The organism is Phormidesmis sp. 146-20, from assembly GCF_052939475.1.
In genome coordinates, this window is sequence record NZ_JBJPHT010000003.1 from 56,492 (window position 1) to 114,162 (window position 57,671).

General features: G+C 50.6%; 19 protein-coding genes (2 of these 19 running past the window's edge). 11 read left to right on the forward strand and 8 right to left on the reverse strand.

Going from position 1 to position 57,671, the window contains the following annotated elements:
- Together ACKFKH_RS03900 and ACKFKH_RS03905 are read left to right on the forward strand one after the other, a co-directional pair.
- Positions 1-148: the 3' portion of an FAD-binding domain-containing protein gene (locus tag ACKFKH_RS03900; protein ID WP_446856925.1), read on the forward strand. 1,496 nt of this gene lie to the left of the window's left edge; only the last 148 of its 1,644 coding nucleotides appear in the window; its start codon lies beyond the left edge, outside the window; the stop codon is at positions 146-148.
- A 295-nt stretch (positions 149-443) separates the two neighbouring features.
- Complete coding sequence (locus ACKFKH_RS03905) at positions 444-2,018, forward strand: B12-binding domain-containing radical SAM protein (protein WP_446857107.1); 1,575 nt, start codon at positions 444-446, stop codon at positions 2,016-2,018.
- A 160-nt stretch (positions 2,019-2,178) separates the two neighbouring features.
- Here the strand turns inward: ACKFKH_RS03905 and ACKFKH_RS03910 are convergent, their stop codons facing one another.
- The 7 genes from ACKFKH_RS03910 to ACKFKH_RS03940 are packed head-to-tail and all read right to left on the reverse strand — an operon-like array spanning position 2,179 to position 10,572.
- Entirely contained in the window at positions 2,179-2,409 is a 231-nt protein-coding gene (locus ACKFKH_RS03910; protein ID WP_446856926.1) for a universal stress protein, read from the reverse strand.
- Positions 2,410-2,441: 32 nt separating this feature from the next.
- Positions 2,442-3,509, reverse strand: coding sequence for a FecCD family ABC transporter permease (locus ACKFKH_RS03915; protein WP_446856927.1), 1,068 nt, complete (start codon positions 3,507-3,509; stop codon positions 2,442-2,444).
- Positions 3,506-4,528: a FecCD family ABC transporter permease gene (locus ACKFKH_RS03920; RefSeq protein ID WP_446856928.1), complete on the reverse strand. Its 1,023-nt coding sequence runs from the start codon at positions 4,526-4,528 to the stop codon at positions 3,506-3,508. The genes ACKFKH_RS03915 and ACKFKH_RS03920 overlap by 4 nt, the downstream gene beginning before the upstream one ends.
- On the reverse strand, positions 4,521-5,633 hold the full coding sequence (locus tag ACKFKH_RS03925; RefSeq protein WP_446856929.1) for a sucrase ferredoxin: 1,113 nt from the start codon (positions 5,631-5,633) through the stop codon (positions 4,521-4,523). Before ACKFKH_RS03925 ends, ACKFKH_RS03920 begins: the two co-directional genes overlap by 8 nt.
- 10 nt (positions 5,634-5,643) lie before the next feature.
- Positions 5,644-6,960: an MFS transporter gene (locus ACKFKH_RS03930; RefSeq protein WP_446856930.1), complete on the reverse strand. Its 1,317-nt coding sequence runs from the start codon at positions 6,958-6,960 to the stop codon at positions 5,644-5,646.
- Between the two features lie 8 nt (positions 6,961-6,968).
- Positions 6,969-7,952, reverse strand: a complete 984-nt coding sequence (locus tag ACKFKH_RS03935; RefSeq protein WP_446856931.1) for an ABC transporter substrate-binding protein — start codon at positions 7,950-7,952, stop codon at positions 6,969-6,971.
- A 16-nt stretch (positions 7,953-7,968) separates the two neighbouring features.
- Positions 7,969-10,572 carry a TonB-dependent receptor domain-containing protein gene (locus tag ACKFKH_RS03940; RefSeq protein WP_446856932.1) on the reverse strand — a complete coding sequence of 868 codons (2,604 nt, stop codon included), beginning with the start codon at positions 10,570-10,572 and terminating at the stop codon, positions 7,969-7,971.
- Positions 10,573-11,284: 712 nt separating this feature from the next.
- On the opposite strand from ACKFKH_RS03940, the gene ACKFKH_RS03945 reads away from it, so the two are divergent.
- From ACKFKH_RS03945 to ACKFKH_RS03985, 9 genes are read left to right on the forward strand one after another with little or no spacing between them, the layout of a single operon-like run.
- Positions 11,285-16,297 (forward strand): beta-ketoacyl synthase N-terminal-like domain-containing protein, encoded by a 5,013-nt coding sequence (locus ACKFKH_RS03945; RefSeq protein ID WP_446856933.1) that lies wholly within the window; start codon positions 11,285-11,287, stop codon positions 16,295-16,297.
- Between the two features lie 11 nt (positions 16,298-16,308).
- Positions 16,309-20,904, forward strand: coding sequence for a MupA/Atu3671 family FMN-dependent luciferase-like monooxygenase (locus ACKFKH_RS03950; RefSeq protein ID WP_446856934.1), 4,596 nt, complete (start codon positions 16,309-16,311; stop codon positions 20,902-20,904).
- Positions 20,901-28,067: an amino acid adenylation domain-containing protein gene (locus ACKFKH_RS03955; RefSeq protein WP_446856935.1), complete on the forward strand. Its 7,167-nt coding sequence runs from the start codon at positions 20,901-20,903 to the stop codon at positions 28,065-28,067. The genes ACKFKH_RS03950 and ACKFKH_RS03955 overlap by 4 nt, the downstream gene beginning before the upstream one ends.
- Positions 28,060-36,849, forward strand: a complete 8,790-nt coding sequence (locus ACKFKH_RS03960; protein WP_446856936.1) for an amino acid adenylation domain-containing protein — start codon at positions 28,060-28,062, stop codon at positions 36,847-36,849. Before ACKFKH_RS03955 ends, ACKFKH_RS03960 begins: the two co-directional genes overlap by 8 nt.
- Before the next feature lie 24 nt (positions 36,850-36,873).
- A complete protein-coding gene (locus tag ACKFKH_RS03965) occupies positions 36,874-40,011 on the forward strand; it encodes a non-ribosomal peptide synthetase (protein ID WP_446856937.1) in 3,138 nt (1,045 codons plus the stop codon).
- Positions 40,012-40,017: 6 nt separating this feature from the next.
- Positions 40,018-46,119, forward strand: coding sequence for an amino acid adenylation domain-containing protein (locus tag ACKFKH_RS03970; protein ID WP_446856938.1), 6,102 nt, complete (start codon positions 40,018-40,020; stop codon positions 46,117-46,119).
- Between the two features lie 21 nt (positions 46,120-46,140).
- Positions 46,141-47,187, forward strand: coding sequence for a TauD/TfdA family dioxygenase (locus ACKFKH_RS03975; protein ID WP_446856939.1), 1,047 nt, complete (start codon positions 46,141-46,143; stop codon positions 47,185-47,187).
- A 17-nt stretch (positions 47,188-47,204) separates the two neighbouring features.
- The gene (locus tag ACKFKH_RS03980; protein ID WP_446856940.1) at positions 47,205-51,725 is read left to right on the forward strand and encodes an amino acid adenylation domain-containing protein; all 4,521 of its coding nucleotides are present in this window, start codon (positions 47,205-47,207) and stop codon (positions 51,723-51,725) included.
- Positions 51,726-51,744: 19 nt separating this feature from the next.
- Complete coding sequence (locus ACKFKH_RS03985) at positions 51,745-56,160, forward strand: amino acid adenylation domain-containing protein (RefSeq protein ID WP_446856941.1); 4,416 nt, start codon at positions 51,745-51,747, stop codon at positions 56,158-56,160.
- A gap of 57 nt (positions 56,161-56,217) precedes the next feature.
- On the opposite strand, the gene ACKFKH_RS03990 is transcribed toward ACKFKH_RS03985, so the two are convergent.
- Positions 56,218-57,671, reverse strand: partial view of an ATP-binding protein gene (locus ACKFKH_RS03990; RefSeq protein ID WP_446856942.1) — the 3' portion only. Its footprint extends 85 nt past the window's final position; the window shows 1,454 of its 1,539 coding nt (coding positions 86-1,539); its start codon lies off the right edge, out of view; its stop codon occupies positions 56,218-56,220.

The following is a 57,671-nucleotide window of genomic DNA, read 5'->3' on the forward strand; positions in this document are numbered from 1 at the left end:
GCTCAATCTGGATGATTTAGACCTTGAACAGTCCAAACGCCTTCGCACTTGGTTTGTGTCTCCCGCACAGGCAACTTCTCGATCCAACAAATCCACGCCTCGCTCCTCAAAACCGCCCGCAAATGTCCAGTTAAGCCTATTGGAGTGAGTAAAGTGGGTGAGTCCAACGCCAATTTGAATACAGTTCTTTGAATACAGTTCTTTCGCTTCGTTATTCGGTGCTTCTGCCCCCAATTCTGGGGACTTTCGGACAATAGGTTCGGTTCAAAATCTTTGATTGATGGGGAATTTAGAGGCCTTCCTGAATGGACAATCGCAAAAGACTACATCAAATTTACGTCAGTTAGATTAGAACTGCTCTCTAGCCCTGGTACTCCAGAAAGCCCGATCGCCAGGGGAGCCTTATGGAATCCACTATACTGTCCATACTGTCTGGTTATTTTATGAACGTTTTACTGCTGTATCCCCGGTTTCCGAAGAGCTTTTGGTCATTTGAAAAAACACTGGCACTGCTTGATCGCAAAGCGATGTTGCCCCCTTTGGGGTTGGTGACGGTGGCGGCGATGTTGCCTCAAGACTGGGAATTTAAGCTGGTCGATCGCAATGTGCGGCAAGTCACAGAGGCAGAATGGGCCTGGGCTGATCTCGTCATTCTGTCGGCGATGATTGTTCAAAAAGAGGATTTACTAGAACAGATTCAGGAGGCAAAACGCAGAGGCAAACAGGTAGCCGTTGGCGGGCCTTATCCTACGGCGCTGCCCGATGATGCAAAACTGGCAGGAGCCGACTTCTTGATTTTAGATGAGGGAGAAATTACCCTGCCCTTGTTTATTGCAGCCATTGCTCAGGGCGATCGATCGGGTATTTTTCGATCGGATGGAGTTAAGCCAGATGTGACGCTAACTCCGGTTCCTCGCTTTGACTTACTAGAGTTTGATGCTTATGCCGAAATGTCGGTGCAGTTTTCGCGCGGCTGTCCGTTTCAATGCGAATTTTGCGACATCATTGTTCTCTACGGACGCAAACCTCGCACCAAGTCTCCCGGTCAACTCCTTGCAGAACTCGATCGCTTGTATGAACTCGGCTGGCGACGCAGCATCTTTATGGTGGATGACAACTTCATCGGCAACAAGCGCAACGTTAAGTTATTCCTCAAAGAACTGCATCCCTGGATGGTGGCTCACGAATATCCCTTCTCATTTGCGACTGAAGCATCGGTTGATCTCGCCCAGGATCAAGAGTTAATGGATGCAATGGTGTTGTGTAACTTTGGAGCCGTCTTTTTGGGCATCGAAACGCCCGACGAAGAAAGTCTTGCCCTGACTCAGAAGTACCAAAATACAAGAGATTCGCTCACCGATGCTGTAAATGCGATTACGCGCACAGGTCTCCGAGTCATGGCGGGTTTTATCATTGGCTTTGATGGTGAAAAGGCGGGAGCCGGGGCGCGGATCGTCAAATTTGTCGAACAAACTGCCATTCCCACGGCCTTGTTTAGTATGTTGCAGGCGCTTCCCGACACAGCCCTCTGGCACCGACTCGAAAAAGAAGGACGACTTCGCAGTAAGTCAGCCAACATTAACCAGACGACTTTAATGAACTATGTGCCCACGCGCCCTCTCGAAGACATCGCCCAGGAGTATGTAGAAGCCTTTTGGGAACTGTATGACCCTGAGAAGTTTCTCGATCGCGCCTACCGTCATTATCGTCTACTGGGAGAAGCGACCTACCCAAACAAGGGACGATCAACGCGCAAAAATGTCAACTGGGTGATGGTGCGAGCTTTATTAACGATTTGTTGGCGACAAGGGCTAGTTCGTAAAACACGCTGGCAGTTTTGGCGCAATCTAGCAAGTATGTATCGTCACAATCCTCGCGGTATCAGCAGTTATCTGGCAGTCTGCGCCCAAATTGAGCATTTTGTAGAATATCGGCAGATTGTGCGGGACGAAATTGAGGCACAGGTGGCTGAGTTTTTGCAAGGCGAGGCGCAACGGAAGGTGGAAGCGATCGTTTGAACCAAGTAGATAGGGAAGGGATGAGGTAGGAGGGATGAGGTAGGAGGGATGAGGGATGAAATAGGCTGGCTTTGTTTCTCATTCTTTACTTCACGCTGCGTTAATCAGACTGTCTGTTACATATTGTCAGTCACATTGTCAGTCACATTGTCTGTTGTTGCTAACGCATGACTAAGACGGGACAAGGGGCATGTCTGACTAGCTGCTCGGCGACGGAGCCAAATAGAAAATGACTGAATACACCTTCGGTATCGTCTTGAGCAGGAATCACAATTAAATCGATCGCCTGCTCTTTGACATATCGCACAATCTCCCCCACCGGATGACCAATGACTACCGTAAAATTGGAGTCTGCTCTCTTGCGGGTGGTGAGGGCAATCCTTGTATGCAATCAGCCGTGGAATTAGGAGTCAAGAGGTATGGCTAGCGATCGTAATCTTGCCGCAACAAATACAGAAAATAGGGCGCACCCAAAACGGCAGTGATGACTCCACAAGGTAGTTCGATCGGGGCAAACACACTACGACCAACGAGATCCGCCGCTACCACAATCAAGCCTCCGATTAAAGCAGCAGTGGGAATCAATCCGGCGTGGGAAGACCCCACCAGTTGACGAGCTAGATGGGGAGCCATCAGCCCAATAAATCCGAGCGTTCCGGCAATGGCAACGCTGGCTCCCGTTAGTGCCACGCTAGTCAGCACCAGCAATCCTCGCTGCCACTCAACTTGGCTGCCCAAACCGCGAGCAATGTCGTCACCCAGAGTTAGCGCATTCAACTCCCGCGCCAGCCCCCACGCCATCGGTAAAAATATTAGCAGCCAGGGAAGCAGCGTTGCTACCTGTTCCCAGCCGCAGCCGTAGACGCTGCCTGTGAGCCAGACTAATGCCTGACTCACCTCACGGATCTCCCCAAACGTGATGAGCAGCGTGGTCAGTGCCGTGGCGATCGCAGCCACCCCAATTCCCACCAGAACCAGCCGCAGCGGGGTGCTGCCCCGATTCCACGCCAGCAGGTAGACTAGCAGTGCGGTCAACAATCCGCCGACAAAGGCGGCAACAGGCAGCAGCACCAGCGGCAGCGCAGGCAGCAGCACCAGGATTGCCACTGCGACTAACCCTGCGCCTGCTTGCACACCGACAATTTCTGGAGCCGCTAGGGGATTGCGAGTCACCCCCTGTAAGATTGTGCCAGCCACTGCCAATCCCATCCCCACCTCCAGTGCCGCGATCGCCCGTGGCAACCGCAGCGTCAGCACCAGCAGAGACGCATCAGGATTGGTTGTTTCTTGTCCTAACAAGGCTCGAACCACTTCCAGCGGCGGCAAGAAATAATTTCCGTAGCCGATACTAACAATCAGCATCCCCAGGATCATCAGCACCAAAACCAACAGCACGCCAGGAACCCGACGATCGAGCCGAATAGAGAACAGCCGCGATCGCCAGACCAACCAGGGTTTTGTGAGTGCTGCTTTAGTTCCCTTTGACTTCATGACTTCACCCGCGATCGCGCCAGGTAGACAAAAAATGGCCCTCCCAGCAAGGTCATCATGACACCTACAGGCAATTCTTGGGGTTGCAGTAGCCAGCGAGCCGCTAAATCTGCCAGCGACAGCAAAATTGCTCCCCAAATAGCAGCATACGGCAGGAGCCAGCGGTAATCGACCCCGACCCAAAATCGCGCTAAATGTGGCACCACCAAGCCCACAAAGGCGATCGGTCCTGCCAGTGCCACTGACCCTCCCGCCAGCAGCACCACTGCGATCGCGCTCATCGCCTTGACCCGTCCGATTCGCAGTCCTAACCCATGAGCCACTTCTTCTCCCAGTGCCAGTGCGGTCATTTGTCGTCCTAAACTAAAGGCGATCGCAAATCCAGCGATCAGGTAGGGAGAAACTTGCCAAAAGGCTTCCAAATTTTGTCCAGCGACCGATCCTGCCAGCCAAAAGCGAATCTCTTCTAGAGTGCGTTCGCTCAAAATTAATAGCCCTGTAGTGAATGCAGCCAGCAAATAGGACAGAACTGCCCCCGCTAGAACGAGCTTCAAAGTCGTCATGCCCCTGCGCCCCAAAGAACCGAGGAAGTAAACTACACCTGCCGCGATCGCCGCCCCAGCAAACGCTACCCAGATATAAAGTTGCATGGAAGCATTCTCTAGCCAAACGGTCGTAGCGACAACAGCGAGCGCGGCTCCTGCATTGATTCCGAGCAGACCGGAGTCTGCCAAAGGATTGCGGGTTAATCCCTGCATTAGGGCACCCGCGATCGCAAGCGCGGCCCCGACTGTGGGGGCAATCAAAGCGCGAGGCAATCGTGCTGTGCGGATAATCACCTGTTCGGTTGAGTCGTTAAAGGCAAAGAGAGCATTCCAAACGGTGTTGAAATCTGTCCTTGCGCCTGCAACCAGGCTGACTAAAAAGCAACCGATCAGCAGCAGTACCCCGATCGCCAGACCGATCATTCTGCTTCGCAGCCGTAGCGATTTGTTTGAGGAAGCGGAAGGATCAACCATCACAGCGCCTCAATTGACTAACGCGATATTGCTTCACAGGTTGCAGCTTCAAGCGTTGCTTTCGGCTCATGTGAGCATGTCCGCCTGACTGCAAAGCACTGATTACTTCTCCGCACACCTCAACTCGCGCTTCATAGGCACCTGCGTCTGTGCCATCGGGTGAGCTAAATTCAATCCGAATCTCTGCCCAATTTGGTTTATGGCTTCGCTGATTGATCAAAAACTGCAATCGTTTGGAGGGAATCTGTTTGAGCAGACTATAGAAATAACGGCTGGCTCCTCCTGGATCGCTAGTTAGAATTTGTCCAGCTTTGCGATAATCTAGCCAGTTCCAGCCTTCTCGCATCCAGATCTCTCGTTCCACCATTTGGGCGAATTTTTCCAACCCAGACCAGCCGCGATAGCACGATCGTAGCTTGGAGAGTTCTCCCGATCGATGCACCAACAAATCCAATAGATCAGGTTCAAGGTGTCCCCAGTACTGTCCCTGCGGCAGATCGATTAAGGTGGGTGCAAATTGGTGTCCCCCAAAGTGACTACAGCGCCAGACTCGCAGAGATCCCGCAGACTCAGGCGCATACTTGTCTCGCAGCGTTTTATAAATTGGGAAGCCGAATCGAGAACAAGCAACATCCACATTTCCATGAGTGCAGACCAATAATTCTCGGATGTGGCGGCTGTCAATTTGGTACGACTGAAAGGCTTCTAACTCATTTGGATGCCCTGCAATTTTTTGTAGTAAAGCCGTTGCTAATCGAGTAGTCTCTGCCTCTGGCACCCAATATTCCTGCTTTTCAAATTGGGCAAATGAATGAGTCGGTTGATGGTAATAGAGGACACGATGGTAGCCAGCACGAGAATACTCACGATCGGGCGCAATCACAATGGGTCGCAGTTTAACTTGCTGCTCTAGAATCAATTTTTTTATCAGCGTGATCAGAGGCTTGATGGCGGGTTCTTCCATCAGTTTTTCTGACCAGGGAAGCGCCGCCTCCAGGATTAACCAGTGTTCATGATTACCTGCTGTGCCGATCGGATCTTCTCCATTGGTTTTAGAGACAACGGAGCAAAACTGACAATTACTGAGGGGTTCTAACGCTGTCATAATCGATTTGCTATCTGATCGTCGTATCATGATCGGGGATAAGGGTTTCCACATCCCGCAAACGGTGGATGCCATATCCACTCAAGCCGATCGCCAATCCACAGACTGCCAATAGTGCATATTGTAGGGCGATTCCTGCCCCGACTCCGGTGCCAAATAGCCCACCCATTAAACCTGCGAGCCGTCCATCTGGCAGCATGGCAGGCTCAAATACATAATCTGCCAATGGGCCCGCGATCGCAAATCCCAAGGGTGAGGCTGCTTGAGCAATCAGATACCGAGCCGCAAAGACTCGACCCTGCACCTCTGGCTCGACCTTAGCCAACCAAATCGCTTGATTAGCGCTGCCAACAAATGGAACAAAAAAAGCCGCAATCCACGCCGCAATCACCCAAGTCGTAAGTCCTCGTCCCACACTCAGCAGCAATAATCCGACTCGACTGAGGGCTGCACCCAGCAACAAGCCATGAATGCGGGGAGTCGTTCCACCCCAAAGACTTAGCAAGCAAGCTCCCACTAGCCCACCCAGGCCAAATCCGCTTTGTACCGTTGCCAGCGTTGTCGCACTGTTGCCGCTGCGAGCCAGAATTAAAGCAGGAGTTAACGCAAAATTGGCGCTAAAAAACAAATTAGAACCGAGCAGAAACAGCAGTATGGAGAGCAACCCTGAGCGCTGCCAAATATAACGAAAGCCAAACGTTAAGGTTTGCCAGGGCGTTTGATCAGAGGAATCGCTGGCTGGGGTGATCTGGGGAATTGGGATCGTCAGGAGGGTACTAATTGCAATTACAAAGGTTGCAAGGTCGATCGCCAGAATTCCGATTAGCCCCAGGTCAGGGTAGAGCGCTCCTGCCAGCGCGGGCGAAAACACATAGGCACTGGAAGCTTTAATCGTTTCCATCGCAGAAGCTCTAGCGTAGTGCTGCTTTGGAACTAACACTGCCATTGAAGCAGAGTGCGCCAAACTTTGAAGGTAGCTAAACAACCCGTTTGCGGCTCCGATTCCATAAAGATGCCAAACTTGTAAATGCTGAGTCAGCAACAAGCTCAACAGCCCGATCGTAGACAATCCTGCTACGAGGTCTCCCAACAGCATCAACAGTTTGCGATCCCACGCATCCACCAGCACCCCGGCGAAAGCAGCAGCGATGACCTGGGGCGATCGCGTAAAAAAGACCATCCAAGCGATCGGGGAGGCTTGTCCCGTTTGCTCCCACACCCAAATCGTTAACGCAAACGTGGTCATTTCAGACCCCAAGAGGGAGACAAGCTGACCCAGCCAGAGGGTTCTGAATGTTCGCATTTGAGGTGGTTGCTCGGATTCCATGCAGGCTCCTAAGTTCCAGGTTTACGCGCCAGTAACGACTGTGACACCTCCTGCAAAATCTGATTCGCTGCCAGAATGCTGCGTCCTGCCGTCCACACTTCGGCATTCACGGCATACACTCGCCCTTGTTTGACAGCATTCAAGCGCGAAAATAACGGGTCAGACTTGAATTGGTCGAGCGTCAGAGAATTGGGTGTAAACGAGGACTCAATTAAAAAAATCGCATCCCCATCTAAACTTGTGAGGTCTTCGCGCGACACTTGAATCGCCCATCGCTGACCCGATGCCTGAGCCGGAGGACGCACCAATCCGAGATCCTGCAACACCGCACCCGAAAAGCTGCGAGTGGTGTATGCGCCGATTTGCCCAGTCCCCGTCGCCACAACAGACACCACAGGAGATTTGGAGAACTGCTGCTGAATTTGCTGCTTCAGGGTGTCGGCTCGCTGTTGATAGTCCTGTAGAAGTTTGTCTGCGGCGGCAGATCGATCGAGGACACTAGCATAAAAGCGAACGTTGTCTTTCCACTCACCCGATCGTCCACTGCCTTCTGCCATGACAGTCGGCGCAATTTCTGCCAGCCGTCGATAGAGCCTGTCTAGCCCAATTTTGTTGCCCAAAATTAGATCGGGCTGTAACTGCGCTACTGCTTCTAAGTTTGGCTCATTCGTCTTTCCAATGACTTGAATTCCCTGAGTACGATCGCCCAAATAACTAGGAAATCGCTCTGGCAAAATGGAGCCAACAGGTTTTACGCCAAGGGCGATCGCGGCATCCAACGGAGCCGTATCTAAGACAATCACCCGTTTAGGCTGCATTGGCACTTGGGTTTTACCCATTGCGTGAGCAATTGATCGCGTTGGCGTTCCGGGGGGCAGAGTTGCAGTGGGGCTACTCATCCAGGGCAGACCACCCGTGCAAGCAGCCAGCCAGCACACCACAACACTCAACAACAACAATTTATAGATTGATCTCTTATAGATTGATCTCATTTCTGCGCCCCCGTCCTTAAAATGTGATGGCATAGCGGAGAAAGATCGTTCGTCCTCTGCCTGCAAATCGCAAGTTCTCCAACAGTCCCGTGCGTTCCTGACTACTGAGCGGCAGGTATTGATTATTCAACAGATTTTCAACTCCCAGTTCTAGTCTGCTTTGACCGAGCTTGAGGCTGCTGAGGAAATCTAAAGTGGTATAGTTTTCCAGCCTGAACGGATCGACGCGATCGTCAAACGCTCGATCACGATCGCCCACCAAAAGTAGCTGCAAGCGATTGCGCCAGTTAGGGAGCGTTTCATTTTCCACATAGAATGATAGTTTCAGGGGCGGCACCTGCAAAGAACTTAAGGCCAGAAAATCATCATCGTTGTTAGTATCGTTTTCGCCCTCGCTCCAAGTAAAGGTGCTGCCCAAGCGCCACTTTGTGGCTGGCTGCCAGTCTAGCGTGGCTTCTAGTCCATAGTTACGTTGGGGAGCGCGCTGTAGCTCGGTGGTACCATCCGGTCGAATCCGAACAGTTGCGCCAAGGTCAGAGGTGCTGTAAAAGCCTGCCAGAGAAGCCTGGACTGTTCCCCAATTGCCGCGAACTCCCAACTCAAAGCTGTCTACCTTTTGGGGTTCTAGCAGGTCAGAACCGCGAATGCTGGCTCTAGGGGCAACGCTGCTAAAGGCAGTGCCTAAGTCTGGCAGCGAAAATCCTTGAGCAAAGCTAGCAAACACACTCGTCTGGGGCGTGATCTTGTAGACGAGGCCTGTGTTAAAAGAGATGCCACTATTGTCTGCGCTGCCGCCGCGTCGAATTCCAGGTGCGGCAAAGGCCAACTCATAATCGCCCACCTCGTAGCTAAAGGTGTCATATCGTAGCCCCCCGCTCAGGAGAACCCGTGGGCTTAAATTCCATTGCAGTTGAGCAAACAAGCCCAGATTATTCAACGTGTAGAACGGTGTCTGCGGACGGGTGCTACTTGCTGTCAGAGTGCGGGTGCGATCGAAAACCGATGTCTCCGAAATCAACACAGGACGGCTATTTTCTTCATAACTGTAATCCACTCCCCAAAGCAGGTTAACTGCTGTCGAGAAGGGCGTTTGAATTTGCAGACGCGCTCCCAATTCCTGACTGTCCAGGCTGGTTTGCCAAAGTGCTGGGAAAAAGGCGGGAAATGGCCGTCCCCGCAGGTCTGTAAAAGGTTGCACCAGATTTGTGTCGCGGAAAAAGAGTTGCGCTGTCACCTGAGAACCAAAGATGTTCTGGTGCGTGTAAGTCAAATTAGCAACTTGATTAGTCTGTTTCGGTTCTTCCTCGTACTGCGCCAAAAATCTCTGTGCTCTGGCGGTTTGCAGTCCTGGAATCGAAAAAACGATCGGGTCTGAGCGAAATGTAGTATCAAACGATTCGTTGTAAATGTTGTAGCTCAGTTGCAGTCGCTGCTGTGGGTCAATATCAATCCCCAGCTTTGCGAGCAGATTTAGGCTAGTTGTATCGTTAATCCCAGTTGGCGGAATGCGATCGCCGTTGGCATCGAAAAAGCTGCCGCTTTCGTTGAGGGAAGCTCGAACTGTAACGTCGATCGGCCCTTCTTTCCCCGATAAGCCATACTGAAAGTTATAGCCAAATCCTTCATCAGAAAACGCATCGAGAGCATTGCGAACCCCGATAGAGACTTGGCTTTCTAGTCGCTGTGTGGTGGCGCGTCGCGTGATGATATTAATGATGCCACCCGTAGCACCGCGCCCGTAGAGTGCAGAGGGGCCACGAACCACCTCAACTCGCTCAATGGCACTAGGGTCGATCGTATTTAACTCCGTTTGAAATCCGCTATTTGGGTTTTGCGGTACTCCATCAATGAGAATTAATGCCTGCCGACCGCGCAAAGTCAGCCCTCTTGTCAGGTTTCGCTGGGTGGGTGGCCCTAGCCCTGGCACCAGCTTTCCGAGCAAATCTGGCAGGTTATTGGTGAGGGCTGTTTGCTGCTGAATTTGCTCACGCGGAATAACTGTGACAGAGCGCGGCAGGTTTGATAGCGGTTCTTCTGTCCGGGTGGCAGTGACAACGACTTCTTCCTCTAATTCATCATCTGGCTCAACACTCAAAATCAATCCAGACCGATTCGGCACAATTTCTGCGAAGGGCGCTGTCTTTGTTCCTGTCACCGTTACCTGAATTCTGGTTGGCTCAACCTGAGTCACCGTTAAGTTTGAGATTCCTGAGAAAGGCTTCTGCGATCGAAACTCCTGACCCTCTGGCAGCACCAGCACTGCGTTGGGAATGTCTGCGATCAGCACATTGCCCTCAGTCCGCGTTTGAGCTTGCAGCGTTTGTCCAGAAGGAACTTCCAGGACAATTTCAAGACCTTGCTCGGTCTGGTTGAGCCTCACGCCTCGAACCTCGATCGCGCCTGATGCAGGACGATCGGCGGGTGCAGCATCCTGCGTCAGCAGATTTGCACGAGTATGAGGACGAGCAACTTCGCTCAGGCGTGGAATTGGAAGTGTAGAAGCCTTTGAACTGCCAGTTAACACAGGTGCAGCGATCGCAACCTCGGTATAAATCGGCAGCATAACAAAAACAGGAACGGCTCCAACTAACCAAAGATAGCTTGATAGCTGCTGTTTCACGGACTCCTCACTTAATTAGACTTATAGGTGGACTCAAATAGGTGGACTCAAACAATCCAACACAACGGACAATAACTATCCACAAATCGGCCTTGTTAGGGTAAACCTGTGATCTAATACTGAGATAGATTCTCAATAAAATAATGCCCCTACTGATTAAAGACTGAAGTATTTTTATTGTCAAGAACCTGACAAAGCTCTGACTAAATATAAAGTTGAATCAAATCCATATATCGCAAAGGTCTAAGCTACTCAACTTTTATTTCATACTAATTCTCATTAGGTCTTGCTATTCTGCGGGACTTTGTGCATAATTCTCAGTGGATGTCCAAAAGTACTAGCTTTCATTCAGATTAGTTCTCCCGTTCAGCCCTTTATTCTGCAAGAATCCCTCGATCGGGAGATTTGAAAGATCGCTACCAGCAATTAATCTAATCGCGCGGTTTCAGTTTGTCTTCACCACTGAAGACTCGATGTATCAGTCCTATATCGCCTACTCACCGTCATAGTTTCAAAGTCATACGGCTATTCGGACGCTTGCTCGGAGCCGTGCTAAATCGCCTTTGTCAAGTCTGGTCTTAGATTCAATAGATGGGGGTGCCTCCATGAGTGATCACGATCGTCTACCAGACGACTATCAGCCTATTTCTACGCTTGTTGATCTGCTGCGCTGGAGAGCGTTCTCTCAGCCTGATCACTCAACTACAAGTTTTTGACAGATGGCGAATTAGAAGCCGTTTCGTTAACGAATCGAGAGTTGGACATTCGGGCACGCTCTATTGCTGTGCAGCTTCAACAGATTGGAGCGGAAAAAGCGCCTGTATTACTGCTCTATCCGCCTGGTATTGACTACATTGCAGCATTTTTTGGTTGCCTGTACGCAGGCGCGATCGCAGTACCAGCCTATCCGCCTCGTCCTAATCGATCGGCAGCGCGATTGCAGGCGATTGTGGATGATGCACAGCCCAGCATTATTCTCACAACGACGGCTATTCTAAGTCACGCAAACCGTTTGGTGACCTGTCATCAATCCCATTGGATCGCAACAGATGTACTGACGGATTGTGCAACTGATTGGGAGGCACCACAAATTCAAGCGGATGCGATCGCGTTTCTTCAATACACCTCTGGCTCAACGGCGGCTCCTAAAGGAGTAATGGTTACTCATACAAACCTGCTGCATAATTTGAGCTTGATTCGTCAGCAGTTTGATGTAACCTCGGAGAGTAGCGGTGTAATCTGGCTGCCGCCCTATCACGATATGGGCTTGATTGGTGGGGTCTTGCAGCCACTCTATAGCCAGTTCAGCGTGACGCTGTTTTCCCCAGTTCTATTTCTGCAAAAACCAGTTCGTTGGCTGTCGGCAATTTCCCGCGATCGGGCTACTATCAGCGGCGGTCCTAACTTTGCCTACGAGCTTTGCATAGACAAAATTACTCCAGAGGAACGCGCCACCTTAGATTTAAGCTGCTGGGAAGTGGCATTTAGCGGAGCAGAACCAATTCGCGCCGAAACCTTAGAACGATTTGCGACCCAGTTTGCAGGCTGTGGATTTCGTCAACAAGCGCTCTATCCCTGCTATGGCATGGCGGAAGCGACGCTGTTTATTTCTGGAGGAGCAAAGGAAGCCCCACCCGTTTTTCAAAGGGTTGAGAGTCAAGCACTAGCAGAAAATCGCGTTGTTGTGTCCCCACAACAGTATGATCATCAACGGTTGGTAGGCTGTGGAACAGCGGCACCCGATCAGCAAATTCTGATTGTTGATCCAGAGACGCGAACTCCCTGCGCTTGCGATCGAGTGGGTGAAATTTGGGTGACGGGTTCCAGTGTAGCTCAGGGCTATTGGAATCAACCGGAAAAAACCAGCGAAACCTTTCAGGCATCCCTTGCAAATACCCATGCAGGTTGTTTCTTGCGAACAGGAGATTTGGGATTTCTCAAGGATGGTGAACTATTCGTTACGGGTCGATTGAAAGATCTGATCATCATTCGAGGTCGAAATTACTACCCTCAAGACATTGAATTGACAGTTGAGCAAAGTCATCCTGCGCTGCGATCGGGCTGTGCGGCTGCGTTTTCAGTGGATGTAGCAGGCGAGGAGCGTCTAGTCGTTGCTCAAGAAGTGGAGCGACATGGCTCAAAAACGCTCAAGCTCGATGAAGTCATCCGGGCGATCCGTCAAGCAATTTCTGAGCAGCATGAACTTCAGGTTTATGCCATTCTTTTGCTGAGAACGGGGAGTTTGCCAAAAACCTCTAGCGGCAAGGTACAACGTCATGCCTGTCATCAAGGATTTTTAGATCATTCGCTCCAAGTGATTGGCGATTGGGTAGAAGCTTCTCTTGGTACAGACTTTTCACAATTACAGCATGAGATTGATGCACCTCACCAACAAGTAGAAGAGATCAGTCAATCTTCTCACTCTGATCAAACGGTGGAGGCAATTCAAGCCTGGTTAATTGACCAAATTGCTCAACGATCGCACTTGCCCTCTGATCAGGTCAATATTCACGAACCCTTTGTGCAGTATGGACTCGATTCGGTTGCTGCTGTCAGTATTTCAGGTGAGCTAGAGAAACGATTGGGAAAACGGCTTTCCCCAACCTTGATTTATGACTATCCCACGATCGCTTTACTAGCAGATTATTTAGCTGAAGATCGCACTACACCTGCCTCTAATCAGGATAAAAACTTGACTCGTACGACAGAGCCGATTGCGATCGTAGGTTTGGGGTGTCGCTTTCCGGGTGCAACTGATCCAGATGCTTTTTGGGAATTGCTACATCGTGGCAGTGATGCAATTACACGAGTGCCCAGTGATCGTTGGAACATAGATACGTTTTATACTGTCGATGCTCCAAAACCAGGAAAGATGACAACCTGTTGGGGTGGCTTTTTAGATCAAGTCGATCAGTTTGATGCTGACTTTTTTGAAATCTCCCCGCGTGAGGCAAAGTCTATTGATCCACAGCAACGATTGCTTCTAGAAGTTTCCTGGGAAGCCCTGGAACAAGCGGGACAATCTCCTGCCCAGTTAGCAGGGAGCCAAACTGGAGTCTTTATTGGCATCAGCAGTAGTGATTATGCCCGGTTACTTGCCAGTGATATTACTCAACTCAATGCTTATTCAGGAACGGGCAATGCGATCAGTATTGCAGCGAATCGGCTGTCCTATTGGTTAGATTTACGCGGCCCTAGTTTGGCGATCGACACAGCCTGTTCCTCTTCTCTAGTCGCCGTGCATACAGCTTGCCAAAGTTTGCGGGCTGGAGAGTGCAATTTAGCATTAGCAGGCGGCGTGAATTTGATGCTGTCACCAGAGTTGACGATCGCGTTTTCTCAGGCGCAAATGATGTCAAAGGAGGGGCGCTGTAAAACATTTGATGCCAGTGCTGATGGCTATGTTCGCGGAGAAGGCTGCGGTATTGTAGTTCTCAAACGCCTGTCTGATGCATTACAAGATGGCAGCCAGATTCTAGCGATTGTCAGAGGTTCAGCGATGAATCAAGATGGTCGCAGCAATGGAATCACGGCTCCAAATGGACTGTCCCAACAGGCAGTGATTCGTCAAGCATTGTCTAATGCTGGCGTGTTCCCCAACCAAATTGATTACATTGAGGCACATGGAACGGGAACTCCACTGGGCGATCCGATCGAAATCAATGCGATACAGACTGTATTAGGAGAAAACCGCTCTCCAGAGCAGATTTGCAGAATTGGCTCAGTCAAAACTAATATCGGGCACTTAGAAGCCGCTGCTGGAATTGCAGGGTTAATTAAGGTTGTTTTAGCTTTACAGCATCAAGAAATTCCGCCGCATTTGCATGTAGAAACCATCAATCCCTACATCACATTAGACGCTCCGTTTACGATCGCCACACAGTCCCAACCGTGGTTAGCAACTGATCAAGCGCGTTTAGCAGGCGTGAGTGCGTTCGGCTTTGGAGGCACGAATGCTCATGTGATTGTTGAATCAGCACCAGAATCAGCAGTTGTACCCGCTGAGGTCGAGCGTCCGTGTCATTTGTTCACGCTCTCTGCCAAAGATCAGGCAGCATTACAGGCGTTAGCCTGCCGCTACCAGACCGTTCTGGCACAGCCCAATCTATCTCTGGCAGATGTGTGTTTTACGGCAAATACTGGACGATCTCAGTTTACGCACCGTTTAGCGATCGTTGCTTCCTCCACCGATCAGCTTTCACAACAGTTAAACACTGTATTAAACACTGTATCTGGACAGTCCTGTTCTAATCAGCGCCCCAAACTTGCCTTCTTGTTTGCCGGACAGGGAGCGCAAGCGATCAATATGGGGCGGCAACTGTACGAAACTCAACCAATGTTCCGGCAAATTCTGGACGAGTGTGAGCGCATATTACAGCCTTTTTTGGAGGTGCCGCTACTGTCGGTACTTTATCGAGATCCTGCGCTGGCTCCACTGTTACACCAAACGGCTTATACTCAACCAGCTCTATTTGTCTTGGAATATGCTTTGGCGCAGCTTTGGCTGTCGTGGGGAGTGGTGCCGGATGTGGTGATGGGGCACAGCGTGGGTGAGTATGTGGCTGCCTGTATCGCGGGAGTCTTTAGTCTAGAAGATGGGCTGAAATTAGTTGCTGAACGGGCGCGTCTCATGCAAGCCCTGCCTCAAGATGGCATTATGGCAGCGGTATTTGCCGAAATTGCAACCGTTCAAGCCACGATCGCACCTCATCACGATCAGGTGACGATCGCCGCAGTCAACGGTTCTGAAAATGCAGTGATTTCAGGAGAGCGGCTGGCTGTCGAGGCGGTTTTACAGCAGTTCAAAGAAATGGGAATTCGTTGCCAACCGTTGACGGTTTCCCATGCTTTTCACTCGCCTGCCATGCAGCCGATTCTAGAATCATTTCAGCAGATCGCTGGAGAAGTGGCTTTCAAAGCTCCACAGCGAAAGCTGGTTTCAAACCTGACTGGAACGCTGTTTGATCCCACCACAATTCCTGATGCCGCCTATTGGTGCCGCCATTTGCGCGAACCCGTGCAATTTGCCGCAGGAATGCAAACCTTGCAGCAGGAATGCGCTGTCTTTGTAGAAATCGGCCCGGCTTCAACCCTGTTAAATTTGGGGCGGCGCTGCTTGTCACCGGAAGCGGGGCACTGGTTTCCATCATTGCGATCGGGCGAGGAAGATTGGCGATCGCTACTTACCAGCTTGGGAGGACTGTATGTTCAGGGTGTTGAAGTGGATTGGGATGGTTTTGATCAAGGCTATCTCCGTCGTCGCGTATCTTTGCCAACCTATCCGTTTCAGCGTCAACGCTATTGGCTTGACTCGTTGAAGCCTGACCGGAATTCACCTCACGAGCAAATCCATCCGTTACTCGGTCAGCGGATGCAGTTGGCACAGTCGCCTAATGATCACACTTGGGAAAGCACGCTGGGATTACAACAGCTTCCGTACCTCAAAGACCACCGCCTCCGGGGTACTTCTGTGCTGTCAGTGAGTACTTATGTGGAAATGGCGATCGCTGCTGCAAAGCAGGCATTGGGCGCAGAAAGACCGCAAATTGCTGACCTGACGCTTCATGCGGCTCTGCCAATTTTGCCACAACCTCGAACCGTGCAAATTTCGCTGTTCGATCGTGGCGATGGCTCGGTCGATTTTCAGGTCAATAGCTGCTCTACAGCAGCCAATGGTTCATCGCCGCAGTGGATTCGTCACGCCACGGCTGTCCTATTACCGTAGCAGGAATTTCTATGCAATTCGGTTTCATGTTCTTTGCCAGTGGTGAAGATGCGCTGCTGGAAGAAAAATATCGTCTGGTCATTGAAAGTGCCCGGTTTGCCGATCGCCACGGCTTTACAAGCGTGTGGGTTCCAGAACGGCACTTTACCCAGTTTGGCTGTCTCTATCCAAATCCTGCTGTACTTCATGCTGCCCTAGCGCGAGAGACGAAGCGGATTCAACTGCGGGCAGGGAGTGTAGTTCTGCCGCTGCACTCTCCGATTCGAGTAGCAGAAGAATGGGCAGTGGTAGACAATCTCTCTGGTGGCAGGGTGGGCATTTCGTTTGCGGCGGGCTGGAATCCAAATGATTTTGCGGGTTGCTCTGATCGCTACGACGATCGGCATGACCTTCTGTTTGCTGGAATTGAAACGGTTCAAAAACTGTGGCGAGGGGACTCTATCTGGATGCCGAATGGCAAAAATATTCCAGTTGAAATTCGCATTTACCCGACCCCGATTCAACCAGAATTGCCGATTTGGGTGACAGCAGCAGGCAGTCCCAAAACCTTTATTCGCGCTGGGGAAATCGGAGCCAATCTACTCACGCATTTGTTTGATCACACGGTGGAGGAACTCGCTGAAAAAATTGCGCTCTATCGGGAGGCTCGATCGCGGCAGGGTCACGATCCAGCAACAGGGCAAATCACCGTCACATTGCACACCTTGATTGGAGATGATCTGCAACAAACTCGTGAACAAGCGCGAAAACCCTACTGCAATTACCTGAAATCTAATCTGCCTTTGCTCAAGGGTTTAGCAGAAAGTCGAGGCTTAACCGTTGATGTTACCCAGCTTTCCGCAGCCGATCTAGAAGCTTTAGCAAATCTGGTGTTTGAGAAATTTGCTGCAAGTCGATCGCTCATTGGCACACCAGAAAGCTGTTTACCGCTGATTCAACAACTGGAGCAATTGGGCGTTGATGAAGTTGCCTGTCTGCTGGACTTTGGATTAGCTGCAAATCAAATTCTCGATCATTTGCCGCACTTAACTCGCCTTAAGGAAGCTTGTACTGGTGCAAATAGTGACTTGAGAAATCGATCGAGCGATCGTCCACAATCTACTACAGAGAATTCACTGCGTGAGATCCAGGTTCGTTGCTCCGAATCGGTGACTGCCTCAGAGTTTTATGAGAACTTGCTAACAGGGGGCGTGGAATTTGACCGCAGTTTTCAAGGAGTTCAGCAACTCTGGCGACGCGATGGAGAAGCGCTAGGAGATATCCATCTGCTGGAAATATTGGAATCAGACTGCGCCGATTACAGCCTGCATCCAGCCTTTTTAGATGCCTGCTTACAGGTATTTTTTGCCGCACTGCCCCGTACGATCGTGGATCAAGCGCGATCGATACAATATCTTCCCGTTGGCTTCCAAAGGTTAAAGCAGCATCGCCCTCTGGAAAAGCGGGTGTGGAGCCATGCGATCGTACACTCAGAAATCAGCCCGACGGCTAAACAATTTGAAGGAACGGTTCAAATTTTGGATCAAACGGGTGCTGTGTTAATGGAGGTGATTGGACTCCGGTTGCAGCGGGTGTCTGAGCCGCAGTTACCCCAAAAACTACCTGAGAACTGGTTTTACCAAATTGAGTGGCAACCGATCAGCCCCCCCATTGTCGCGCTTCAGCCTGCCGATTGGCTGCGATCGCCCCAGCAAATTACCGAGTGTTTGTCTCCATCCACACCGTCTGAACTCTCGATTTATCGGGAGCTTAACCCGCAGCTAGAAATCCTCAGCACGACCTACATTCTCTCGGCATTTCAGCAGTTAGGCTGGAATGTTTCAGACGGTGCGATCGTCTCCACTGCTTCCCTGACTGAATTAGGAATTGCAACAGCCCATCAGCGGTTATTAGAACGCCTGCTGCAAATTTTGCAGGACGATGGAATTTTGTGCCAACTAAATTCAACCCAGTGGAAATGCAATCTTCCGGCTCACAGAGAGGCTTCACAATGGAATGATCTATGGGCAGCCTACCCTGCCTGTCGTGCCGAATTAACGCTGTTGGAGCGCTGTGGAACCCGACTAGCAGACGTGTTGCGAGGGCAATGCGACCCCCTGCAACTACTCTTTCCTGACGGATCGCTGGATTTAGTCGAGCAGCTTTATCAACACGCTCCGGCCGCTCAAGTCATGAATTGTTGGGTGCAACAAACGATCGCTGAAGCTGTGAACGATCTACCCAAAGGTCGCCAAATCCGCATTCTAGAAATTGGAGCTGGAACCGGAGGCACGACGGCTCAGGTGCTTCCGTCTCTACCTGCCGCACAAACAGAGTACTGGTTCACAGATGTTTCGCGGTTGATGACAACTAGAGCAGAACAAAAATTCCACAACTATCCATTTGTGCGGTACGGAGTGCTGGATATTGAGCAAGATCCACAGCCTCAAGGCTTTTCTCCACAGCAGTTTGATGTGATTCTGGCAGCCAATGTTTTACATGCCACAGCAGATTTGCGGCAGACCTTAAAGCATGTGCGGCAATTACTGGCACCGGGCGGATTACTCGTATTGCTGGAAGGGACACAGCCTCAACGATCGCTCGACTTAGTTTTCGGTTTAACAGAGGGATGGTGGAAATTCACAGACCGATCGCTGCGTCCTGATTATCCGTTACTTAGTCAAGAGCGCTGGTGTGAACTGCTAAAAAGCACTGGATTTGCTGAGGTGAGGGCGATCGCGCCTGAAGGAACTCCAGTACACCAAGCGGTAATTGTAGCTCAAACACTTGCGATCGTTGAGGATTGGCTGATTTTGGCTGATCAGAGCGGAGTCGGCACAGAACTAGCGAAACAGCTTCGAGCAGATGGAAAGCGGGTGAGCCTGGTTCAGGGCAATGGGTCTGAAGACGCTCGATCGTGGTTACAGAAGTTTGATCAGACAACTGCTCTCAAAGTAATTCACCTCAACAGTCTGGATTTGCCTGACAGTAGTAGTTTAACAACCCCTGAACTAGAAGCAGCTTCAGGAGTACTTTGCTCTGATGTTTTGTCTCTTCTTCAGTCGCTCACATCCAGTCAGTCGCAACTATGGCTGGTAACTCAGGGGAGCCAGTTTGTTCAACCGACTGATTCACAAGCTATTGTTCCGTCCTTACTCTGGGGATTGGGGCAAGTGATAGCAGTGGAGCAACCCCAACGTTGGGGCGGATTAATTGATCTTGATCCGCGTGCATCAGTTGAACAAAATGCCGCTGCACTACGGCAAGCAATCTCTGGGAATCCCCCGATCGCCTACCGACAGGGAGCTTGGTACACACCTCGTCTGGTACAGCATCAGGCTACTATCCAATCCGCAATTCAGGTTCAGCCAGATGGTAGCTACTTGCTCACCGGAGGATTTGGAGATTTGGGCTTGCTGGTCGCACAGTGGCTAGTTCAGCAGGGAGCGCGACATCTGATTTTGCTAGGACGATCATCCCTACCGCCCCGCAGCCAGTGGGATGCACCCCAAGAGAGCCGAATCGCAAACCAGATTCAGGCAATTCGGACGATCGAGGCATCTGGGGCAACCGTTTATCTAGCGATCGCTGATGTGGCAGATGAAGCTCAGATGGTCGCAGCGCTGCATCACCTACAAGAACAGGGATGTCCCGAAATTCGTGGAGTGATGCACTTAGCAGGAGTTCCTCAACCGCTGGTTCCGCTTCAGCAGTTAGATCACGAAACCTTGACGGCAGTGTTGCGCCCGAAGGTGCTGGGCAGTTGGGTTTTGCATCGACTGTTTGACCATCAGACGCTCGATTGGTTTGTTCTATTCTCATCCTGGGCGGGACTGTTGGGAGCGGTAGGGCAACAGTTGGGCAGCTACAGTGCCGCCAATGCGTTTTTGGATACCCTAGCTCACTACCGTCGATCGCGGGGGCAACCCGCTCTGAGTATTTCCTGGGGAGACTGGGCGGAAGTGGGAATGCGATCGCGCTACGTCCAGCAGGGTTATCGACTGTTACCAGATAGCTGGACTCTTCTGCCTGAACAGGGTTTAGCCGCGCTGGAACATCTGCTGCATCAGGAGATAGCGCAGGTGGCGGTGTTACCTGTGCCCTGGTCGGAGTTCTTCCAGGTGTTCCCAAATGCTGACTCGTCGCTGTTGCAACAGCTTGCCAATCAAGCAACCAATCAAGCAACTGAAACTCAGCCATCGATCGCCCCAACTTCCTGGTTGCAGGCGCTAGAGAGCCTTCCTACCAACGGACGCATAGAGACGCTGCAAGCTCACATTCAGGAACAAGCTGCCCATGTGTTGGGAATTCAACCTCCCCAGCGCTTAGACCCGCAACGAGGATTGTTTGAACTGGGGATGGATTCTCTGATGGCGCTGGAACTAAAGCATCGATTGGAATCCAGTTTGGGCTGTGCAATTCCGGCAATTCTAGCGTTTGAGCATCCCACAGTCAGCGCTCTGACCAACCATCTAGCTCAAACCCTGTTGAACTGGAAGGAACCCACGATCGCGAAAGAGATTGCTCCTGCGATCGACTTAACTGATCCTTTAGCCAAAATTCAGCAGTTGTCGGACGACGAAGTTGAGCGGCTGCTATCCGAAAAAATGTCTGGGGCAATCCTATGAATGCATTTCTAGAACAAATTACAGACCTTTCTCCAAAACGGCTGGCACTGCTAGCGGTGGAGTTGAAATCCCAACTGGATGCCCTTCAGCAGTCCAAGACCGAACCGATCGCGCTGGTGGGCATGGGCTGTCGGTTTCCTGGAGCCAATCATCCGGCTGCATTTTGGCAACTGTTGCGGGATGGAATTGATCCGATTTCAGAAGTGCCCCCAGAACGCTGGCAGGTAGATGCTTACTATGATCCCAATCCGAATGCTCCTGGTAAAACCTACACGCGCTGGGGCGGATTCTTATCGCAAGTGGATCAGTTTGATCCCGATTTTTTTGGTATCAGTTCACGGGAAGCCATTAGCATAGACCCACAACAACGGTTGCTTTTGGAGGTTGCCTGGGAAGCGCTGGAACATGCCGGACAAGCCCCGCGCGATTTGATGGGCAGCAAGACTGGAGTGTTTGTTGGGATTGGCACCAGTGACTATGCCAACTTGCAAGCCAGAGCCGGAAATCCGGCCGCGATCGATGCCTACCTGGGTACGGGAAATGGCTTTTGCTTTGCCGCAGGTCGCCTGTCTTATCTATTGGGATTACAGGGCCCAAGTCTAGCGTTGGATACCGCCTGTACCTCGTCGCTGATGGCAGTTCATCTGGCGTGTCAGAGCCTCCGCAGCCGGGAGTGCAATTTGGCGTTAGCTGGAGGCGTGAATCTGATTCTGTCACCAGAGGCGAACGTGATTTTTTCTAAAACTCGGTTGATGTCTGCTACGGGTCGCTGTCGCACCTTTGATGCAGCAGCCGATGGCTATGTGCGATCGGAAGGCTGCGGCGTGGTCGCTCTGAAGCGGCTCTCTGATGCACAGGCGGCGGGAGATCACATTTGGGCGGTGATTCGCGGGACGGCGGTGAATCATGGCGGTGCGAGTGGTGGCTTAACGATTCCTAACGGGGCAACACAGCAGACGGTAATCCGAGAAGCCTTGTCGCAGTCCGGCGTTCAGCCTGCTCAAATTTCGTATGTTGAAGCGCAAGGAACCGGAACGCCGATCGGTGATCCGATCGAAGTTCGGGCGCTGGCGGCAGTGTTGGGGGAAGGGCGATCGGGAGAAACTCCGCTGTTCCTCGGCTCTGTCAAAACCAATATTGGACACACAGAGACTGCTTCGGGGATGGCCAGCCTAATTAAGGTGGTGCTGGCGCTGCATCATCAAGAATTACCGCCGCATCTCCATTTTCAGCAACTTAATCCCACGATTTCGCTGGAGGAGATTCCTGCCAAAATTCCAACTCAGCGCACGCCTTGGATGCCCATTCAGGGAAGACGGATTGCTGGAATTAATGCGTTTGGTGCAAATGGCACGAATGCTCATGTGATTGTGGAAGCGCCTCCGGATCAGCCAGTTCAGTCTATTGAGTTCGATCGTCCCTTGCACCTGTTCAGCGTTTCGGCAAAAAGTCCAATTGCTCTGCGATCGCTAGTTCAGCAGTATGTGGAGTGTCTCAAGGATCAGCCATCTGATGTGATCGCAAACCTTTGCCATAGTGCGACAGTCGGACGATCGCATTTTAACTACCGCTTTGCCTGTGTTAGCCATTCTTTAGCAGAAATTCAGCAGCAGTTAGCGATCTGGTTGCATCAAAATGCGAGCGAATTGATTGATCAGCCAACAACAACAGAGCGACACAAAATTGTCTTCTTGTTCCCCGGTGACACAACGGCATGGGTTGGAACTCAGCTATACCAAACTCAGCCGACGTTCCGACAAATTTTGCAGCAGTGCGATCAGCGATTGCAGCCTATTCTGAAACAGTCACTTCTTTCGCTGCTTTATCCCAATACTGGCACTGTCGCAAAAGTGAGTGAGTCAGATTCGGCAGCGATCGCGTTTGTACTAGAGTATGCGCTGGCGCAATTGTGGCAGTCTTGGGGAATTCAGCCGGATGCTGTTCTGGGATACGGAGTAGGAGAATTGGTAGCCGCTTGTGTGGCGGGCGTGTTGAGCTTGGAGGAGGCGATACGGTGCATTACTCACCCATCAGAACATCCTTTGCAGGCTGCGGCTCCCTGTCTGACACTGGTTTCTGGAGCAACCGGACAACTTCTAGATCACAACACTGCAAGCACTGATTGGCAACAATGCTTGTCTCGATCGACCAATAGCCTGACAGGAATTCAAACGCTTCTAGAGCAAGGGTTTCAATCCTTTCTAGAAATCGGATTGCACTCGACGACGCTGGAAGCTTTGCGGCAAAAGTTCTCTACTCAAACCCAAGTGTGGCTGCCGTCTCTTGAACCTCAAACGGGCGAGTGGGAAACCCTATTGAATAGTCTGAAGGAACTTTATCTACACGGCTTTGATGTTGATTGGGCTGGCTTCGATCGCGACTACCCCCGCCAGCGGCAACCGCTCCCCACCTATCCCTTTGAACGTCAACGATATTGGCTAGAGTTAGACGATCGTCCGCCAATTGAGGCTCGATCATCCCGCTCTAGCGTGTCCCGTGAAACGCTGCTGACCCTGGAACCAGAATCGCAACAGCAGGCATTAGAGAGCTACTTGCGAGATCGCCTTGCTCACGTACTAAGAGTTCCATTAGCAGAGATTGAATCATCGCGATCGCTCAAAACTCTAGCGCTGGATTCCATTATGGCACTGGAACTAAAGAGCGATTTAGAAACTGATCTAGGAGCTACGATCGCTATTACAGTGCTGCTGGAAGATACTTCAATCACAGATTTAGCGGCTCAGTTAGTTCACAAGCTTGCCACCGCAACTCACCCAGTTCTGCCCCAAATTCAACCCGATCCAGAGCAGCACCATCAGCCGTTCCCACTCAACGACATTCAGGAAGCGTACTGGATTGGTAGAACGCAATCGTTTGAGATGGGCAACATTGCCGCTCATGTCTATGCCGAGTTCGACAGTTCTAATCTAGATTTACATCGGCTGAATGATGCATTTCAACAGTTAGTAGTACATCATGATACGCTGCGGACGATCATCTTGCCCGACGGACAGCAGCAAGTTCTCGCCTCGGTGCCTCCTTATCAAATTCACGAGTGGGATTTGCGTGGCAAGTCTCCAGAAGCCATGACCGCCGCACTCGCCGCGATTCGACAGCAGCTATCCCATCGAGTACGCCCGTCCGACATCTATCCCCTCTTTGAAGTTAGTGCAGCGCGATTGGATGACCAGCGAATCCGCGTGTTTCTCAGCTTTGATAATCTGCTCGTAGATGCTGCTAGTCTGGCGCTGTTACTCAAACAGTGGCGGCAGCTTTACCAGCAGGACACTGCGCTTTCTAAGCTGGATCTCAGATTCCGCGATTACGTTCTAGCGCTGAAGACCCTGGAAACCGCTGAGGTGTATCAGCGATCGCTCACCTACTGGCAAGCCCGAATTCCCCAACTGCCCCCTGCACCAGAACTTCCCCTGGCGATCGTACCGACTGCCATTGACACCCCTCGGTTTGCACGTCGGACTATGAGACTATCGCAGGAAATTTGGCAGCAGTTGAAGCAGCGCGCCATTCAAGCAGGTTTGACTCCCTCTGGATTTCTGCTGGCTGCCTATGCCGATGTATTAGCCACCTGGAGCAAAACTCGTCACTTCACCATTAACCTGACGACCTTTAATCGGCTACCGCTGCATCCTCAAGTCAATGATCTCGTCGGTGATTTTACGTCTCTCACTTTGCTGGCAGTAGATTACAGGCAATTGGACTCCTTCCAGCAGCGTGCCCAACAGCTTCAATATCAATTGTGGCAAGACCTGGAACACAGCGCAGTTAGTGGCGTTCGGGTTTTGAGAGAACTCTCGCGCGCTCAAGCAGGGGCCGGACGAACCACCATGCCCGTGGTGTTCACCAGTCTGCTGGCAAATCCGCAGATGCAGGATGAAACAGCATTTGCGACCGAATGGCTAGGCAAGTTGGTCTACAGCATTGCTCAAACCCCTCAAGTTTGGTTAGATCACCAGGTTTACGAGGACAACGGAGCGCTGGTGTTCAATTGGGATGCTGTGGAGGGATTATTTCCAGACGGGATGGTAGATGCGATGCTGACGGCTTACTGTCACCTGCTGGAAGATTTAGCAACTTGCGATCGACCCTGGCAGGCAGCTCGATCGGTAGCACTACCCATTGCGGATCAGGAATTACAGACGAGCCTTAATGCGACCGCTGCTCCGGTTTCAAAGCATCTGCTGCACACCCTGTTCATGGCAAACGCGCAAATGCAGCCAGATCACTTCGCGGTGATTGCGCCCGATTGCACCCTTACCTATGCAGAACTCTTGCGTCGGGCTACTTACATTGGGCATCAGCTACGACGATCGGGAGTGCTGCCGAATCAACTGGTGGCGATCGTCTTAGAAAAAGGCTGGCAGCAAGTTGTTGCGGTATTGGGAGTCCTGATAGCAGGGGGTGCCTATGTGCCGATCGATCCGGAACTGCCGCAGGAACGCCGCTGGTATTTGCTAGAGCAAACTGCCGTTCGGCATGTTCTGACGCATCGGTGTCTCCAAGCGTCGTTCGCTGCTAGCCATTTGCAGGCTTGGGGGATTGAGGATGCGGACTGGACTGACGAGCCGCTTCTAGAACCTGTGCAGCAGCCAACTGATCTTGCCTATGTGATCTACACCTCCGGTTCTACAGGGCTTCCCAAAGGCGTGATGATCGATCATCAGGGAGCTATCAATACGATTCTGGACATCAATCAGCGCTTCCAGGTCGGAGCACACGATCGCGTGTTTGCCCTTTCTTCTCTCAGCTTTGACCTGTCGATATATGACATTTTTGGAACGCTGGCAGCGGGCGGCACGATCGTCTTGCCACCTGCAACAGCCACGAAAGATCCCGCCGTTTGGTCAGAGATTTTGGAGCGCGAACACGTCACACTGTGGAATTCAGTTCCCGCCTTGATGCAAATGCTTCTGGAGTATGGTGCAGGGCGCTGCGGAGTGTTACCGGACAGCCTGCGACTGGTGCTGCTGAGTGGAGACTGGCTGCCGCTTTCCTTGCCCGATCGCCTCAAACAACTCGTTCCAGCGGTGCAAGTGGTCAGTTTGGGCGGAGCGACTGAGGCTTCGATTTGGTCGATTCTGTATGTGATCGCGGCTGTTGATCCAGTTTGGAAAAGCATTCCCTACGGGCAACCGATGCGAAATCAGCAGTTTTATGTACTGGATGAGCAATTAGAGCCGCGTCCAGTCTGGGTGCCAGGGCAGTTGTATATTGCGGGAATGGGCCTGGCGCAGGGCTACTGGCAGGATGACACTAGAACGATCGCCAGTTTCATCGAACATCCTCGACTCGGACGGCTCTACAACACAGGAGATTTGGGGCGATATTTACCCAGTGGGCAGATTGAGTTTCTGGGGCGCGAAGATTCTCAAGTGAAACTGCGGGGCTATCGGATTGAGCTAGGGGAAATTGAAGCCACTCTAGCGCAACATCCAGCAGTGAAGGAAGCAGTTGTTTTAGCAACGGGGGACGGATCGCTTCAGCAGCTTGTAGCGTATGTGGTTCCCGATGCGGGTCAATCAGATTCACTGTTTTTGCAGCGGCAAGCATCGGTGACACCCCAGCAGTGGGAGGTGCTAACCAAATCACTCCAGCCGACTCCACCTGCCGAGCCGATCGACCTCAAAACATTCTCAGAATTTTGGCAATCTCTGGAGCAGCTTTATCTCCACGCTACAGGCGTTGCGTTACACAAGCTAGGAGCCTTCAACCCTGACAATGCCGATGCGACAAAACTGCTGCGACGCTGTGAGATTCAACCCCGCTATCAACGCTGGCTGCAACGGGCACTGACTCAACTAACACAGAATGGCTGGCTGAGTCAGCAGGGCGATCGCTTTGTGCAAGTATCTCCCTTACCGACCCATCTATCTCGCGATCTGATTGCCCGTGTTCACACAGGAGCGACACAAGGTTGGGGATTGAGTCAGGAAGCAGCCCAACTACTCCTTCAGGTAGCTGAAAATCTGGCGGATATCCTAACTGAGACGCAGCATTCAGCCGAAATTTACGCTGCCGACGCAGTTCCAGAAATTTATCAAAAGCAATTTCAGGCAAGCAACGCTGTAATGCGATCGCTAATCAGCAAGATTGCCCAATCCTGGCAACCTGAACCGCTGCGAATTTTGGAGGTTGGTGGAGGGATTGGCTCTACGACGCTGCATCTGTTGCCTGAGCTTCCTCCTGAGCGTACGACTTACTTATTCACCGATATTTCCAGCTATTTCTTGCAGCGGGCGCGATCGCGGTTTGCGGCTTACCCATTTCTGCAAACTGGGCGACTAGATCTAGAGCAAGACCCGCAGGAACAGGGCTATGAATTGCATACTTTCGATGTCGTAATTGCCTCCAGCGTTCTTCATGCCACTCGCAACATCAGCGAAACCTTGCACCACATTCGTTCGCTTCTGGCACCAGGGGGACTGTTACTGCTGCTAGAAGAAACCCAGTTCCATCCTGCCTTTGATCTCAGTATGGGGCTGCAACAGGGCTTCGATCGATTTGAAGACACCCATCTGCGACAACAGCATCCCTTACTGTCTCAGGCACAGTGGCGGCAGGTTCTCACCGCTGCTGGATTTACCGATTGTCAAATCCTGGCTCAATCTGGCTCGATCGCTGAGTGGCTAGGGTTTGATGTGCTGCTGGCGCGAAGTCCTGCATCGGTTCAGCACTTTCAGCCACAGAAACTCCGAACGTTTCTGGCGGAGAAGCTACCAGAGTACATGCTACCGTCTGCCTATATGCCGATGGAAACTTTACCGCTAACGGCAAATGGGAAAGTTGATCGTCGATCGCTGCTGGCTCTAAAGCGTCTCGCTGCACCGAGTTTAGAATCTGCTTTTGTGGCTCCCCGCACAGCGATCGAAACGGCACTGGCAGACATCTGGTGCCAGCTTTTGAGCCGTGATCAGGTTGGCATTCATGACACTTTCTTTGATTTAGGGGGAGACTCCCTACTAGCAACCCAGGTGATTTCCCGCGTTCGTGAAACCTTCTCAGTAGAGGTGTCGCTGCGGAGCTTGTTTGATCAACCTACCGTGGCAAAGCTGGCTGAGGTGATTGCTCAGTCGATCGCCGATCAAGTTAATCCTGACCTGCTGGCAGAACTAGAAGCTGAATTCCTAGGGGGAGATTATGAATAATGCCGATCGGATAGCCAACCTATCGCCGGATCAACTAGCGAAACTAACTCAGCGGCTTCAGCAAAGTCGGCAGGCGCGATCGCGAATTCAGCCCCAACCTCGAACAGGTCATGCTTTTCCGCTGTCATTTGCTCAACAGCGATTGTGGTTTCTGCATCAGCTTTATCCAGAAATTCCGCTTTACAACGTGCCCGCAGCCGTCGATCTCAAGGGTCGGCTACAGGTATCTGGTTTGCAGCAAAGTCTGACCGCGCTCTGTCAGCGCCACGAAGGACTACGAACGATCTTTACCGTATCGGATGGGGAACCGATGCAGGTCATTCAACCTGCTGCATCCTGGGATCTGCCAATGATAGATTTACAATCTCTGCCCCCATCTGAGCAGGAAGCAGCCGTGCAGCAGTTGGCAACTGAGGTAGCACAACGCCCGTTTGATTTAGCGCAGGGCCCACTGCTGCGAACAACCCTGCTGAAGTTGGATGCAGAGACGTATGTTCTCCTGCTCAATGTGCATCACATCGTGGCGGATGGTTGGTCGCTAGGAATTTTCGTTCGAGAACTGGCACTGCTATACGAGGCGGTTCTGGATGGGCAATCCTCGCCGCTACCGGATTTGCCGATTCAATACGTCGATTTTGCAGTGTGGCAGCGGCAGTGGTTGCAAAAGGATCTGGAGCAGCATTTATCCTACGGCAGACAGCAGCTTGCGGAAGCTCCGGCAGTTTTACCACTCCCCTGCGATCGTCCCCGTCCTCCAGTGCAAAGCTTTCAGGGAGCCGTGCAAGCGCTTCACCTACCCAAGTCACTCATTCAACCGCTGCGATCGCTGGGACAGCAGCACGGGGCAACCCTGTTTATGACGTTGCTGGCAGCCTTCAAAACACTGCTCTACCGCTACACGGATCAAACCGATATTTTGATTGGCGCTCCGGTAGCAAACCGCAATCGCGCTGAGACAGAAGCTCTGATGGGGGTGCTGGTAAATCCGCTGGTATTGCGAACCAACCTGGAGGGCGATCCCACATTTCTAGAACTGCTGCAACGAGTGCGATCGGTTGTCCTAGAAGCAAGTCACCATCAAGATTTACCGTTTGAAAAGCTGGTGGAGGTGGTGCAACCAGAGCGGAGTCTCAGTCATGCGCCACTGCTTCAGGTCATGTTTACCCTGCAAACCGCGCCGATCGCGCCGCAGAGGTGTGGTGAATTGAGTCTAAAACCGCGCCCTCTGCACACAGGAACGACGCAATTTGATTGGGTGATGAACTTGCTAGAAACCGCCGAGGGTGTTGAAGGCTGGATTGAATACCGCACCGATCTCTTTGACGCTGCGACAATGCTCCGCATGGTAAATCATTTTCAGATGCTTCTGACTGGAATTGCGTCAACCCCTCATCAGCGGCTTTCTCAGTTACCGCTTTTAACAGAACCAGAGCGGCATCAGCTACTAGAAACCTGGACTCAAACTCAGACGGACTATCCGCAGGTATGTCTGCATCACTGGGTGGAAATGCAGGCGCAACAGCACCCAGACGCGATCGCTGCTCTATGGAACGAGCAACCGCTTAGCTACGGGGAACTGAACGATCGAGCAAATCAGCTTGCTCACTTCCTCCAAAGCTGGGGAGTCGATCCTGATCAACGGGTCGGGATCTGCTTAGAACGGTCTCTAGACATGCTGATTGCGATCCTGGCAGTTCTCAAAGCTGGAGGCGCTTATCTGCCGCTTGATCCGGACTACCCTAGCGATCGATTGGCATTTATGCTGGCTGATGCACAGATCGTTGGCTTAGTGACCCAGCGTGATCTGCAAAGTCGATTGCCGTCTTACTCAGGTTCGATTGTCTGCCTGGATGCAGATTGGAGCGCGATCGCTGCCTGTTCCACCACAAATCCTGCCAGTTCTGTCACGCTGGATCATCTGGCTTACGTCATTTACACATCTGGTTCTACCGGACAGCCAAAAGGCGTGCTGCTGACTCATCGCGGACTGGCAAACCTGAGTCAGGCACAACAGCAAACCTTTCGCTTATCGTCAGACAGCCGCATTCTGCAATTTGCCTCGTTTAACTTCGATGCGTCGGTATGGGAACTGGTGATGGCATGGCGATCGGGGGCCACACTGTATCTAGGTCGATCTGATCAGCGATTGCCCGGTTCGCCATTGCAGCAGTTTTTGCAAACTCACGCCATTACTCACGCAACGCTGCCCCCGTCTGCTCTCGCCGCTCTGTCTCCGTCTAATCTGCCTGCTCTGCACACACTGATTGTGGCGGGAGAAGCCTGTCCAGCGGCGTTAGTTTCCACTTGGGCAGTGGGGCGACAATTTTTCAATGCCTATGGCCCGACCGAAACAACCGTGTGCGCTACGGTAGCTGAATGTACGGCGACGGATACGAACCCCGCGATCGGGCGTGCCATTGCGAATACCCAAACCTACGTGCTGGATCGTCACAAACAACCCGTTCCGATCGGGGTCATTGGTGAACTGTATCTCGGCAGCGTCGGGTTGGCGCGGGGATACCTGGGGCGATCAGACCTGACAGATCAGGCATTTTTGCCCCATCCGTTCAGTTCTGTGGCAGGTAAGCGCTTGTACAAAACCGGGGATCTCGTGCGCTATCGTGCCGATGGCAAGCTGGAATTTGTCGGACGGGCAGATCAACAGGTGAAATGGCGCGGCTTTCGGATTGAACTGGGAGAAGTGGAAGCTGCGCTACGAAAGCATTCTGCGGTTCAAGACGCTGTAGTGATCCTGCGGCAAGATCCTGCCCAATTAGTTGCCTACGTTGTGCCAGAACCTGCCACAGACTTGAATTCCAACAGCTTACGGCGTGATCTGCTGCAACAATTACCCAGCTATTTGGTACCCTCTGTCTGCGTGCTGCTGGAGGCGCTGCCGCTGAATCAAAATGGCAAGGTCGATCGCCGTGCCCTTCCTGCTCCAGATGCCACGCCTGCGGAGAGTTTCCCCATTCCAGCCCGCACCGCCACAGAAGCGATTTTAGTTGAAATTTGGACGCAGATCTTGGGACGCAAATCGATCAGCATTCACGATAACTTTTTTGAATTAGGTGGACATTCGCTGCTGGTGGCGCAAGCGATCGCACGGGTGCAATCTGCCTTACAGGTGGAGGTTCCGCTGCGGCGCTTATTCGAGTCTCCAACCATTGCAGAATTCGCCGAGAGCCTGAAATCAGAGCAGGCGATCGTTCAGTCGTTCCAGCCGATTCAACCCATTCCCCGTAGTGAAGTCTTACCCCTCTCGTTTGCCCAGCAGCGGATCTGGTTTTTGCAGCAGTTGGAACCGAACAATCCAGCTTATAACATTCCCACCGTGCTGCATATTAGCGGTTCCTTGAATCTGTCCGCTTTGGAGCAGAGTTTCAACGCCCTCTTGCAGCGGCATGAAGTCTTGCGTACCAGTATTGAAGCTAAGGATGGGCAGCCCCAAGCAGTCATTCACCTACCTTTCAGCTTCAATCTACCCGTTGTCGATCTGCAAGCACTCTCAGCCATTCAGCAGCAAACCGAGACGCAGCGGCTGGCGGCAGAAGTAGCGCAACACAGCTTTGATCTGAGTCAGGCTCCTCTTTTGCGGGTCACGATCGCGCAACTCCAACCAACTAAACACCTGCTGTTTGTCACTCTGCACCACTTGATTGCAGATGCCGGATCAGCACAAATTCTAGTGCGGGAACTGGCGGTTCTCTACGATGCCTTCTGCCACGGGAGATTTGCTCCCTTACCAGACCTCCCGATTCAGTACGTTGATTTTGCTGACTGGCAGCGGCGCTGGTTACAAGAAGACGTGATGCAAGCCCAGTTAGCATACTGGCAGCAGCAATTGCACAACCCTCCCACTCTGCTCCCGCTACCCCTCGATCGCCCCCGTCCAGCCGTTCAGAGTTTTCGGGGTAAAACCGAATGGCTGCGAATACAGTCTCCGCTCAAACAGGCACTCCAGCAGTTAGGACAGCAGCACGGGACAACCCTATTCATGACCTTGCTGGCGGCATTTGCCACGTTACTGTCCCGATACACCCAGCAAACCGATATTTTGATTGGCACCCCGATCGCCAATCGCCATCATCCAGGGCTTGCCGATTTGATTGGCTGCTTTCTCAACACGCTAGTTCTCCGCACCGATCTATCGGGCAATCCTCAGCTTTCTCAGGTGCTTGCTCAGGTGCGTGAAACGGCACTGAACGCTTACGCCCATCAAGATGTGCCGTTTGAGCAAGTAATTGAGACTCTAAACCTAGAGCGTCAGACCAGCCATACGCCTTTGGTGCAGGTGATGCTGAGTGTACATCCCACGATCGCACCGCTTGAAACTTCCGGCTTAACCTTGACTCCACAAGCGAACGCGACTAATACCGCCAAGTTTGATCTGACTCTGGTGTTTACCGACTCGGAAGAAGAACTACTAGGGGCACTAGAGTACAACACTGATCTGTTTGATGACAGCACGATCGCGCGGTTATTGGAGCATTTTCAGACTTTGCTGGCTGGCATCGTGGCTGACCCAGCGCAGCGCCTTGCCAATCTGCCGTTATTAACATCCACAGAGCGGCAAATGATGCTAGTGGAGTGGAATCAAACCAACACCGAGATTCCTGAATTATGCCTGCATGAATGGGTGGAAGCTCAGGTGCAACAAAGACCAGAAGCGATCGCCCTGCGCTACCACGACTCCGCCCTCACTTACGACACCCTCAACCAGCGTGCCAACCATCTCGCTCACCATCTGCAACAGGTGGGAGTTTGCAGCGAAACCCGCGTCGGTCTATTTCTGGAGCGTTCCCCTGACCTCTTAATTGCTCTACTCGCCGTTCTCAAAGCAGGTGGCACCTATGTTCCCCTTGACCCTGCTTATCCCCCAGACCGCCTTACCTTCATCCTCACCGATGCTCAAGTTGCCGTGCTGCTGACCGACACAACTCTGGAAAATGTCTTACCTTTTGCAGGTCTGGTTTTGCCGCTCGATCAAGTCTGGCGTGATTGTTCATCTCGATCGCCTCTCCCCTGCCCAACGACTTCAGCCCAGTTGGCATACATCCTCTACACCTCTGGCTCCACGGGCAGACCAAAAGGGGTGCAGATTCCTCATCGCGCGGTGGTCAACTTTCTCTACGCGATGCAGCAGGACTTGAACCTGAGTCCGGGCGATGTGCTGCTATCTGTCACCTCGCTCTCGTTTGATATTGCGGTGCTGGAATTGCTGCTGCCTCTCGTTGTGGGGGCCACGGTAGAACTGGTAGACCGAGCCACGGCAGTCGATGGTCAACGATTGGCAGCTACGCTCACTCGCGCTCAAGCCACCTTCATGCAAGCAACTCCTGCCACCTGGCGACTGCTGCTAGAAGCCGATTGGCAGGGATTACCGGGTCTAACGATGCTGTGTGGAGGAGAAGCCCTCACCCCCGACCTTGCTGCCCAGTTGTTACCACGCGGCGCGGCACTATGGAATCTCTACGGCCCCACGGAAACCACAATCTGGTCTACGCGCCATTGCCTCACCGATGCCACAGAAGCCGCCGTGATTGGACGTGCGATCGCCAATACCCAACTCTACGTTCTCGACAAAGAACAGCAGCCTGTGCCCATTGGCATCATCGGAGAACTATACATCGGCGGAGCAGGCGTGGCGCGGGGGTATGTGGGACGAGATGACCTGACGGCAGAGCGATTTGTCCCGGATGGATTTAGTGCAACCCCAGGAGCGCGGTTGTATCGGACGGGTGACCGCGTGAAGTATCGAGCGGATGGCAGCATCGAATATGTGGGGCGAGTGGATCATCAGGTGAAGCTGCGGGGATTCCGCATTGAGTTGGGTGAGATTGAAGCGGTGCTGTCTCAGCATCCTCAAGTCCGCCAAGTTGTCGTATTGCTCTCAGGAGAACCCCATCCGTACCTGTTGGCATTTGTTGTACCAAACGACTCACCGATCGCCGACTCTGCCTTACGAGAATTTCTCAAAGCGCAGCTACCAGAGTATATGGTGCCCAGCGAATTTCGAGTGCTGGAATCGTTCCCTCTGACTCCGAATCGTAAAATCGATCGTCGGGCGCTGGCGGCTCTGAAGCCTATTCGATCGGAGTTAACCAACATTGCGGCACCCCGCGATCCGATCGAGTCCGCGATCGCGGAGATCTGGCAGCAGGTACTTAGTGTGGAATCCGTTGGCATAGATATCAATTTCTTTGAACAGGGAGGTCACTCTCTGCTTGCCACGCAGGTAATCTCCCGGATTCGGGAATCATTTCAAGTCGAACTTCCACTACGTTGCCTGTTTGAATCTCCCACGATCGCAGCCTTAGCAGAGGAAGTAAGATCGCAGATCCAAGCTAAGTCAGAATCCCAGGTTCCGCCGATCGAACCCGTTCTCCAACGAGACAATTTGCCGCTGTCATTTGCTCAAGAGCGACTGTGGTTTCTGGATCAACTGCAACCAGGCGATTTTGCTTACAATATGCCGATCGCGCTACGCTTGAGCGGTTTCCTGGATATCGCCATCTTGGAACAGAGTTTGAGCACGATCGTGCAGCGCCATGAGATTTTGCGGACTACGTTTCCGCTCGTTGATGGCAACCCTGTTCAGGTGATTGCTCCGGTGCAAACAGTAAAAATTCCCATTGTTGATCTCAGTAGCCTGGAGCCAACACAACGCAATCTGGAGCTACAACAATTGCTTACCGAAGCGGCTCGTCTCCCCTTCGATCTGGCGCAAGGTTCATTAATGCGGACTGAGTTGCTGCGGCTGTCGGAGTTTGAGCATGTGGCGCTATTGACCCTACACCATATTGTTTCTGATGGCTGGTCGCTAGGCGTGCTGGTACAAGAATTGACCATTTGCTACAACGCCTTGCTAACAGGAAATCCTGCTCCACTGCCAGCCCTGCCCATTCAGTACGCCGATTTTGCTGTCTGGCAGCGACAATGGTTGCAGGGAGAAGTGTTGCAGCGGCAGATGTCTTACTGGCAGCGGAAACTCACCGGACTGCCCCAACTGAAATTACCGATCGACCCACCCCCATCCATCCCAACTGCACCGGGTGCGATCGCGACGTTCACCCTACCTCCCAATTTAGCGATAGCACTGAAGCAGTTAAGCCGTCAGGCAGAAGCGACCCTATTCATGACGCTACTAGCAGCATTTCAAACACTGCTTCACCGCTACAGCGGAGCGGAAGAGCTTGTTGTTGGTACTGATGTAGCAAACCGCAACCATGCTGGAATTGAACCATTAATTGGTTTCTTCGTTAATTTACTGGTAATCCGAACGGATCTCTCCGGCAATCCCAGTTTTAGGAATTTGCTGCAACGGGTGCGAACGGTGATGCTGGAAGCCTATGCCCATCAGGATTTACCATTTTCTCGCCTAGTAGATGCATTGCGTTCCGATCGCCGCAGCCACACGCCCCTGTTTCAAGTTTTGTTTGTTTTACAAAATGCTCCCATGCCACCGCTAAAGCTATCTGGATTAACCGCAACACCTCTAGTGGTTGAAACAGGAGCCGCTAAATTTGATTTGGCATTGTTTATGGAAGATACGGATCAGGGAACCGTTGGCACCTGGAATTACCGCACAGATCTGTTTCGTTCAGACACGATCGCAGCCTTATCACGACAGTTTGAAGCCTTGCTCAACAGTATTGTGGCCCAGCCCGATACACCGATAGGTCATTTGAATCTGTACACCGATGCCGAAAAATCGCAAAAAGCCATTGCTCAAAAACAACGCAAGTTAGAGAACCTGAAGAAATTTAAGCAAATCGTGCCAAAAGCGATCAGCCTGCCGCAAGGAGAACTGATTAGAACGCGAGTGTTACAATCCCATGCGCCGCTGCCGCTAATGGTAGAACCCGCGATCGAATCCTTAGACGTAGCAGATTGGGTCAGAGAAAATTGCGATTGGATTGAAACCCAACTATTGCAGCATGGAGGCATTCTGTTTCGGGGATTTCAGGTTCCATCGGCTCAGGCGTTTGAGCAATTTGCTCAAGCAATTTGTCCAGAGTTATTTGAGGAGTATGGCGATTTACCCAGAGCAGGCATTAGCGGAAAAGTGTACGGCTCCACTCCCTATCCTGCTGACAAAGCAATTCTGTTTCACAACGAAAGCTCTCACCTGCATCGCTATCCGATAAAAATCTGGTTCTACTGTGTGCAACCTGCTGAACAAGGCGGAGAAACCCCGATCGTCGATTGTCGGCAGATGTATCAGCGTCTCAGTTCGGCAGTCCGCGATCGCTTATCAGAAAAGCAACTAATGTACGTCCGCAACTACACGAAAGGGTTAGATGTAAGCTGGCAAGATTTCTTCCGCACCAGCGATCGCGCTATTGTTGAAACCTACTGTCACCAAGCAGGAATCGAGTTTGAATGGCTGGATCATGACGGCTTAAGAACTCGCCAGATTCGACCTGCGATCATTCAGCACCCAAAAACCCAGGAGTGGGTATTTTTCAATCAGTTGCAACTCCATCATCTATCATTTTTGGATCTGTCCGTTCAGGCATCCCTGATAGATTTATTTGGTGCAGAAATGCTGCCGCGTCAAGTTTATTACGGCGATGGGTCGGACATTGAAGCATCTGTTTTAACGGAAATTGAAGAGCTTTATCAACAGCTAAAACAGCAGTTTACCTGGCAGCCAGGAGACATTTTGATGTTGGATAATTTGCTGGTGGCTCACGGGCGCAATCCTTACATTGGGTTCCGCAAAATTGTTGTGGCAATGGGAGAGATGTCTGTCGATCGCCGCCTATCCGTCAATTAAGACTGAGTTAAGAGAAATAGATTTATGCAAGACCCAATCATTACAGGATATAGATTGTCTCCCCAACAACAGCGCTTGTGGGGGCTACAGGCATCTGGCGATCGCTATATCGCTCAATGTGTGATTCAGTTAAACGGAGAGATTGATGTCGATCGCCTACATGCTGCTCTCCAAGCTGTTGTTAATCGCCATGACAGTTTACGAACTACGTTTGGTCGTCGGGCTGGGATGAAACAACCGCTGCAAATCATTCATCCTGTAGCTTCAATCGTCTGGCGATACTGTGATCTGAGCGTTGAAGCTAAAGCTTCTCAAATCGAATCCTTGATCGAAGCAGAACAAGGCGAGTTCGAGAGTCTAGAACAGTTGCCATTGTTGCGATCGCTCTTACTTGCACTGTCACCCCAAGAATTCTTACTGATCCTGACATTGCCTGCGCTCTGTGCAGATTCGAGAAGTTTACAAAATTTGGTAAAGGATTTATTTCAAGCTTACACGCATAACTTGATAGATCAAATTTCATCAGAGGAAGTGGTGCAATATGTACAGTTCTCAGAGTGGCAGAATGAACTGTTAGAAGAAAATAACACTGCGGAATCGTACTGGCAGCATTCGCAGCTAACCTCATTAAAGTTGCCATTTAGAATGATCTCAGATGGTATCACTTCATTTAAGCCACAGGTTTATTCTGTTCCCCTCTCGCCTGAAATTAACACTCAAATTCAAGCGACAGCAGGGCGGTATGGTGTGTCGATCGCACTCTTTTTACTAGCGTGTTGGCAGGTGTTAATTGAACGACTGACCGGACAAGCAGAAATCACGATCGGAGTCGTTTGGAGCTATCAACAGTATGAAGAATTAGAGTCTGTTGTTGGCTTATTGAGCCAGTCTCTACCCTTAAAAAGTCAGTCAACCAAAGGGATTTCATTCAGCGAAGTGCTGCGTCAAACTCATCAAACCTGGCAGGCGATGGAGGAGTGGCAGGACAGGTTTGATGGATTGAAGGATCAAGAATTTTTTCCCTTAAGCTTTGAGTTTTTTGAGCAGTTATCCCAATCTGTGCCAGAACTATCCTGGGAAATTGAGCGACAGCAAGTTTATAGCGATCGCTTCGATCTAAAACTCAGCAGCTTTACACAAGCAGGTCATCTAACTATCGAGTTGCAGTACAATTCCAACCTGTTTTCTACTCAAGCGGTTTCCTGTCTTGCGTCTCAGCTACAAACTCTACTCGAAAGTGCCACTGCTCAACCAGAAGGCTCGATCGCTCAACTTAATCTTCTCAGCGCTGAAGACCTTGATCAACTGCTAGTCAAATGGAACAATACGGCGGTTGCCTACCCACTCAATGCGTGTTTGCCTCAGCAATTTGAACAGCAAGTTGAGCAAAATCCAGATGCCACTGCATTGGTGTTTGAGAGCCAATCGATGACATATCGAGAATTAAATAGTCAAGCTAACCGACTCGCTTACTATCTACAACAATGCGGGGCTAAACCAGATACTGCAATTGCGATTTATCTGGAGCGATCGTTAGAGCTAATTATCGCAATTCTAGCAGTTCTAAAAGTAGGAAGTGCTTACCTGCCGCTAGATCCAGCCTTGCCAACTGCTGGCTTGGAGTTTCGGTTGCAGGATGCTCAGGTGCCGATCGTCCTCACTCAGAAATCGCTATTGCATCGCCTACCTGAATCCCTGCCGCAGGTGATCTGTGTGGATCACGATCAAGCGACGATCGCTCAACACAGCCCTGAGAATCTCAATCTTGCGATCGCTCCGACCAACACTGCCTACATTATTTACACGTCTGGTTCGACTGGACAAGCTAAGGGAGTGATGATTGAACATCGACAGATTCTCAACTACCTGCACAGCATTTCAGAGCGGTTAAATTTTCCACCTAACGCCAGCTATGCGATCGTGTCTACGCTGGCAGCCGACCTCAGCTACACAATGCTGTTTCCCTGTCTCTGTAGCGGCGGCTGTTTACATATCATTGCGGTTGACCGCGCCTGTGATGCTCAAGCACTGGCTGAATATTTTAGCCAACACCCGATCGACTGTCTCAAGATCGTTCCGTCACATCTACAAGCTTTACTCGATTGTCCAGATCCCACCAAAATTTTGCCTCGACAGCGATTAGTTTTGGGCGGAGAAGTTTGCCGTTGGAGCTTAATTGAGCAGATTCAACAACAGATGCCCACCTGCGAAATCTTTAATCACTATGGGCCGACGGAAACAACGGTGGGAGTACTCACGTATGCTGTTAAGCCAGAGGATTTAGCGAACCGCATTTCGGAAACAGTGCCGATCGGACGAGCGATCGCCAACACGCAGATTTATGTTCTGGATAGTCACGGACATCCTGTGTCGATCGGAGCCACAGGTGAACTTTATATCGCTGGTGCAGGACTAGCGCGAGGGTATTTGAACCGTTTTGATCTAACAACTGAAAAATTTATCTCTCATCAGCTTGATCGACGACTTTACAAAACTGGAGATTTCGTTCGATATTTACCCAACGGCAACCTGGAGTTTTTGGGGCGCGTTGACCAGCAAGTTAAATTGCATGGATTTCGGATTGAACTGGGAGAAATTGAAGCGCGATTGCTACACCATCCAGAGGTGAGAGAAGCCATCGTGCAGTTGAGGGAAGACGATCCGAAAAATCCGGTGCTGGTTGCTTATGTAGTACTACAGGCTTCAATTCCTGTGTCAGACCTGCGGCAATTTCTGAAGCAGAAGCTACCGGAATACATGATTCCCGCTGCCTTTGTGGAATTAAAAGCGTTGCCCTTGACTGCCAATGGCAAAGTTGATCATCATGCGCTGCCTACACCTGAAAAAGCCAAATCTGTCCAATCTTATGTTGCACCTCGCAATTTGGTTGAAGCGACGATCGCTGCTATTTGGTCAGAAATTCTGGGGTTGGAAATGGTTGGCATTTACGACAATTTCTTTGAGCTAGGTGGACACTCTTTGTTGGCAACTCAAGTGCTGGCTCGACTACGCCAGACCTTTCAGGTGGAACTCCCGCTGCGGCAACTCTTTGAGGCGCACACGGTTGCAGCAGTTGCTGAACAGATCGAAGCAATCCTGCTGGCGGAAATTGAAGAACTAACCGAAACAGAAGCGCAAGAACTTATTCAAAAGGTGGGATAGAAAATTATGCAGCACGACGACTCGATCGCAACTCGAAAATTGCAGCTTTCAGACGCAAAACGCGCCCTGCTAGAAAAGCGTCTGTGCGGTGAATCTGTGGATTCTAGTAAGCAGTCGATCGTGGCTCGTTGTCCTACACAGGCAGGAAACCCACTGTCTTTCTCGCAGCAGCGTATGTGGGTTTTGAATCAGCTAGAGCCAGAGAACGCTGTTTACAACATTCCCACAGTTCTGCACTTACAAGGTTGTTTGAATATTCCCGCTTTGGAGCAGAGTTTGAATGAAATTCTACGCCGTCATGAGGTGTTGCGGAGCAGTTTTACCACGCTTCAAGGGCAACCGCTTCAAGTCATTCATCCGGTTGTCAGTCTCAATATTCCTGTGGTAGATCTATCTGAACAATCCACGACTCAACGGCAAACAGAAATTCAGCGTCTTGCGATCGAAGCAGCTCAAAAACCGTTTGATCTGAGTCAGGTTCCGCTTTTACGAATTACACTGCTGCGGTTGCAATCCACTGAACATACTATCTTATGTACGATTCATCACATTGTCTCGGATGCATGGTCAGCACAGGTGTTGATGCGTGAATTAGTGGTTCTTTACCGCGCTTTTTCTCAGGGCAATCCTTCTCCGTTACCGGAACTGCCGATTCAATACGCCGATTTTGCCTATTGGCAGCGAGAATCCCTCAAGGGCGATCGACTGAACACACATTTATCTTACTGGAAACAACACCTACAGTCTTTACCGCCACTGTTATCGCTACCCACCGATTATCCGCGTCCTCCGGTTCAAACCTTTCGGGGAAAAACCTACTGGCTGCAACTTTCGGCTTCTCTCACTGCCAAGCTCAAGCAACTGAGTCAACAACACAACGCTACGCTATTCATGACCCTGCTGACAGCCTTCACGACGCTGCTGTATCGCTACACTCAGCAAACGGATATTTTGGTTGGTACGCCGATCGCGAATCGCACCCAAAGCGTGACAGAATCCCTGATTGGCTGCTTCGTTAACACACTGGTTCTGCGAACAGATCTATCAGGTGATCCCCCATTCAGCGAGTTACTGGCGCGGGTGCGAGAAGTGACATTGCAGGCTTACACTCATCAGGATCTCCCGTTTGAACAACTGATCGAAGCGCTTAATTTAGAGCGAACATTGAGCCATGCTCCCCTGTTTCAGGTCATGTTCGGGGTGCAAAATGTGCCTACAACTACACTAGCATTGCCAGAACTAACAATCACTCCTCAACCGTTGGAGAGTAGCACTGCCAAGTTTGATTTATCGCTTCTCTTCAGTGAAACTGAACAGGGATTGTTAGGCGGACTGGAATATAACTCTGATTTGTTCGCAGTCGATACGATAGAGCGATTGATCGGACACCTGCGAATGTTGCTGGAAGGAATCGTCACCAATCCACAGCAACGCCTCAGTCAGCTACCGTTACTGACCGCAGCAGAACAGCAACTCCTGATTCAATGGAATCAAACGCAGGTTGTTTATCCAGAGCAGCTTTGTTTGCATCAACGGGTAGAAAGACAAGTCGAGAAAACTCCCGACGCGATCGCTGTTGTCTTTGAAGGGCAACACCTTTCCTATCGAGAGTTAAATACTCGTGCCAATCAACTCGCGCATTTTCTACATCGATTAGGAGTCGGAGCAGAAGTGCGAGTAGGAATTTGCTTGGAGCGATCGCTAGAAATGGCGATCGCACTGCTGGCAGTTCTTAAGGCGGGTGGAGCCTACGTGCCGCTTGATCCAGACTATCCATGCGATCGATTAGCATTTGTGATCACAGATGCTCAAGTTCCGATTTTACTAACCCAACAGCATTTGAAGCCGATCGTCTCGGAATTTCAGGGGCAACTTCTTTGTCTAGATACGGATTGGGGTCAGATTGCTCAGGAATGCTCCACTAATCCTGATCCTGTTGCCAGCTTAGAGAATTTAGCGTATGTGATTTACACTTCTGGCTCTACAGGCAAGCCGAAAGGAGTGATGAATACCCATCGAGGCATTGATAATCGCCTTTGCTGGATGCAAGCAACGTATCAGTTAACGCCCCACGATCGCGTTCTCCAAAAAACACCATTTAGCTTTGATGTCTCCGTCTGGGAGTTCTTTTGGACGCTGGCTACGGGTGCTTGTCTAGTTATGGCTCAACCGGGCGGACATCGAGACAGTGCCTATCTTGTCCGGTTAATTGCAGAACAGAATATCTCGGTGCTGCATTTTGTTCCATCTATGCTTCAGGCTTTTCTAGAGGAGCCAGAATTACCAGAAGCCTGTGGCTGCATTCGGCAGGTTTTTTGTAGTGGCGAAGCTTTACCTGTGGAACTACAAAATCGCTTTTTTGAGCGACTAAACGCCGCCCTACACAATCTCTACGGGCCTACAGAAGCCGCGATCGATGTGACGTACTGGGAATGCGATCGTCATCCTGGACAATCCACCGTTCCGATTGGTCGCCCAATTGCCAATACACAGATTTATTTACTTGATCCATGCTTGCAGCCCGTTCCGATTGGGGTTCCCGGTGAGCTTTACATCGGCGGAATGGGTCTAGCGAGAGGCTATCTCGATCGTCCGGTACTTACGGCAGAGCGATTTATTCCCCATCCTTTTAGTGATGTACCGGGAGCAAGACTTTACCGCACAGGCGACCTAGCTCGCTACAGAGCAGATGGAGTAATTGAATTTTTGGGTCGAACGGATTATCAAGTCAAAATTCGGGGATTCCGGATTGAGTTAGGTGAAATTGAAGCAATTTTGAGTCAGTACCCCCAGATCCGGGAAGCAGTGGTAGTGGTGCGGGAAGAAGTAACCGGACAGAAATACCTAGTTGCCTATGGAGTTCTGCAAGATGCTGAGGAAATTGCAGTTCAGACGCTACGAAGCTGGCTAAAACAGCGATTGCCAGAGTATATGATTCCTTCAGCCTTCGTCTGGTTGGAACAGATGCCGCTAACTCCCAGTGGCAAGACCGATCGCCGTGCCCTACCCGCACCGGAGATCTCCCGATCGAGGTTAGCCACTCGCTACATCGCTCCCCAAACATTCATAGAACAGCAGCTTGTGGAGATTTGGTCACAGATGTTGGCGATCGAGACAATCGGAGTGCAGGACAACTTTTTTGAATTGGGTGGGGACTCCATTCTCAGCCTGCAAATCATTGCAAAAGCAAATCAAGCTGGATTGCATTTAACTCCCAAGCAGTTGTTTCAACATCAGACCATCCAAGCGCTGGCATCCGTCGTTAGCACTGCCTCTCACACAACGGCTGACCAGAAGTTAGTCACGGGTGCACTGCCGCTGACCCCGATTCAACACTGGTTTTTTGAGCAGTCATTACCAGACACACACCATTGGAATCAAGCAGTTTTGCTAACAGTGCATCAGCGGCTAGATCTCACTGTTCTCAAACAGGTGATGCAGCAGTTACTGAGCCATCATGATGCTCTACGATCGCGGTTTTATCAAGAAGAAAACTGTTGGAAAGCGGTCAATGCAGAATGGTCACCTAATCCCTGTGCTGAGATCGATCTTTCTGAACTACCAGACACACAGCAAAATAGTGCAATGGTTAGAGCGATCGAGCAACTGCAAGCCAGCCTGAATCTGGCAGAGGGATCGCTGATACGGGTGGTCTGGTTTAATTTTGGCGCTGGTAAATCCAGTCGTCTGTTGTTCATCATTCATCATTTGGTTGTGGATGGTGTGTCTTGGCGCATCTTGTTAGAAGACTTTCAAATGCTCTATCAGCAGCAGCTTCAAGGACGCACCATGCAGCTACCCAAAAAAACGACTGCCTTTAAACAGTGGGCGCAACGGTTGCAACTCTATTCACAGTCTAAGGAATTACAACAAACTCAAACCTATTGGCTGTCTCCCGGTTGGACAGAGCCAATTCCGATCGATTTCCCAAATGGAATGAACACTGTTGCCAACACTCATACACTGTCCGTTAAACTGAATCAGGCAGAAACACAGGCGTTGTTGCAGCAGGTGCCTGCTGTTTATCGCACTCAAATCAATGACTTACTCCTAACCGCACTGGTTCAGGCATTCGCTCAATGGACTAGAACTTCCCGGTTGTTGGTCAATCTGGAAGGTCACGGACGCGAACAGCTTTGGGAAGACATAGACCTATCGCGCACGGTTGGCTGGTTTACCACGCTATTTCCAGTACAGCTAGATTTGACAAATATCACTGATCTGGCTGAGGCATTAAAATCAATTAAAGAGCAGCTACGCCGGATTCCTACTCGTGGATTGAGCTATGGAGTGCTGCGTTATCTCAATCAAGATACGGTTGAACCACTACGATCGCTGCCTCAAGCCCAAGTTAGCTTCAATTATCTGGGTCAGTTTGATCAATTGCTGCCAGAGTCTTCCCTGTTCGAGCTTGCGCCGGAGTCTGCTGCACCCCTGCAAAGTTTGTCCAGTAGTCGCTATCATCTATTAGACATTCAAGCTGGAGTCACAGGGGGACAACTGCATCTCAACTGCACCTACAGTCAAGCAGTGCATCAATCCGCCACGATCGCTGCGCTCATGCAAACCATTGTCGCATCCTTGAGAACATTGATCGATCATTGCCTATCTCTTGGTGCTGGAGGAAGCACCCCTTCAGATTTTCCGCTTGCAGAGCTGGATCAAATCACTCTGGATCAGTTGGTTGGTGGCGATCGCACGATCAAAGATTTGTATCCGCTCTCTCCAGCACAGCAGGGAATTTTGTTTCACACGCTGTATGCGCCAGACCACGGACTCTACAGCACCCAACTATCATTTAATTTATGCGGAAAATTGGATACCGTTGTTCTCCAGCAAACCTGGCAGCGGATCGTTGATCGCCATCCTGTTTTTCGGACTGCTTTTGTTTGGGAGGGACTTGATCGACCCTTGCAAGTTGTGCGACAGCAGACTTCTTTATCCTGGCAGGAAGCAGACTGGCGCGAATTGTCCCTAGAACAGCAAGAAGCCCAGATTGCCGCTTTATTAAAAGACGATCGACAGCGTGGGTTTCAAATCCATCAAGCTCCACTGAGTCGGATTCTCCTGATCCGACTGACAGAAGACACCTACCGATTTATCTGGCATTTCCATCATTTGATTTTAGATGGATGGTCTGTGCCGCTGGTGTTTCAGGAAGTGTTCGCCACCTATGAACAGCTCTATCAGGAACAATCAGTCCTTGCGCCGCCGACTCGTCCCTATCGGGATTACATCACCTGGTTAATCAACCAGGATCTTGCGTCAGCCGAAGCCTTTTGGAGTCGAATGCTGCAAGGATTTACGACCCCAACCCACTTCCACAACTCGTCAGCCAACGTCGATCGAGCTAGTGAAGCCGCAATTCTGTCTCGATCGTTCACGCTCCAAACCACTGCCGCGCTGCAATCCCTGGTTCAACAGCATAGGCTAACGCTGAATACACTGATTCAGGGAGTTTGGGCACTGTTATTGAGCTATCACAGTGGCAGCAAGGATGTAGTATTTGGTGCAACAACAGCAGGTCGTCCGGTGACGCTGTCTAACTCGGATTCTATGATTGGGATGTTTATCAATACTCTGCCTGTGCGGGTGCAGATTAATCCGGATGCTGCTTTCATTCCCTGGCTTCAAGCAATTCAAGTTCAACAGAGTGAAGCCCGACAGTATGAATACACGCCACTGGTACAAATTCAGCGGTGGAGCGATCTTGCTCCGGGCTTGCCGCTATTTGAGAGCCTGATCGTATTTGAGAATTACCCGATCGATGAATCCCTAAGACAGCGATCGACTCAATTAGACATTCAGCGAGTCAGTTCCAGCGTGAATAATGGCTATCCGCTCACCGTGCGAGTGATTCCCGAAACAGAGTTGTCATTGCAACTGTTGTATGACCCGGCTCAGCTAGATACCGACGTTATGAATCAATGGCTACAGTGTTTTTCAACAGTTTTACGCCGAATTGCCGAACAACCGGAGGTGCCGTTAAAAGAACTCATTACCTGGATCGTTGCAGCCGAGCAGCAACACCAGCAAACCAAAGCACAGGAGCTAGAGCAATTAAGCCTTCAGAGGTTGAAATTGACTAAGCGACGCAAACAGCAGTAACCCTTGATGGAATGTCCTACTATGAATCAGACTCCAGATCCCACGACTTTCATCCGGCAGCATCGACGCAAGTTAGTGACTTCTACAACTCAGCTTGTTCAGATGCAACCGTCTGAACAACAGCTTCCTCTGATCATTCAGCCAACATTGGAAGGGCTGAGTTTAGCGACGTGGGCAAAGGAGAATCGACGACTGATCGAAACAGAGTTGTTGAAACATGGCGGGATTCTGTTTCGTAACTTTCAAGAGTTAGGGGATGCAGATTTTGAGACATTCATGCAGGGGGTTTCCCAAACCGCAATGCCTTATTCCTATCGATCGACTCCCCGCACCCAAGTTCGCCCTAATGTCTACACCTCCACAGAATATCCAGCGGATCGGGCGATTCCACTTCACAACGAAATGTCCTATGCGCGGCAGTGGTGCCTGAAAATTAGCTTTTATTGTGTTCAGCCTGCTCAACAAGGGGGAGAAACTCCGATCGCGGATAGTCGCCGGGTTCTAGCGCAGATTCCTGACAGCATTCGATCGCGATTTCAGAATGGTGTGCTGTATGTGCGAAATTACGGTGGGGGGTTGGATTTGCCCTGGCAGGAAGTCTTTCAAACGGACGATCGATCAGTCGTTGAAAAATACTGCCATCAGGCTGGAATTGCAATTGAGTGGTGGGGACAGGATCAGTTAAGAACTCGTCAGGTGTGTCAAGCGATCGCCACCCATCCTCAGACGGGTGAAGCGGTTTGGTTTAATCAGGCGCACCTATTTCACATCACGAGTTTAGGCGCAATGCTCCAGACTGATCTGATTCAAGGAATTCCTGTGGAAGCACTACCACGCAATGCCTACTATAGCGATGGTATGGAGATTGAACCCTCTATTCTCGAAGTAATTCGCTCTGCCTATGAGCAGGAGACGGTACGATTTCCCTGGCAAGCCGGAGATGTGCTGCTGTTGGACAATATGCTCACTGCACATGGACGCTGCCCATTTTTGGGTTCACGTCGAGTTCTGGCGGCAATGGCAGATCCTCACAGTCCAGATATGCTACGGGCAACAAACAATCATTGATAAGTAGGAACTGAACTATGCAATTACCCACGATCGAGGGATACCGACTGTCACCCCAACAAAAGCACCTGTGGTCTCTACAGCGATCGCATCCTGACATTCCGACGATCGCTCAGTGTATCTTGCTATGTGAGGGAGCGCTTCAGGTTCAAACTTTGAAGACAGCGATAGAAAAGGTGATTCAACGACATGAAATCCTCCGAACAGCGTTTCAATGCTTGCCGGAGATGATTCTGCCGCTTCAGGTGATTCAGGAGGAAACTAATCTCAGCATCTCTGTGTCAGAACCTTTATTCGATCGTGGACTGGTTCAAAATCTGGAACTAGCTGTTCAGGACTACTTACAAAAAAATAGTCAAGCCCCCAGTCTTGAGCAATCTCCATCACTACGAATAGCGATCGTTCCCCTGGCTCCACAGCAACATTTGTTGATTTTGAGTCTTCCGAGTTTATGTGCAGATGCAACGACGCTACAGCTTCTTGCTAGCGAAATTGGCCGTACCTATGCTGGTGATTTTGATAGTCAACTAGATGAGCCGATGCAATATGCAGATCTAGCAGAGTGGCAAAATGACCTCTTGGAAGCGGAAGCAACGAATTGCGGTAAAACTTATTGGCAGCAGCAATTCATGGATTTAAGCGGATGGAAGCTTCCCTTTGAGCGCCAAGGTCTTCAGTCTGCACCGTTTCAACCGCGCTGCTTCACCGCTCACCTGGATGCTGAAACCATTAGCCAGTTCGCTCAATATGACAACGGCTCGATCGCGGCGGTATTGCTGACCTGCTGGCAAGTGCTGCTGTGGCGGATGACGAGTCGATCCGATATCACCGTCGGTGTTACCAGCATGGCGCGAAAGTACGAGGATTTGCAACACGCTCTGGGACTATTGGACAAATGCTTACCATTACAGAGCCATTTGGAGGAGCATGATCTCTTGAGTCAACGGGTGCAGCAGACGGCTCAGATCATGCAGGAAGCACACCAATGGCAAGAATACTTTACAGGTTTGCCTCTAGTAACTTTGCCCGTTGGTTTTGAGTTTGCGGAATGGTCTGTGGCATCAACGCCTGACCTAACTTTTTCTATCTATCAGCAAGCAGTTTACCTGAATCGTTTCAAAATTAGACTGTCCTGTGTTCGTCAATCCGGGCAGCTTCGAGCCGAATTTCATTATGATGCCAATCTGTTTGCAGCCAATGCGATCGCTCAAATTGCGAACAATTTTCAAACCTTACTGACTTCAATTATTCATCAACCGAATGCTAGACTCGCAGACCTCAATTTGCTCAGCGATCGCGATCGACAGCGGCTCTTAGTGGATTTCAACCCAACAACAATCAACCATTGCAGCTACAGCACAATCCATCAATGGTTTGAACAACAGGTAGAAAAATCACTCGATCGCGTTGCCGTAGTCTTTGAGGATCAATCCCTCACCTATGCGGAACTAAATGCCCGCGCCAATCAACTAGCTCACTTCCTGCAGACACAGGAAATTGAACCTGAACAGCTTGTGGCGCTATATGTCGATCGTTCTCCAGAAATGCTAATCGGCTTATTGGGAGTTCTTAAAGCAGGTGGTGCGTATCTACCCCTTGATCCGGGCTTACCTACGACGGCAGTTGAGCAGCGGTTACAGCAGGTTCAAGCCTCAATTCTCCTGACCCAGCAGAAACTTGCAAATGATTTGACATTGACGATGCAGGTAATTTGTCTGGATACGGACTGGTCTACGATCGCTCAACAAGCCACCACCAATCCAACCCACTGCACAACACCCGAAAACTTAGTTTATGTCCTGTTCACATCAGGTTCAACAGGTCAACCGAAAGGGGTAGCTGTAGAGCATCGACAGTTGTTGAATTATGTCAACGGCATCTTAACCAGGCTGGCTATCCCTGAAGGGGCAAGTTTTGCCACAGTTTCTACTCTGGCTGCGGATTTGGGCAATACTATGCTGTTCGCCTGTCTATGTACAAGTGGCTGTTTACACCTGATTTCCCAGGAACGATCGCTCGACCCTAACGCACTAGCAGAATACGGTCGTCAGCACGCGATCGACTATCTCAAAATTGTTCCTTCCCATCTCAAGGTGTTGCTGGACGCTACTGATTGTCAGGCAATCCTGCCCCGGCGACAGCTAATCCTGGGTGGAGAAACACTGCATTGGCATCTAGTTGAACGAATTCGGCAACTTGCGCCCACTTGCCAGATACTCAACCATTACGGGCCGACAGAAACCACTGTGGGCGTGTTGACTTATGAAGTTCGAGAACGCCTATCTGCAGCTGATTCTGAGACGGTTCCATTAGGCTACCCGCTGCCAAATACCCAAGTTTATCTACTAGATACTCACCTCCAACCTGTCCCGATCGGCGTTGCGGGTGAAATTCACATTGGCGGCGCTAGCGTGACTCGTGGATATTTCGCCCAGCCTGAACTTACAACCGCCGCTTTTGTGGCGCATCCATTCAGCAGCGATCCAGATGCCCGACTGTACAAAACTGGAGATTACGCCCGTTATTGCCTAGATGGAACGATCGAGTTTTTGGGACGTGCAGATCAGCAAGTGAAAATTCGGGGTTTCCGAATTGAACTGGGAGAAATTGAAGTGGCGTTAAAGCAACATCCAGAGGTGCGAGAGGCGATCGTGCTTGCTACAGAAGCAGAACATCCACAACTGATTGCCTATGTAGTTTTTCAGGCTGCTGATGCGATCGAGAATCTGCGCCAATTTCTGCAAGCCAAACTTCCCGAAGTCATGATACCGTCCGCGATCGTGCCATTGAAGACACTGCCGTTGCTGCCGAATGGCAAACTCGATCGTCACACATTGTTGGCAATGGATCTTCCCCAATCCAACACCGCTAGCGCATTTGTTCCACCGCGCACTTCCATCGAAGCAACGATTGCTCAGATTTGGGAGACTGTTCTCAGACTGCCACAAGTAGGAATTTATGATAACTTTTTTGAGTTAGGTGGGGATTCCATTCTCTGCATTCAAGTGATTGCGAAAGCCAGTCAATCCGGACTCCGATTTACACCCAAGCAATTGTTTGAGCATCCCACCATTGCGACGCTAGCAGAAGTGGTCAATACGGCTCCCATCATTGCCGCAGAGCAGGGAGTTGTGACGGGAATTGTGCCGCTGACTCCGATTCAGCACTGGTTTTTTGAGCAAAATCTCCCAGAACCACACCACTGGAATCAATCGATCCTGCTGCAAGTTCAGCAACCTCTTAATCCAGTTTTGCTGAGGCAAGCACTGAGTCATCTGCTGCAACATCACGATGCCCTGCGGCTGCGGTTTCATCGAGATGCAACAGGCTGGCAACAGATTAATACTGATGTTGATACGATCGTGCCATTCACTCCAGTAGATTTGTCTACCCTTGCCGCCGCCGATCAATCTGAGGCAATTACCGCCGTCGCCACCGACCTGCAAACAAGCCTGAATCTCGCGAACCGTCCTTTAATGCAAGTTGCACTGTTCAACCTCGGTAATTATCAGCCCGATCGCCTGTTGCTGATTCTGCATCATCTCGTGGTTGATGGGGTGTCCTGGCGCATTCTGCTAGAGGATTTGCAAACAGCTTACCAGCAATTAGCTCAAGGTCAAGCGGTACAGCTACCTGCTAAAACAACGTCCTTTAAGGAGTGGTCAACCCGTTTGCAGAACTATGCTAACTCGGAGGCACTCCAGCGGGAACTCACTTACTGGCAGCAAGAGAGTGGAGCCGCCACACTGCCAATGGATAATCCTAGCGGAGCCAATACGGTTGCCCTGACCCAAACAGTGTCCGTCGCGTTGACCCAAACAGAAACCAATGCTCTCCTCCAGGAGGTTCCAGCCACCTACCAAACTCAAATTAACGATGTGTTGCTCACGGCACTGGTGCAGGCATTTTTTCAGTGGACTCAAATTCCCTCGCTTTATCTCGATTTAGAAGGACACGGGCGAGAGTCGCTGTTTGAAGAGGTGGAGGTGTCCCGCACGATCGGCTGGTTTACCACAATTTTTCCTGTGCAATTGCAATTGGATGATCCTCAGCATTCCGAACAATGTTTGAAATCCATCAAAGAGCAACTGCGCCAGATTCCTCGGCAGGGCATTGGTTATGGCATTTTGCGCTATCTGAATCAGGATGAGACGACGGCTGGACTGCGCGATCGTTCGCCCGCTTCTGTGAAATTCAATTACCTGGGGCAAGTAGACACGATCGCTGCTCCAACGTCCTTATTTGCCCCTGCACCGGAATCAACAGGGTCGGGGCGCAGTCCTCAAGGCAACCGCCGTTATCTGCTCGATATCACTGCAATTGTGAGCGAGGGACAACTGCATCTACGGTGGGATTACAGCGCGGAAATTTACCAACGTCCTCGCATTGAGCAGTTAGCCCAGCACTATCTCACCGCTCTGCGATCGCTGATTGTTCACTGTCAGTCTCCAAACGTAGGCGGTTACACTCCCTCAGATTTTCCAGATGCTCAACTCGATCAAGAAGACCTCGATTTACTGATTGCTCAGTTAGATTAACCAGGAAGCCGAACAGACTATGAAAGCGAAAAATGTAGCTGATATCTATGAGCTTTCGCCCATGCAGCAAGGATTGCTCTTTCACACGCTGCACGACCCGGAATCGATTGCCTATTTCGATCAAAATAGCTTTACGCTGCGTGGCAAGCTGAATATTCTCGCCTTCAAACGAGCCTGGGAAATCGTGCTGGAGCGGCATTCTATCTTGCGAACCTCTTTTCATTGGGCAACGCTCAAAAAGCCTGTACAAGTTGTTCATCAACAAATCGAATTACCCTGGCAAGAACTGGATTGGCGTGAACAAACCCCGATCGAACAACAGGAAAACCTCCAGGCTTTTCTGGCAGCCGATCGCGCTCTGGGGTTTGAAATGACAACCGCACCCTTGCTGCGGCTCACCCTGATTCATCTCACCGAAGACACCTATCAGTTCACATTCAGCAAGCATCACATTTTGCTAGATGGCTGGTCGCGACTGCTTGTATTCAAGGAAGTATTTGATCTCTACACCACCCTGACTGCTGGAAATTTTCCTCAGCTCTCACCCTCTCCTCCTTTCCGTAACTACATTACATGGCTGCGGCAGCAAGATCCCATTCAAGCGGAAACCTTTTGGCGTAAAACGCTTCAGGGATTCATCGCGCCAACATCGCTAGGCGTTGGTCAGCCAATCTCTAAACTGCTCTCCACAACTGACCCCTACAAAGTTCAGCGGCTCGATCTACCTCAAATCGGTGCCGACCTCCAGCGGTTTGCTCGACAGCATCAGCTAACTCCTACTACGCTAGTTCTGGCAGCTTGGAGCCTTTTACTTAGCCGCTACAGTGGAGAATCTGATGTGGTTTTTGGCATCACCTCGTCCGGACGACCCCCTTCTTTATCCGGCGTAGAAGCGATCGCGGGACTGTTTATCAATACGCTACCTGTCCGCGTTCAAGTTAATCCAGAAGCAGCACTGGTGTCCTGGCTGCAACAGTTTCAGGCGAGACAGGTCGAAATGCGGCAGTATGAATATAGTTCGCTGGTTCAGATCCAAGGCTGGAGCGAACTGCCTCGCGGTGTTCCGCTGTTTGAGAGCTTAGTCATTACTGAAAACTATCCAGTTGATACCTCTCTACAAAGACAAGCCAGCGATCTTAGCGTTGAAGGCGTTCTTTCATTTGGTCGATCGCACTATCCCCTCAGTCTTGTCATTGGATTGGGATCACCGTTTTTCTTGGAACTAACTTATGACGATCGTCGATTTGATGCTGATACGATTGATCGCCTGTTAGGGCATTTGCAGACGCTTTTGACAGGGATGACTGTAGATCCAAATCAATATCTTAGGGATCTTCCCCTCTTAACCGCTAAAGAACAACAGATCCTTGTAAAAGAATGGAATCAGACAGCAACTAAGATTCCCAACCTGTGCCTGCACGAATGGGTAGAAGCGCAAGTGCAACGCACCCCAGCCGCGATCGCTCTCCGCTTTCACGACTCCTCCTTCACCTACGACACCCTCAACCAGCGCGCCAATCACCTGGCTCATCATCTGCAACAAGTAGGAGTCACGTCACAAACCCGCGTCGGTCTGTTCCTAGAGCGTTCTCCGAACCTGCTGATTGCCCTACTTGCGGTACTCAAAACAGGCGGCACTTATGTTCCGCTCGATCCGGCTTATCCGGTAGAACGCCTCACCTTCATTCTTTCGGATGCTCAAGTTGCCCTGCTGCTGACCGACACAACTCTAGAAACTCCCTTCCCCTTTGCAGGTCGAGTCCTGCCGCTCGATCAAGTCTGGAGTGATGGCATGACCTCAACGCTCTCCCCGCCCTGCTCTGTTACTCCCGACGCTCTAGCATACATTCTCTACACCTCTGGCTCCACAGGCAGACCGAAAGGGGTGCAGATTCCCCATCGGGCGGTGATCAACTTCCTCGACTCAATGCAGCAGGACTTGAACCTGCATCCGGGTGATGTGCTATTGTCTGTGACCTCGCTCTCGTTTGATATCGCAGTGCTGGAATTGCTGCTGCCTCTCGTTGTGGGGGCAACGGTAGAACTGGTAGACCGAGCCACGGCAGTCGATGGTCAGCGCTTGGCAGCCACGCTCACTCGGACACAAGCCACCTTCATGCAAGCAACTCCTGCCACCTGGCGATTGCTGCTAGAAGCAGGGTGGTCGGGCAGTCAAACGCTCACGATGTTGTGTGGCGGAGAAGCACTCACGCCTGACCTCGCAGCACAACTCTTACCTCGCGGAGCCGCGCTGTGGAATCTCTACGGCCCCACGGAAACAACGATCTGGTCTACTCGCTATCGCCTCACGACGGCGGCGGATGCGGCGGTGGTCGGACACCCGATCGCCAACACACAACTCTACATCCTTGATGAGCAGCAGCAGCCCGTGCCGATCGGTGTGGTGGGAGAACTGTACATCGGCGGCACAGGCGTAGCACGAGGGTATGTGGGACGAGATGACCTGACGGCAGAGCGATTTGTACCTGATGCGTTCAGTGGTATCTCTGGGGCGCGGTTGTATCGCACGGGCGATCGGGTGAAGTATCGAGCCGATGGCTGTGTCGAGTATGTGGGGCGGGTAGATTATCAGGTGAAGCTGCGCGGTTTTCGCATTGAGTTAGGGGAGATTGAAGCGGTACTGTCTCAGCATCCTCAGATCCGACAGGCTGCCGTATTGCTCTCTGGAGAACATCCTCAGCAATATCTCTGTGCCTTTCTTGTCGCTGAGAACGATCAGGCGATCGCTGATGACAAGTTGCGATCCTTCTTAAAGGAAATCCTACCGCAGTATATGATTCCCTCTACTTTTGTTGTTCTGGAGTCTTTACCACTGACACCTAATCGCAAGATTGATCGTCAAGCATTGGCTGCGATCGACTCCATCAAACTACCACCTACCACAAGTTATATTCAGCCCCAAACGCCTGACGAACAGCAGCTTGCAGCGATTTGGACAGAGATTCTGGGTGTTCAGCAGGTTGGAACGCGGGATAATTTCTTTGATTTGGGTGGGCATTCCATTCTTGTGATTCAACTTTGGACGCGAATCAAGGAACTATTCCAGGTGGAAATTCCTCTGCGAAGTTTGTTTGAGGCACCAACGATTACAGAGCAAGTAAAGGTAATCACCAATCTGCAACAGCAAGTTCAATCCACTCAGGAATTGATGACAACAATAGCAGTGGATTTGAGAAAAGAAGCAGTCCTCGATGCTGACATTCAACCTACAACAGAATACGCAGTAGAAATATCCCCTCCAGAGGCAATCTTCTTAACCGGGGCAACTGGATTTCTGGGAGCTTTCTTACTACATCAGCTTCTACAACAAACTTTTGCGACGATTTACTGTCTGGTTCGTGCTTCCACGATCGAACAAGCGAGAGAAAGACTTCAACGAAATCTTGAGGATTATGCTTTGTGGGATCAGAGTTTTGTCCACAGAATTCTTCCAATCTTAGGAGATTTAGCTCAACCAAAACTGGGACTGAGTTCTGATCAGTTTCAGACTCTAGCCGATCGCATTGATGTGATTTATCACAATGGCGCTCTGGTCAACTTCGTCTACTCTTATTCCACACTGAAAGCCGCAAATGTTTTGGGGACTCAAGAAGTTTTGAGACTGGCGGCGATGATTCGCACAAAGCCTGTCCACTTTATCTCAACGTTTAGTGTCTTTTCTAACGCTGATCGTCTAGAAAAAATAGAGGTTAAAGAAGAGGATACTCCGGAAGCTTGTGAAAGCCTTCAAAGTGGATATGCTCAAAGTAAGTGGGTTTCAGAAAGGCTAACAGCGATCGCAAAGTCTAGAGGAATTCCAGTTTGCATTTACAGACTAGGAAGAATCACCGGAGATAGCCAAACTGGAATCTGTAACACGGATGATTTCATGTCTCGTATGATCAAAGGGTGTATTCAAATCGGGTATATTCCAGAATCAGACAGTGATGTCTTAGTAGACATGACACCCGTTGACTATGCAAGTCAGGCGATCGTGCATCTTTCTCAACAGCAACAGCTTCTCGGACAGGTATTTCATATTGTCAATCCAACTCCCATCCGGATTCAGCAGTTACTAAACTGGCTAATTAGCTCATCTGGCTACTCGTTAAAACCTGTGAGTTACGAGCAATGGCGTGAAGAGTTAATCAAAGTAACAAAATCTGCTCAAGACAATGCCCTATATCCCCTGCTACCCCGATTTCTGCTCAAATCAACCGAGAAATCTAAAGACAGTCAATTAAATCTATCCGAATCCAAGTTTGATTGTCGTAACACTTCAGAGGGGCTTCAAGGAACAAGTGTCTCCTGCCCTCAAGTGAGCGATAAACTGCTAAAAACCTACTTTCAGTACTACAGGCAGAGTGATTACTTGGAGGGCAACTCGAAAAATCAACCTCCAGTCAGTTGTTTTCCGTCCAATCCGTGCGGTTAGTGACCAGAACAGCATAAGGTTCTTTCAAATATCACAACACTCAAGTTAATAATTGGATCAACGGTTGCGAAGTGTTCCCTGTGATGAAGAGATAGCATCCTCTAATGGAATGATCATCGTAAACGTTGACCCTCTGCCAAGCTGACTCCGTAGTTTAATTTGTCCATGATGAGCTTCCACGATCGCTCGAACGATCGCTAATCCTAGTCCTGCTCCTTCCGAGCGACGACGACTTTTCGCAGAACGGGCAAAGCGCTCAAAAATTCTTTGCTGATCGACTAAAGAAATTCCTTCTCCTGTATCGCGCACCCAGAAGCGAACTGTCTTTGAGGAGATTGCTGAACCGATGGAGATCGTTTGAGTTGCTTGAGTGTGCTGGGTTGCATTTTGAGCTAAATTCATCACAGCCTGGGTAATTCGTTGTCGATCGACAATGATTTCTCCTTGCCCAACATTATCTAACACCCAGTTTCGGTCTGCTAGGGCACAGGCTTTCGTAAAAAGCTCCTGAGTTAGAGATTCTAAAGACACTGGTTCAAGCTGCAAGAAATCTGGACGCTCTGATTTTGCGAGTAGAATCAAATCATCGACAAACCGATTCATGCGATCGAGTTCATCCATCACAATGTTCATGGTTTCTTGCTGCTCGATCGGGTCATTGCCCATCAATTCGATATGCCCACGAATGATCGTTAAGGGAGTTCGCAATTCGTGCCCTGCATCATTGATAAAGTTGCGCTGAGTAGTAAATGCACTTTGAAGACGATCCATCATGTCATTAAAAGTATTTGCTAAATCAGCAATCTCACCTGCACCCTGGATCGAAATGCGTTGAGTCAGATCAGATTCACCAATCGATCGTGCTGTCGAAGACAATGACCGTAGTGGAGCAAGAATCTGACCAGAAGCAAACCAACCTAAAAGTAAAGCCAAGACAAGCACTCCCCCGGTCACTTGAATCACAACATCCACTGCTTCTAGAACTTCTCTCTGCTCTCCTGCTGTCGTATGGGCAATAATAAACACACCAAGCTTTTGCCCATTGGCTTGAATCGGTTGAGCAATATAAATCAACTTTCCTATCTCTGGATCATCAACGGGCTTTTCTCCTTGCTGGGGAATTGTAAGGGCTGCCCATTGATTCATCAATGAACTACCTTGTTTAAGGATTTCTGGTCTAGCTCTGGGACTAGATCGATAGAAATCTCCATCTGTGAAAGTAATCAAGTAGACATCATCTTCGGGCACTTGGCGAGAAAGATAAGCATCGAAAAAAGCTTTCAAATCTTTTATTGAGGTAGGCGGTTTCAATCGCTCATCTCGCCTTTCAGACCAATGAGAACCCTCGAAAGAACCATCCAGCTTCCCTTCAACTAAGGCATTAAAGGTACTTGCTTTTTCGGTCATGTCACCCCGAACTCGTTCATTGACGCGAAGCATCAATATTGATCGAAATGCAGGAATGACCGCAATAAAAATCAATGCAAGCAGCAAACCATAGCAGAATAAAA

Excerpts from the sequence above, each read along its gene's own strand:
- ACKFKH_RS03950 (WP_446856934.1), top strand. The coding sequence starts at position 16,309 with ATGCAATTCGGTTTCATGTTCTTTGCCAGTGGTGAAGATGCGCTGCTG.
- ACKFKH_RS03925 (WP_446856929.1), bottom strand. The coding sequence starts at position 5,633 with ATGACAGCGTTAGAACCCCTCAGTAATTGTCAGTTTTGCTCCGTTGTC.
- ACKFKH_RS03970 (WP_446856938.1), top strand. The coding sequence starts at position 40,018 with ATGCAGCACGACGACTCGATCGCAACTCGAAAATTGCAGCTTTCAGAC.
- ACKFKH_RS03960 (WP_446856936.1), top strand. The coding sequence starts at position 28,060 with ATGAATAATGCCGATCGGATAGCCAACCTATCGCCGGATCAACTAGCG.
- ACKFKH_RS03905 (WP_446857107.1), top strand. The coding sequence starts at position 444 with ATGAACGTTTTACTGCTGTATCCCCGGTTTCCGAAGAGCTTTTGGTCA.
- ACKFKH_RS03985 (WP_446856941.1), top strand. The coding sequence starts at position 51,745 with ATGAAAGCGAAAAATGTAGCTGATATCTATGAGCTTTCGCCCATGCAG.
- ACKFKH_RS03935 (WP_446856931.1), bottom strand. The coding sequence starts at position 7,952 with ATGAGATCAATCTATAAGAGATCAATCTATAAATTGTTGTTGTTGAGT.
- ACKFKH_RS03955 (WP_446856935.1), top strand. The coding sequence starts at position 20,901 with ATGAATGCATTTCTAGAACAAATTACAGACCTTTCTCCAAAACGGCTG.
- ACKFKH_RS03980 (WP_446856940.1), top strand. The coding sequence starts at position 47,205 with ATGCAATTACCCACGATCGAGGGATACCGACTGTCACCCCAACAAAAG.
- ACKFKH_RS03965 (WP_446856937.1), top strand. The coding sequence starts at position 36,874 with ATGCAAGACCCAATCATTACAGGATATAGATTGTCTCCCCAACAACAG.
- ACKFKH_RS03975 (WP_446856939.1), top strand. The coding sequence starts at position 46,141 with ATGAATCAGACTCCAGATCCCACGACTTTCATCCGGCAGCATCGACGC.
- ACKFKH_RS03915 (WP_446856927.1), bottom strand. The coding sequence starts at position 3,509 with ATGAAGTCAAAGGGAACTAAAGCAGCACTCACAAAACCCTGGTTGGTC.
- ACKFKH_RS03920 (WP_446856928.1), bottom strand. The coding sequence starts at position 4,528 with ATGGTTGATCCTTCCGCTTCCTCAAACAAATCGCTACGGCTGCGAAGC.
- ACKFKH_RS03930 (WP_446856930.1), bottom strand. The coding sequence starts at position 6,960 with ATGGAATCCGAGCAACCACCTCAAATGCGAACATTCAGAACCCTCTGG.